Source organism: Amycolatopsis sp. NPDC114505 (assembly GCF_055633615.1).
This window is the reverse complement of sequence record NZ_JBVKDV010000006.1, coordinates 1-57,010: the sequence shown is the minus strand read 5'-3', so window position 1 is coordinate 57,010 and position 57,010 is coordinate 1. Positions and strand designations below refer to the sequence as shown.

49 protein-coding genes and 1 rRNA gene (1 of these 50 cut by a window edge) are annotated in these 57,010 nt (G+C 71.8%); 16 read left to right on the top strand and 34 right to left on the bottom strand.

The genetic code is table 11. From position 1 onward, the window contains the following. Both ACZ7OU_RS46715 and ACZ7OU_RS46710 read left to right on the top strand, forming a co-directional pair. Positions 1-157 carry the end of a siderophore-interacting protein gene (locus ACZ7OU_RS46715; RefSeq protein ID WP_470260209.1) on the top strand. The gene continues 626 nt to the left of window position 1, outside the view, so 157 of the gene's 783 nt are visible here — the last part of the coding sequence; the start codon falls outside the window, past its left edge; it ends in the stop codon at positions 155-157. 49 nt (positions 158-206) lie between these two features. Then, positions 207-299, top strand: coding sequence for a hypothetical protein (locus ACZ7OU_RS46710; RefSeq protein ID WP_470260577.1), 93 nt, complete (start codon positions 207-209; stop codon positions 297-299). On the opposite strand, the gene ACZ7OU_RS46705 is transcribed toward ACZ7OU_RS46710, so the two are convergent. After that, entirely contained in the window at positions 266-1,102 is an 837-nt protein-coding gene (locus ACZ7OU_RS46705) for a DUF4184 family protein (RefSeq protein WP_470260208.1), read from the bottom strand. The genes ACZ7OU_RS46710 and ACZ7OU_RS46705 overlap by 34 nt on opposite strands. A 31-nt stretch (positions 1,103-1,133) precedes the next feature. On the opposite strand from ACZ7OU_RS46705, the gene ACZ7OU_RS46700 reads away from it, so the two are divergent. The 3 genes from ACZ7OU_RS46700 to ACZ7OU_RS46690 all read left to right on the top strand — a co-directional run bounded on the left by ACZ7OU_RS46700 (position 1,134) and on the right by ACZ7OU_RS46690 (position 5,577). Continuing rightward, a complete protein-coding gene (locus ACZ7OU_RS46700) occupies positions 1,134-2,009 on the top strand; it encodes a helix-turn-helix domain-containing protein (RefSeq protein ID WP_470260207.1) in 876 nt (291 codons plus the stop codon). 77 nt (positions 2,010-2,086) lie between these two features. Next, positions 2,087-3,838 carry a maleylacetate reductase and hydroxyquinol 1,2-dioxygenase domain-containing protein gene (locus tag ACZ7OU_RS46695; RefSeq protein ID WP_470260206.1) on the top strand — a complete coding sequence of 584 codons (1,752 nt, stop codon included), beginning with the start codon at positions 2,087-2,089 and terminating at the stop codon, positions 3,836-3,838. Continuing rightward, entirely contained in the window at positions 3,835-5,577 is a 1,743-nt protein-coding gene (locus ACZ7OU_RS46690; protein WP_470260205.1) for an FAD-dependent oxidoreductase, read from the top strand. The genes ACZ7OU_RS46695 and ACZ7OU_RS46690 overlap by 4 nt, the downstream gene beginning before the upstream one ends. A 133-nt stretch (positions 5,578-5,710) precedes the next feature. Here the strand turns inward: ACZ7OU_RS46690 and ACZ7OU_RS46685 are convergent, their stop codons facing one another. The 4 genes from ACZ7OU_RS46685 to ACZ7OU_RS46670 form a co-directional block, all read right to left on the bottom strand. Then, the gene (locus ACZ7OU_RS46685; protein ID WP_470260204.1) at positions 5,711-6,490 is read right to left on the bottom strand and encodes a peptidylprolyl isomerase; all 780 of its coding nucleotides are present in this window, start codon (positions 6,488-6,490) and stop codon (positions 5,711-5,713) included. An 851-nt stretch (positions 6,491-7,341) separates the two neighbouring features. Continuing rightward, positions 7,342-9,615, bottom strand: coding sequence for a glycosyl hydrolase family 95 catalytic domain-containing protein (locus tag ACZ7OU_RS46680; protein ID WP_470260203.1), 2,274 nt, complete (start codon positions 9,613-9,615; stop codon positions 7,342-7,344). A 25-nt stretch (positions 9,616-9,640) separates the two neighbouring features. Beyond that, a complete protein-coding gene (locus ACZ7OU_RS46675; protein WP_470260202.1) occupies positions 9,641-11,932 on the bottom strand; it encodes a glycosyl hydrolase family 95 catalytic domain-containing protein in 2,292 nt (763 codons plus the stop codon). A 142-nt stretch (positions 11,933-12,074) separates the two neighbouring features. Next, on the bottom strand, positions 12,075-12,701 hold the full coding sequence (locus ACZ7OU_RS46670) for a TetR/AcrR family transcriptional regulator (RefSeq protein WP_470260201.1): 627 nt from the start codon (positions 12,699-12,701) through the stop codon (positions 12,075-12,077). 46 nt (positions 12,702-12,747) lie between these two features. Between ACZ7OU_RS46670 and ACZ7OU_RS46665 the strand changes: the two genes are divergently transcribed. After that, the gene (locus ACZ7OU_RS46665) at positions 12,748-13,590 is read left to right on the top strand and encodes a class I SAM-dependent methyltransferase (protein ID WP_470260200.1); all 843 of its coding nucleotides are present in this window, start codon (positions 12,748-12,750) and stop codon (positions 13,588-13,590) included. Here ACZ7OU_RS46665 and ACZ7OU_RS46660 read toward each other — a convergent pair. The 6 genes from ACZ7OU_RS46660 to ACZ7OU_RS46635 form a co-directional block, all read right to left on the bottom strand. Next, on the bottom strand, positions 13,587-15,002 hold the full coding sequence (locus ACZ7OU_RS46660; protein ID WP_470260199.1) for a M1 family metallopeptidase: 1,416 nt from the start codon (positions 15,000-15,002) through the stop codon (positions 13,587-13,589). The genes ACZ7OU_RS46665 and ACZ7OU_RS46660 overlap by 4 nt on opposite strands. Positions 15,003-15,092: 90 nt before the next feature. Beyond that, positions 15,093-19,034 (bottom strand): Pls/PosA family non-ribosomal peptide synthetase, encoded by a 3,942-nt coding sequence (locus ACZ7OU_RS46655; RefSeq protein ID WP_470260198.1) that lies wholly within the window; start codon positions 19,032-19,034, stop codon positions 15,093-15,095. A 268-nt stretch (positions 19,035-19,302) separates the two neighbouring features. Then, complete coding sequence (gene der, locus ACZ7OU_RS46650) at positions 19,303-20,772, bottom strand: ribosome biogenesis GTPase Der (RefSeq protein WP_470260197.1); 1,470 nt, start codon at positions 20,770-20,772, stop codon at positions 19,303-19,305. Positions 20,773-20,788: 16 nt separating this feature from the next. Continuing rightward, positions 20,789-21,457 (bottom strand): lysophospholipid acyltransferase family protein, encoded by a 669-nt coding sequence (locus ACZ7OU_RS46645; protein WP_470260196.1) that lies wholly within the window; start codon positions 21,455-21,457, stop codon positions 20,789-20,791. Beyond that, positions 21,454-22,158 (bottom strand): (d)CMP kinase, encoded by a 705-nt coding sequence (gene cmk / locus ACZ7OU_RS46640; protein ID WP_470243667.1) that lies wholly within the window; start codon positions 22,156-22,158, stop codon positions 21,454-21,456. Before cmk ends, ACZ7OU_RS46645 begins: the two co-directional genes overlap by 4 nt. Before the next feature lie 91 nt (positions 22,159-22,249). Beyond that, positions 22,250-22,816, bottom strand: a complete 567-nt coding sequence (locus ACZ7OU_RS46635) for a TetR/AcrR family transcriptional regulator (protein ID WP_470260195.1) — start codon at positions 22,814-22,816, stop codon at positions 22,250-22,252. 91 nt (positions 22,817-22,907) lie between these two features. On the opposite strand from ACZ7OU_RS46635, the gene ACZ7OU_RS46630 reads away from it, so the two are divergent. The 3 genes from ACZ7OU_RS46630 to ACZ7OU_RS46620 are packed head-to-tail and all read left to right on the top strand — an operon-like array spanning position 22,908 to position 24,997. After that, positions 22,908-23,276: a DUF4267 domain-containing protein gene (locus ACZ7OU_RS46630; RefSeq protein WP_470243618.1), complete on the top strand. Its 369-nt coding sequence runs from the start codon at positions 22,908-22,910 to the stop codon at positions 23,274-23,276. A 36-nt stretch (positions 23,277-23,312) separates the two neighbouring features. Continuing rightward, on the top strand, positions 23,313-23,795 hold the full coding sequence (locus ACZ7OU_RS46625) for a cation:proton antiporter regulatory subunit (RefSeq protein WP_364464715.1): 483 nt from the start codon (positions 23,313-23,315) through the stop codon (positions 23,793-23,795). Positions 23,796-23,803: 8 nt separating this feature from the next. Next, positions 23,804-24,997 carry a cation:proton antiporter gene (locus ACZ7OU_RS46620; protein ID WP_470260194.1) on the top strand — a complete coding sequence of 398 codons (1,194 nt, stop codon included), beginning with the start codon at positions 23,804-23,806 and terminating at the stop codon, positions 24,995-24,997. 222 nt (positions 24,998-25,219) lie between these two features. On the opposite strand, the gene ACZ7OU_RS46615 is transcribed toward ACZ7OU_RS46620, so the two are convergent. The 7 genes from ACZ7OU_RS46615 to xerD form a co-directional block, all read right to left on the bottom strand. Beyond that, positions 25,220-27,061, bottom strand: coding sequence for a Xaa-Pro dipeptidyl-peptidase (locus tag ACZ7OU_RS46615; RefSeq protein WP_470260193.1), 1,842 nt, complete (start codon positions 27,059-27,061; stop codon positions 25,220-25,222). Between the two features lie 75 nt (positions 27,062-27,136). After that, positions 27,137-27,889 (bottom strand): pseudouridine synthase, encoded by a 753-nt coding sequence (locus ACZ7OU_RS46610; protein ID WP_470243622.1) that lies wholly within the window; start codon positions 27,887-27,889, stop codon positions 27,137-27,139. Continuing rightward, positions 27,876-28,940: an SMC-Scp complex subunit ScpB gene (gene scpB / locus ACZ7OU_RS46605; RefSeq protein ID WP_470260192.1), complete on the bottom strand. Its 1,065-nt coding sequence runs from the start codon at positions 28,938-28,940 to the stop codon at positions 27,876-27,878. Before scpB ends, ACZ7OU_RS46610 begins: the two co-directional genes overlap by 14 nt. Then, the gene (locus tag ACZ7OU_RS46600; RefSeq protein WP_470243623.1) at positions 28,937-29,851 is read right to left on the bottom strand and encodes a segregation and condensation protein A; all 915 of its coding nucleotides are present in this window, start codon (positions 29,849-29,851) and stop codon (positions 28,937-28,939) included. The genes scpB and ACZ7OU_RS46600 overlap by 4 nt, the downstream gene beginning before the upstream one ends. Then, the gene (locus ACZ7OU_RS46595) at positions 29,851-30,261 is read right to left on the bottom strand and encodes a cobyrinic acid a,c-diamide synthase (RefSeq protein ID WP_470243624.1); all 411 of its coding nucleotides are present in this window, start codon (positions 30,259-30,261) and stop codon (positions 29,851-29,853) included. The genes ACZ7OU_RS46600 and ACZ7OU_RS46595 overlap by 1 nt, the downstream gene beginning before the upstream one ends. Continuing rightward, positions 30,258-31,229 (bottom strand): ParA family protein, encoded by a 972-nt coding sequence (locus tag ACZ7OU_RS46590; RefSeq protein WP_470243625.1) that lies wholly within the window; start codon positions 31,227-31,229, stop codon positions 30,258-30,260. Before ACZ7OU_RS46590 ends, ACZ7OU_RS46595 begins: the two co-directional genes overlap by 4 nt. A gap of 146 nt (positions 31,230-31,375) precedes the next feature. Further along, positions 31,376-32,278, bottom strand: a complete 903-nt coding sequence (gene xerD / locus ACZ7OU_RS46585) for a site-specific tyrosine recombinase XerD (RefSeq protein ID WP_470260576.1) — start codon at positions 32,276-32,278, stop codon at positions 31,376-31,378. Positions 32,279-32,387: 109 nt separating this feature from the next. Here xerD and ACZ7OU_RS46580 point away from each other — a divergent pair, with 109 nt between their 5' ends. Then, positions 32,388-32,894 carry a DUF1707 domain-containing protein gene (locus tag ACZ7OU_RS46580; RefSeq protein WP_470243626.1) on the top strand — a complete coding sequence of 169 codons (507 nt, stop codon included), beginning with the start codon at positions 32,388-32,390 and terminating at the stop codon, positions 32,892-32,894. A 21-nt stretch (positions 32,895-32,915) separates the two neighbouring features. Here the strand turns inward: ACZ7OU_RS46580 and ACZ7OU_RS46575 are convergent, their stop codons facing one another. From ACZ7OU_RS46575 to ACZ7OU_RS46560, 4 genes are all read right to left on the bottom strand, one after another. Continuing rightward, positions 32,916-33,545, bottom strand: a complete 630-nt coding sequence (locus ACZ7OU_RS46575; protein ID WP_470260191.1) for an NUDIX domain-containing protein — start codon at positions 33,543-33,545, stop codon at positions 32,916-32,918. Beyond that, on the bottom strand, positions 33,542-35,242 hold the full coding sequence (locus tag ACZ7OU_RS46570) for a CTP synthase (RefSeq protein WP_470243628.1): 1,701 nt from the start codon (positions 35,240-35,242) through the stop codon (positions 33,542-33,544). Before ACZ7OU_RS46570 ends, ACZ7OU_RS46575 begins: the two co-directional genes overlap by 4 nt. A gap of 90 nt (positions 35,243-35,332) precedes the next feature. Next, positions 35,333-36,487: an acyltransferase gene (locus tag ACZ7OU_RS46565; RefSeq protein WP_470260190.1), complete on the bottom strand. Its 1,155-nt coding sequence runs from the start codon at positions 36,485-36,487 to the stop codon at positions 35,333-35,335. A gap of 216 nt (positions 36,488-36,703) precedes the next feature. After that, positions 36,704-38,035 carry an aminotransferase-like domain-containing protein gene (locus ACZ7OU_RS46560; protein WP_470260189.1) on the bottom strand — a complete coding sequence of 444 codons (1,332 nt, stop codon included), beginning with the start codon at positions 38,033-38,035 and terminating at the stop codon, positions 36,704-36,706. Between the two features lie 62 nt (positions 38,036-38,097). Here ACZ7OU_RS46560 and ACZ7OU_RS46555 point away from each other — a divergent pair, with 62 nt between their 5' ends. Next, positions 38,098-38,712: a DJ-1/PfpI family protein gene (locus tag ACZ7OU_RS46555; RefSeq protein WP_470260188.1), complete on the top strand. Its 615-nt coding sequence runs from the start codon at positions 38,098-38,100 to the stop codon at positions 38,710-38,712. Here the strand turns inward: ACZ7OU_RS46555 and ACZ7OU_RS46550 are convergent. Then, positions 38,682-39,371, bottom strand: a complete 690-nt coding sequence (locus ACZ7OU_RS46550; RefSeq protein ID WP_470260187.1) for a GntR family transcriptional regulator — start codon at positions 39,369-39,371, stop codon at positions 38,682-38,684. The genes ACZ7OU_RS46555 and ACZ7OU_RS46550 overlap by 31 nt on opposite strands. A 138-nt stretch (positions 39,372-39,509) precedes the next feature. Between ACZ7OU_RS46550 and ACZ7OU_RS46545 the strand changes: the two genes are divergently transcribed. The 4 genes from ACZ7OU_RS46545 (at position 39,510) to ACZ7OU_RS46530 (ending at position 44,874) form a co-directional block, all read left to right on the top strand. Next, complete coding sequence (locus ACZ7OU_RS46545) at positions 39,510-40,931, top strand: NCS1 family nucleobase:cation symporter-1 (RefSeq protein ID WP_470260186.1); 1,422 nt, start codon at positions 39,510-39,512, stop codon at positions 40,929-40,931. Beyond that, complete coding sequence (locus ACZ7OU_RS46540; RefSeq protein WP_372665596.1) at positions 40,928-41,635, top strand: aspartate/glutamate racemase family protein; 708 nt, start codon at positions 40,928-40,930, stop codon at positions 41,633-41,635. Before ACZ7OU_RS46545 ends, ACZ7OU_RS46540 begins: the two co-directional genes overlap by 4 nt. 91 nt (positions 41,636-41,726) lie before the next feature. After that, positions 41,727-42,989, top strand: coding sequence for an alginate lyase family protein (locus ACZ7OU_RS46535; RefSeq protein ID WP_470260185.1), 1,263 nt, complete (start codon positions 41,727-41,729; stop codon positions 42,987-42,989). Between the two features lie 205 nt (positions 42,990-43,194). Next, entirely contained in the window at positions 43,195-44,874 is a 1,680-nt protein-coding gene (locus ACZ7OU_RS46530) for a glycosyl hydrolase family 18 protein (RefSeq protein ID WP_470260184.1), read from the top strand. Between the two features lie 3 nt (positions 44,875-44,877). Here ACZ7OU_RS46530 and ACZ7OU_RS46525 read toward each other — a convergent pair whose 3' ends face one another. From ACZ7OU_RS46525 to ACZ7OU_RS46510, 4 genes are all read right to left on the bottom strand, one after another. Continuing rightward, positions 44,878-45,828, bottom strand: coding sequence for a copper transporter (locus ACZ7OU_RS46525; RefSeq protein ID WP_470260183.1), 951 nt, complete (start codon positions 45,826-45,828; stop codon positions 44,878-44,880). Further along, positions 45,825-47,009 (bottom strand): putative cytokinetic ring protein SteA, encoded by a 1,185-nt coding sequence (steA, locus tag ACZ7OU_RS46520; protein WP_470243637.1) that lies wholly within the window; start codon positions 47,007-47,009, stop codon positions 45,825-45,827. The genes ACZ7OU_RS46525 and steA overlap by 4 nt, the downstream gene beginning before the upstream one ends. Before the next feature lie 88 nt (positions 47,010-47,097). Beyond that, on the bottom strand, positions 47,098-48,273 hold the full coding sequence (locus ACZ7OU_RS46515) for a DUF1266 domain-containing protein (protein ID WP_470243638.1): 1,176 nt from the start codon (positions 48,271-48,273) through the stop codon (positions 47,098-47,100). Continuing rightward, complete coding sequence (locus ACZ7OU_RS46510) at positions 48,270-49,256, bottom strand: zinc-binding alcohol dehydrogenase family protein (protein ID WP_470260182.1); 987 nt, start codon at positions 49,254-49,256, stop codon at positions 48,270-48,272. Before ACZ7OU_RS46510 ends, ACZ7OU_RS46515 begins: the two co-directional genes overlap by 4 nt. Positions 49,257-49,322: 66 nt before the next feature. Here ACZ7OU_RS46510 and ACZ7OU_RS46505 point away from each other — a divergent pair, with 66 nt between their 5' ends. Then, positions 49,323-49,763 (top strand): MarR family winged helix-turn-helix transcriptional regulator, encoded by a 441-nt coding sequence (locus ACZ7OU_RS46505; protein WP_470260181.1) that lies wholly within the window; start codon positions 49,323-49,325, stop codon positions 49,761-49,763. 4 nt (positions 49,764-49,767) lie between these two features. Here ACZ7OU_RS46505 and recN read toward each other — a convergent pair whose 3' ends face one another. The 7 genes from recN to rrf all read right to left on the bottom strand — a co-directional run. Further along, positions 49,768-51,555 (bottom strand): DNA repair protein RecN, encoded by a 1,788-nt coding sequence (gene recN, locus ACZ7OU_RS46500; RefSeq protein ID WP_470243641.1) that lies wholly within the window; start codon positions 51,553-51,555, stop codon positions 49,768-49,770. 90 nt (positions 51,556-51,645) lie between these two features. Beyond that, entirely contained in the window at positions 51,646-52,572 is a 927-nt protein-coding gene (locus ACZ7OU_RS46495; RefSeq protein WP_470260180.1) for an NAD kinase, read from the bottom strand. Beyond that, positions 52,569-53,396, bottom strand: a complete 828-nt coding sequence (locus ACZ7OU_RS46490; RefSeq protein WP_470260179.1) for a TlyA family RNA methyltransferase — start codon at positions 53,394-53,396, stop codon at positions 52,569-52,571. The genes ACZ7OU_RS46495 and ACZ7OU_RS46490 overlap by 4 nt, the downstream gene beginning before the upstream one ends. A 5-nt stretch (positions 53,397-53,401) precedes the next feature. Further along, positions 53,402-53,599, bottom strand: a complete 198-nt coding sequence (locus tag ACZ7OU_RS46485) for a hypothetical protein (protein ID WP_155546226.1) — start codon at positions 53,597-53,599, stop codon at positions 53,402-53,404. 17 nt (positions 53,600-53,616) lie between these two features. Beyond that, positions 53,617-54,582, bottom strand: a complete 966-nt coding sequence (locus tag ACZ7OU_RS46480) for an HAD-IIA family hydrolase (RefSeq protein ID WP_470260178.1) — start codon at positions 54,580-54,582, stop codon at positions 53,617-53,619. Then, positions 54,575-56,821: a tetratricopeptide repeat protein gene (locus ACZ7OU_RS46475; RefSeq protein WP_470260177.1), complete on the bottom strand. Its 2,247-nt coding sequence runs from the start codon at positions 56,819-56,821 to the stop codon at positions 54,575-54,577. The genes ACZ7OU_RS46480 and ACZ7OU_RS46475 overlap by 8 nt, the downstream gene beginning before the upstream one ends. A 97-nt stretch (positions 56,822-56,918) precedes the next feature. Then, positions 56,919-57,010, bottom strand: a 5S ribosomal RNA gene (rrf, locus tag ACZ7OU_RS46470); the annotation flags it as partial.

The following is a 57,010-nucleotide window of genomic DNA, read 5'->3' as shown; positions in this document are numbered from 1 at the left end:
CGCCGACCTGCCGGGTGACCGGGCGTACGCGTGGGTCGCCGGCGAGTCGGCGTTGGCGACGGGGGTGCGCCGGCACCTGGTCCGGGACCGCGGCTGGGCGAAGTCCGACATCGCGTTCATGGGCTACTGGCGCCACGGCCGGGCATCCCCGGGCTGAGTGCCGGAAGGGTCATTGCGTACCTGGGGAGTCGGCGTTGGCGACGGGGGTGCGTCGCCACCTGGTCCGGGACCGCGGCTGGGCGAAGCCCGACATCGCGTTCCTGGGCTACTGGCGCCACGGCCGGGCATCCCCGGGCTGAGTACCGGAAGGGTCGCCTTGCGTACCTGGGGAGCCGACCCGCCCGGCACGCGAGCCGACCATCCAGGCGAGCACGTACACCGCCGCCGCGAGGGTGAACCCGCGCACCGCGCCGAGCAGGAGGCACCGGACCCAGTCGTAGCCGCTCACCCGGCTCACCGGGTCGGTCAGGCCGAGCAGCGCGCCGACCAGCAGGCCCACGCCGAGCCCGGCGAGCACCACCGTCCTGGTGACTCGCGGGAGCGCCGGCCAGCCGCGGTCGGCCCGAGATGTCCGGCGGTACCACCGCGTCGCCACGACCCCGAGCAGGAGCAGGCCCAGCACCGAGGAGACGTAGCCGACGACGTTGTACAACCGGTGCGGCCCGGTCACCGGCACCCGCAGCAGCGGCCAGTGCCGGACCATGAAGCCGGCCGTGTGCGTGAAGGCGTCCCAGAGCAGATGGGTGGCCCCTCCCACCACGATCGCCACCACCGCTCCGGGCCACCGCACGCGCACGGCCGGCCTCGGCACGCGGTCCCGCAGGCCCGCCGGGCCGAGCGCCAGGACCGGGCCGAGCACGGCGTAACCGGTCGCGACCAGGACGAGCCCCAGAAGCAGGTCCAGCGTCACGAGCCCGAGCGGCTCGTGGGTGAGCTCACCACCCGGCACCGGCACGTAGTAGGCGACGTCGGGCGCCACCGAGCCCGCGACGAGGCCCGGCAGCCACAGCCGGCGGGCCAGCGGCACCACGGCGGCCGGGTGGGCGAAGGTGAACGGCACGGAGAAAGGACGTCCGGCCCACGGCCGAGGTTCGCGTACCATCGCGGACAGCCTCGACGTCGAGGAGGCAGGCGTGGGCGAACTCGGGCTGACCGACACGAACGGCATCCTCGCGCTGCCCTGGGTCCGGCCCGAACGCACCAGCGCCGGGCTCGGCTGGGACCGCGTCTACGTCTCCCGGCAGCGGGAACGTCCCTACCGCGCCGCGTTCGCGCCCGCCCGCAGCCACCAGCTGATCCTGCACCTCGACGGCCCCGTGACGGTCCGGCGCGGCGTCGGCACCCCGCACGAGCGCAGCCGCCGGATGCCCGCCGGCGGGCTGTTCCTGCAGCCGTCGCACGCCGATCTGTCGGTCGAGCTCGGCGGGGAGCTCGAAACCGTGCACGTCTACGTCGCCGACGACGCCGTGCAGGAGGCCGCCGGCGACCACGCGCCCGTCCGGCTCGCCGAGGAGCTCGGCAGCTCCGACCCCCTGCTCGAACAGCTGGTCCTCAGCCTCGACGGCGTCGTCCGCGACTGGGAGCCGAGCGCCCGCACCTACGCCGACCAGCTGGGCGCGCTCGTCGCGGCGCAACTCGTCCGCCGCCACCACGCCGGGCCCGTCCGGGTGCCCGCCCCGGCGCGCGGTCTGTCCGACCGGCAGTTCACGCGGGTCCGCGAGCTGATGGCGGAACGCCTGGCCGAGCCGGTACCGCTGGCGGAGCTGGCCGCGCTCGCCGGGCTGAGCGTCAGCCAGTTCTCGCGGCAGTTCAAGGCCCGCACCGGCCTGCCCCCGCACCGGTTCCTGCTGCGGCTGCGCGTGGAGCAGGCGGGGCTGCTGCTGCGCACGGGCGACGACCCCATCGCCGAGATCGCGGCCCGCTGCGGCTTCTCCCACCAGGAGCACCTGACGCGGGTGCTGCGCGCCCAGCTCGGCACGACCCCGGCGGCCCTGCGCAGGGCGGGCTGAGCGAACGCGCGTTTCGTGCCGTCCCGCGCCGCGTTCGTGCAGGACCCGGGCCCGGTGCGCACCGGATACTCCCCCGCATGACCTCGTTCACCCACGCCGCGAACCCCGTCCGGGTGGTCTTCGGTTCGCTCGACGCCGTCGGTGCCGAAGCCGACCTGCTCGGTCTCCGGCGGGTCCTGCTGATCGGCCGCCCGCGGTACGCCGACCGTGCCGCCGAGGCGCTCGGCCCGCGGCTGGCCGCGCGCTTCGAAGACGCCGCGATGCACACGCCGGTCGACGTCACCGAGCGCGCGCTCAAGGTCGTCGCGGAGTACGACGTCGACGGCGTGGTCGCGATCGGCGGCGGCTCGGCCACCGGGCTCGCCAAGGCGATCGCGCTGCGGACCGACCTGCCGCAGCTGATCGTCCCGACGACGTACGCGGGTTCCGAGCTGACGTCGGTCCTCGGCCAGACCGAAGACGGCCGCAAGACCACCCAGCGGACCCCGAAGGTCCGGCCCGAGACCGTGCTCTACGACGTGGAGCTGACGCTTTCCCTGCCGGCGGCGGTCTCGGCGGCCAGCGGGCTCAACGCGCTCGCCCACGCCGTCGAGGCCCGCTACGCCCCCGACGCCAACCCGATGACCGACCTGCTCGCCGCCGAGGCGACGAGGCTGCTCACGAAAGCGTTGCCGCGCATAGCGAAAGATCCGTCCGATGTGGACGCCCGCGCCGACGCCCTGCGCGGCGCCTGGCTGGCCGGTACCTGCCTCGACGCCGTCTCGATGGGCCTGCACCACCAGCTCTGCCACCTCCTCGGCGGCAAGTTCGGCCTGCCGCACGCGGAGACGCACGCCGTGCTCCTCCCGTACGTCATGGCGCATAAGGGCCTCGACGACGCGAGCGACGTCTTCGCACTCGCGAGCGCCCTCCCGATCCCGCACTCGCTGGCCGAGCTCGGGCTCACCGAAGCCGACATCGCCGGCGAGCCGGAGGCGGACCTGCTCCGCCAGGCCCTGAACGGCACCCGCCCGGCCGCACCCCCGAGTCTCAAGGCGCTCACGCAGCAGGTCGTCGACAGCTTCGCCGCCGCCCCGGACCGCGTCCGCATCCTCCTCACCGACCTGGTCGAGACCCTGCACGGCTACGCGATCCGCACCGACCTCACGCAGGACGAGTGGGAGTACGCGATCGGCTTCCTGACCCGCGCCGGCCACATCACCACCGACACGCGGCAGGAGTTCATCCTGCTGTCGGACACCCTCGGCGTGTCGAGCGTCGTCGACGTCCTGACGAACTCGCGGACGCCGGACACGACGCCGTCGGCCGTGCTCGGGCCGTTCTACGTGGACGGTCCCCCGGAGACCCCGCAGGGCGCCGACCTGGCCGAGGGACTGCCGGGGACTCCCTTGTGGACGGACATCCGGGTCACCGACACCGACGACCGGCCGGTCCCGGACGCGATCGTCGACGTCTGGCAGTCCAATGAGGACGGATTCTACGACGTCCAGCTGCCCGAGGTCGACGGCCCGGTGCTGCGCGCCCGCTTCCGCACCGACGCCGAGGGCAGGCTGCGCTTCCGGACCATCGTGCCGAGTGCGTACCCGATCCCCGCCGACGGCCCGGTCGGCGAGATGCTGCAGGCCGTCGGCCGGCACCCCTACCGCGCGCCGCACGTCCACTTCATGATCGCCAAGCCCGGTTACCGGACGCTGATCACGCAGCTGTTCGTCGCCGGCGGCGACTACCTCGACTCCGACACCGTGTTCGGCGTCAAGGACGGGTTGATCGTCGACTTCGCCGAGCAGCGGCTCGAGTTCACCTTCCGGATCTCAGGGAGCAGCGAATGAGCTACGACACCGACGTCATCGTGGTCGGCAGCGGCCCGGCCGGCGGGTCCGCCGCGCTGCTGCTCGCCACCTACGGCGTGCCGACCGTGCTGGCCACCAAGTACGGCTGGACGGCCAACACGCCCCGCGCGCACATCACCAACCAGCGCACCATGGAGGTGCTGCGCGACCTCGGCGTCGAAGACAAGGCCCTCGCCGTCGGCACGCCGCCCGAGCTGATGGGCGACACCGTGCTCTGCACGTCCCTGACCGGACCGGAGATCGGCCGCATCCGCAGCTGGGGCACCGGCGACTCCTCCGCGGCCGAGTACGCCGCGGCCAGCCCGTGCCACATGATCGACCTGCCGCAGACCTACCTCGAACCGATCCTGGTGAGCGAAGCCGCCGCCCGCGGCGCGAAACTCCGTCTGGACACTGAGTTCCTGGACTTCACGCAGGACGCCGAGGGCGTCACCGCGCGGTTCCGCGACCGCGTGCGCGGCGACGAGTTCACGTTGCGCGCCAAGTACCTGATCGGTGCGGACGGCGCGCGCAGCCGGGTCGCCGAGCAGGCCGGCCTGCCGATCGCCGGGCAGACCGGCAAGGCGGGCAGCATGAACATCACGTTCACCGCCGACCTCGCGCCGTACGTGGCGCACCGGCCGAGCGTCCTGTACTGGGTGATGCGGCCCGGCGCGCACCTCGGCGGGATCGGGATGGGCCTGGTCCGGATGGTGCGGCCGTGGAACGAATGGCTGCTGACCTGGGGTTACGACATCGCCCAGGAACCGCCCGAGATCGACGCCGAGGAAGCGACGCGGCTGGTGCGCGACCTGGTCGGCGACCCTTCGTTGGATGTCGAGATCACCTCGACGTCGCTCTGGACGGTCAACCACAACTACGCGACCGAGTACCGCGCCGGGCGGGTGTTCTGCGCCGGGGACGCCGTGCACCGGCACCCGCCGTCCAACGGGCTCGGCTCGAACACCTCGATCCAGGACTCCTACAACCTCGCGTGGAAGCTCGCGATGGTGCTTCGCGGCGAAGCGGGTGAAGGGCTGCTGGACAGCTACAGCGCCGAGCGGGCGCCGGTCGGCAAGCAGATCGTCGACCGCGCGAACCTCAGCCGCGACCAGTTCGGGCCGATCTTCGCGGCGCTGGGCATCACCGGCGGCACCGACGCCGACGGCATCACGGCCGGGCTCGAGACCTGCCTCGCGCCCACGGCCGAGGGCGCGCTGAAACGGCGTGAGCTGGAGAAGGCCATCGAGCTGAAGCACTACGAGTTCAACGCGCACGGCGTCGAGATGGATCAGCGGTACGCCTCGGGCGCGGTGCTGCCCGACGGGGTCGTGGCACTTGCCGAGCGCGACCCCGAGCTGTTCCACCGGCCGAGCACCGAGCCGGGGGCGAAGCTGCCGCACGCGTGGCTGGTCGGCCCGCACGGGCGCCGGGTGTCCACTTTGGACCTCGTGGGCGGCGGCCGCTGGACGGTCCTGACCGGCCTGACCGGCACGCCGTGGCGCGACGCGGCGGCCAAGGTGGGCGCCGAGCTGGGCCTCGACGTGCGCGCGGTGCGCGTCGGCGACCCCGAAGGCCGCGACGCGTACGGCGACTGGTCCCGGCTGAGCAGCATCGACGAGGACGGCTGCCTCCTGATCCGCCCCGACGGCTACGTCGCCTGGCGCCACCACTCGGCCTCCCCTCAGGCCGCTGGCGACCTCCTCACGGCCCTGAAGTCACTCCTGGACCGTGATTGAAGAGGCATCACGCGTGCTTGAGCGGGCATCACCTGTGTCTGGAGGGGCATCGCACGTGATGCCCCTCCAGACACGCGTGATGCCTCTCTGATCACGCGTGATGCCCCTGCAATCACGCGTAATGCCTCTTTCGTCACGGGGTGGTGACGCGGGTGAAGGTGACCGGGATCTTCGGCGGTCCGCTGCCGTCGCCGATGCCGGGGCGGGAGGTGTCGATGCCGCCGCGGGCGACGTGGTCCAGGACGCCGAGGCCCGCGTCGTCGATGCTGCCGAAGACCGTGTACTCCGGTGAGATCTCGACGTCGCCGAAGACTAGGAAGAACTGGGAGCCGCCCGAGTCGGGCTGGGCCGTCTTCGCCATGGCGAGGACGCCGCGGCCGTACGTCAGCTCGGGGAACAGCTCGTCGCGGATCGAGTAGCCGGGGCCGCCGGTGCCGTCGCCCACCGGGTCGCCGCACTGGAGCATCTGCAGCCCGGACGTCACGGACAGGCGGTGGCACGACGTGCCGTCGTAGAACCCCTGCTTCACCAGGCTCACGAAGTTGACCACGGTGCAGGGCGCGAGCGCGCGATCGAGCGTGAGGCCGATCTCGCCGGCGCTGGTGCTCAGCCGCACGGGGACGGAGCCGGTCGAGGAGGCCGGACCGTCGGGCGGCGGCGCGACCTTCTTCGGCGCGGGTGACGTGGAGTCCGGGGTGAAGGCGCAGGTCACCGGGTCGGCCAGGGGTTTGGCGCGCTTCGGCAGCCGGGCCGAGCCGATGCTGGGCACCGTGTAGGCGGCGCTCGGGGTGACGGAGGTCGGCGGCGAGGAGCTGAACCCCGGCGACGACGTGGGCGCGCTCCCGACGGCGCTCTTGCCGTCCGGTTCGCGCAGGAAGCCGGGGTATCCCCAGGCCAGAAAGGCCAGCGCCATCAGGATGACAACAAAGATCGACCCGACGATCAGCACAACGGCAGCAGGCGAGGTCTTCTTCGGCGGCACGGGTGGCTGCCACTGCGGGTACTGGGAGAACTGCTGGTAGGGCGGCTGCGGCCCACGCGCGGCGTACCCCGGAGCGGGCGGTTGCGGCTGGCCTGCGGCATACCCCGCGGCGGGCGGCGGTGGCCCACCCGCGGGGGCTCCCGGAGCGAACGGCTGCGGGCCGCCCTGGGCATAACCCGGAGCGGGCGGCTGCGCACCCCCGGCAGGCGGCTGTGGCCCGCCCGTGGCATCTCCCGGAGCAGGCAGCGGCGACCCGCCCACGGCATCTCCCGCCGCGGACCGCTGCGGCTCACCCGCGCCAGGCGCCTGCGGCTCACCCACGGCGGGCGACTGCGGCCCATCCGCGGCATTCCCGGCGGCAGGCGACTGCGACCCGCCCGCGGCATCTCTCGGAACGGACGGCTGCGGCCCGCCCACGGCAGGCGACTGCGGCGCACCCGCGGCATCTCCCGCCGCGGGCCGCTGCGGCTCACCTGCGGCAGGCGGCTGCGACTGACCCACGGCGTTCCCGGCGGAAGGCGGCTGCGGTTCATCCGCGGCAGGCGACTGCGGCCCATCCCCGGCATTCCCCGCAGGAGGCGGCGACCCACCCACGACCTCTCCCGGAGCAGGCGGCTGCGGACCCGGCGGCGCCCCGTCCGGCCCATCCGGTCCATCCCCGCCCGGCCGCTCCCCCGGTGGCCCCGGCTCGCTCATCCCCGCTCCCCTCGTCAGGGGGCCCATTCTGCCGCGCGGGGCGGCCCTCCCGGGCACGAACGCGGAAAGCCGGCCCGATCACTCCCTCACGGCAACCCCCACGGCTCGCTCGCCCCGCCCGGCGCGACCGGCCGCACCCCGAAGTCCGGGCGGTCCCCCTTCCGGTACACGAACGCGTCCTCGCCCCGGCCCAGCTCGACCTGGACGTCGCCGGTGGGCAGCCGCCGCCAGTGTCGGGCACGACCACGCGCGTCCGTCACCGTCAGCTCTCCCTCGATGCCCGGCCGCAGCACGCAGGGCGCTCCCGCCTCACTGTGGACCTTCAGCCAGCGCGTCTTCCCACCCGAGCGCGACGCGCCGATCAGGAACGCCCCCTCCGTCCGGAAGTCCCGCAGTGCGATGTCGCCCCAGGCCTCCGGCACCGCCGGGAACAGCCGGACCACGCCGCCCCAGCTCTGGACCAGCATGTCCTGCATCGACTTCGCCGCCGACAGCGGTGTCTCGATGACCGGGCCCGACTCCTTGTACATCGTGTTCGGCTGGATGTACCGGCGCTGCAGCTCGCCCAGGTAGAACGCCGCCTGCTCGCCGCGCAGCATCTGGGCCGAGATCGACGCCGCGCCGGTGAACGTGTACCCCTGCAGCGCCCCCTCGAAGCCGACCCAGTGGTTCAGCGACGTCTCGATGATTTGACGGTGCTCCGGCTGCTCCCACGTGACGTCGTAGAGCGGGTAGATCTGCAGCATGTGCGAGTAGTGCCGGTGCGACTTCGCGAACGGCACGCCGGCGCCGATCATGTACCCGTTCGCGTCGGCCGGGTAGTCCACCAGCGACGCTAGGACGTCCCGCCACCGAGCCGCCAGCGGATCGCCGGGCGCGGTCCGCAGGAGCGTGCGACAGCCCCAGCGGATCAGCGAAAGGTCGTAGTTGCAGTCCGGGGCGTCGACGCCGTACTCGGGCGAGAACGTCGGCGGCAGGTGCAGCTTCCCGTCCGGGCCCGGCGCGAGGAAGTGCAGGTAGTAGTTGATCGCCTTGCGCAGCAACGGGAAAAGCGTGTCCCGCAGCAACGCGGGGTCCATCGTGTGGCGGTAGGACAGCCACACGTTGTGCAGCGCCCACGTCAGGTTGCCGACCTCCGGCGTCGGCGGGTCCTGCCCCGGGACGCCGACGGGGAACCCGCTCGTGGCGTTCGAGACGCCGTTGAGCAGCGTCATGTCCGTCGTACGCGGGATGCCCGCGGAGTCGGCCTGGTACGGCGTCGCCACCTGGCTGCTGAGATTCGCGCGGTACTTATCGAGGGCGTAGCTGACGGCGTCCAGCTCCAGGTGGTTGGAACCGTGGATGAGCCAGTATTCGAGCTGGACGTTGAGGTTCCACCACGTCGCCGGCCACGGCGTGTTCTCCAGCCACGGCCCGGACGTCGCCATCACCGGCGCCTCCCGCCGGGCCGCCGACGCGATCTTGTACAGCTGGATCCAGTAGAAGCTCTGCAGCCGGGTGTCCGGAATGGACAGAAAACTGTGCCGGTAGTAGTCGTGCCACCAGCGCCGGTGGTCCTGGGTCAGCGCACCGAAGGAAGAAGCCCGGCGCACCGCCGAGAGCGCCCGCGCCGCCGACGTCTTCGCCGGGTGCGACCAGGCCACCGACGTATACAGCGTGCGCGCGCCGCCGCGGGTGACCTCCCGCCAGGCCGTCACGTGCTCGCCGCCGGCCAGCAACGGCTGGACGGCCAGCCGCGCGTCCCCGCTGCCGCTCAGCTGCACCGGTGGGTTCGCGGTGTAGCCCGCGGGCGGCGGCTTGTTCCACACCGGGTCGGCGCGCGGGCTGACCGCCGCCGCCGGGTGGAACACCCACTGGAACGCCCGTTCCCCTTCGGACGGCCGGATCTCGACGGCCAGCAGCGACTGTCCGGTGTGGACGATCGCGCGTAGGCTCAGACTACCCGCCGCGGTCGTGATCGTGCCGGTCAGCTCGGCGTTCCACAGGTCCATCCGCCAGTCGACCGCGGTGATCGCGCCGACGGGTTCGAGGGTGAAGTACCCGATCGGCAGCCGGGCCAGGCCGAACAGCGAGCCGAACTCCGGGCGGTGGTCCTGGACCTGGCTGTGCTGGACGTTGAAGCGGATCGCGTTCCGCCCGGGTTCGGCGTAGATGCCCGAGCCGAGGAACCCGTTGCCCAGGAACGGGCCCTCGTACCAGGTCTTCGGCAGCCGCCGCCAGTACAGGTCCGCGGTGCCGAGGAACCCGGCCCAGCCGAAGTCGTCGCCGCCGGGCGCGGCTTCGGCGAGTCCGGGCGTCAAGCCGGCCGCGGCCAGCCCGGCGAGCGCGCCGCCGAGCACGGTCCTTCGGGTGATGTCCATTCCGACCTCCTTGTCGAAAGCGGGTTCAGCTCGGCAGGCCCCACGCCGGCGCGGGGCCGAGAGCGGGGACGTCCCGGGGCGCGAGGTCCGGCCGCCCGCCGCGCGGGGTGACGACGGCGGTGCCGCCGCGCCGCAGCCCGATCGCGATCCGCCCGGGACCGGCCGGGCGCCACGGCAGGCGCCGGCCGTGCTCGTCGCGGACGTCGACGTCCCCGGCGACGCCGTGCTGCAGCACCAGCGGCTCGCCGGCTTCGCTGTGCACGCGGACGAACTCCGTCTTGCCGTCGCGGCGCGAGGCGTCCACGAGGAACGCGCCCTCCGCGCGCAGGCCCGCGATCGACGCGTCGCGCCAGGTCGCCGACACCGACGGGAAGACCTTGAGCACCCCGCCGGACCCCTGCATCAGAATGTCCACAAGGGACTGCGCGGCGGTGATCGGGCTTTCGATCGCGAAGTTGGAGCCCTCGCGGTACATCGTGTTCGCGGTCAGCTCGGTCTCGGCGACGATGTTCCGGTCGAGGAAGAACTTCAGGTAGCGCAACGCTTCCTCGGGCGCGTCCATCACCGAGGACATCGACGACGCGGCCGCGTAGCTGTAGCCGTGCCAGGCCTTCTGGTCGGCGGTCCAGTGGTTGAACGTCCGGGTCATGACGTCGCGATCACCGGGACGGTCCCAGACCTTCTCCCGCAACGGGTACAACCACAGCAGGTGCGAGAAGTGCCGGTGCGACTCCGCCAGGGGAACCCCGTCGCCGATCAGGACGCCGTTCGCGGGGTCTTCGTGGTAGGGCACCAGTTTCGCGCCGATCTCCTGCCAGATCGGCACGCGCGGTTCGTCGAGGCACAAGATCCGCGCGGTGTCGACGAGCGTGCGGGCGGCCCACCGGATCAGCGACAGGTCGTAGGTGCAGTCGGGCGCGTCGGCGTACTCCGGCGACCGGGTCAGCGGCAGGTGCAGGGACCCGTCCGGGCCGGTGAAGAGGAAGTGGCGGTAGAAGTTCAGCGCCTTCGCCAGCGTCGGGTACAGGACGTCGCGCAGCACCCGCCGGTCCAGGTGGTGGCGGTAGGCGAGCCAGACGTTGTGCAGGCCCCACAACAGGTTCCCGGTCTGGTCCGTCTTGGACGTCGTGCCGGGGACGCCGACCGAGCGCGTGCCGCCGGGCCGCAGCCGCCAGTCGCCCGGGTGCGAGAGCGCGTAGGTGTCGCCGTCGCGGTAGGCCGGCGGCACGGACGTCTCCAGGTTCGCGTGGTCGCGCCGGAAGGTCTCGGTGACGGCGTCGAGCTCGGGGTGGTTGCTGCTGTTGACGATCGGGTAGGTGACCTGGACGTTGAGGTTCCACCAGACCGCGGTCCAGCTGTTGCCGACCTCGGGGAACCACGGGCCCCACTCGGACACGACCGGCCCGCCCGCGCGGGTGGCGGCGGCGATCTTGTAGAGCTGGATCCAGTAGAACCGCTGGACCTGCTTGTCCGGCACCGAAACGAAGCTGCGCCGGTGGAAGTCGTTCCACCAGCGGCGGTGCCGGGCGAGCAGGGCGTCCGGGTTCGCGGCAAGCGCTTTCCGGACGCTCGCGAGGGCGTCCGCGGTGTGCGTCGTGCCCGGGAAGCTGTAGGCGACGGTCGCGGCGAGCAGCCGTCGTCCCCCGATCGTGCGTTCTTGCCACGCGGTCGTGTAGCCGCCGCCGGCGAGCATCGGCTGCGCGCAGTAGCCGTCACCGAGCCCGGGCGCCGGGTTGGCGACGTACTCGGGCGGCTTGCGGACGGTCCGGGTGGTCGCCGACTCCAGCGGCTGGAACGCACACGCCGCGCCGGCCTCCCCCGCGCTCGGCGTCAGCGAGACGAGCAGCACGCCGAGGTCGTTGTGCACGACGGCGGAGAACGCGACCGAGCCCTGGGTGGTGGTGATCGTGCCGCCGAGCTCGGCGTTGTAGAGGTCGAGCGTCCAGTCGACGGCGGTGATCGCGCCGGCGAAGGTGAGCGTGAGGTAGCCGATCGGCAGCCGGGACAGCCCGATCCCGGCCTCCCACTGGACGCGCTGGTCCTGCACCTGCGTGTGGCTCAGCATCACCTTGAGGACCTGCGGCGTCTTCCCGGCGTAGACCTGCGCGCCGAGGTAGCCGTTGGCGAGGAACGGGCCCTCCTGCCAGTTCTTGGGCAGCCGCTTCCAGACCATGCGCGCGTCCGTGGCGACGTCCCGGTGCGGGTTCCCGGCCGCCAGCGCGGGCGGGGCCGCACGAGCCCAGAGTCCCCCGAACGCGGCGGCCCCCGCCACGACCGAGGCAGAGCGGAGCACGGTTCGCCGCGACACTGCGTCCATGAAGCATCCTTTCGGATTCATACTACGTTTCACGAGATCCACAGGCGGCGTGCGGCCATGTTTGCAGACAGAGTCCCAAAAGGCCAGGGTTGTTCACCCAGAAAGCCGCAGAGACATCCGATGTATCCAGCGTGACAGGGAGTCAGGCGACTGCGCAGAGCTGGGCGGCCAGGGTGTCGGCCGCCCAGGTCTCCCACCGCTCCGGCGACCAGCCGCGGTCGCGGACGAACACCTGGTAGAGCTCCGGGCTGAGCACGCCGAACAGCAGGTCGGCGGCGTGCTCGGCGCTCATCCCGGCGCGGGCCCGCGGTTTGGCCAGGAGGGACCGCGCCGCTTCGAGGTGGACGGCGAACCGCGGGTCGACGTCGGCGTCCCACTGCCCGGCGAGCGCCGGGTCGGCCGCGGTGGCCGCGCGCAGCATCTCGACGATCGGGGCGACGCGCTCCAGGATCCCGCGCGTGCCGCGGACGTGCAGGCGCAGGTGCGCTTCGGCGGTCGGGGCCGCGAGCGCCTCCTGGAACCACGGCCGGTCCATCGTCGCGACCGGTTCGAGGTCACCCGCGATCGCGACGTCGACCAGTTCTTTGAGCAGCACCCGCTTGTTGCCGAAGGTGAAGTAGATCGTCTGCACGGCGACGCCGGCCCGGTCGGCGATCTCCTTGAGGGTCGTCGCGCCGTAGCCCTTGCTCAGGAACAGGTCGCGAGCCGCTTCCAGCATGCGCCTGCGCGTCCGCGGGGCGTCACGGACGCGTTTCTTGCGCTCTTCCATCACTGGAGTGTACATCTAGAGTACGACTCTAGTAACGGAGGAACCCATGCAGGCCATCGTCAACGCCCGGCAAGCCGAAGCCTGGAACGGCTGGGAGGGCGCGCACTGGGCGCAGAACCGCGCCCGCTACAACGCGATCGTCGGCGCCTTCAACGACGCCCTCTTCCACACCGCCGCGATCGCTCCGGCCGACCGGGTCCTCGACGTCGGCTGCGGGACGGGCCACGTCACGCTGCTGGCGGCGCGGCAGGCCGGCCGCGGGACCGTCGTCGGCGTCGACCTCTCGGCCCCGATGCTGGAACGCGCCCGCGCCGACGCGGCCGCCCAAGACCTCGCCAACGTGCGGTTCGAGCAGGGTGACGCCCAGGTCCACCCCTTCCCCGACGCCGGCTTCGACGTCGCGATCAGCCGGGGCGGGGTGATGTTCTTCGAGGACGCGGTGGCCGCGTTCGCCAACATCCTTCGCGGGCTGCGGCCGGGCGGGCGGCTGGTGTTCATCGGCCCGCAGGGCGGCGGGCCCGACAGCGACTACGCCCGCGCCACCAGCGCGCTCAAGCCCCTGCTGCGCGCACCGTCGCCCGCTTCGCGCGGCATGGGCTCACTGGTCGACCCGGCCCGCATCCGCGAAGTGCTCGAAGCGGCCGGGTTCACCGGCATCCGGATCGAGCCGGTCACCGCGCCGATGGACTACGGCCGTGACGCCGCCGACGCGGCCGAGTTCATCCTCGGCCAGGGGCCGGTCCGCACCAACCTGGCCGGACTCGACCCGGAGGTCGTGGCGCGGACGCGGGACCACCTGCGGGCGGGGCTCGAAGCGTTCGAGACGCCCGAAGGGGTTCGCATCCCGGGCGCGGTCTGGCTGGTCGACGCCACCCGCGGCGGGTCCTAGGCCGCCGGCAGCGGGGGCAGCGCCGGCGTCCACAGCCAGCGGTCGAAGAACGCGTCCAGCGACCGGGCCGCGTACGCCTCCGCCATGGCCACGAACCCCTCGGTCGTCACCAGGCCGTGGCGGTGGTCGCCCGTCCACGCCTTCAGCAGCGCGAAGAACGCCGGGTCGCCGATCTCCGCCCGGAGCGCGTGCAACGTCAGCGCCCCGCGCTTGTAGACGCGCTCGTCGAACATGCGGGCCACGCCCGGGTCGGCGATCCGGACGTCCGCCGGCTTGGCCTTGATCCGCGCGTGCCAGGCGCGGGCCAGCTCCCGCGCGGACTGCCCGCCCGACTCCTCCGACCACAGCCACTCGGCGTAGGTCGCGAAGCCCTCGTTCAGCCAGATGTGACGCCAGTCGGCCACCGTCAGGCTGTTGCCGAACCACTGGTGGGCCAGCTCGTGCACCACGAGCCGCTCGTGCGTGCGGCGGCCGTCGACGTGGTTGGCGCCGAAGATCGCCATGCCCTGCGCCTCGATCGGGTCGTCGAGGTCGTCGTCGGTGATGACGATGACGTACTCGCCGAACGGGTACGGGCCGAACAGCCGCTGCAGCATCTCCAGCATCCGGCCCTGCCGGCCGAAGTCGCGTTCGAAGAGGCGACGCAGCCGCGGGGGCACGGCGGCCCGCTGCGGTACCGACTCGAGGACCGAATCGATGCGGCCGTGGCCGAAGCCGACCATCAGCCGGCGCGCGCTCACGCCCGTGTGCGGGAACCAGCCGCGGCCGGACAGCTCGAGCTCGTCGTAGCGGCCGATCTGCACGCTCATCAGGTACGTCGCGGTCGGCTCGGGACGCTCGTACACCCACCTCGTGGTGCTCGCCGCGGTGTAGCGGTCGACCAGGTTGCCGGTGACCGCGACCAGGTACGGCGACGCCGTCGTCACGGTCACGCGGTAGGTCGCCTTGTCCGCCGGGTGGTCGTTGCACGGGAACCACGACGGCGCGCCGACCGGCTGGCTCGCCACGAGCGAACCGTCGGTCAGCTCGTCCCAGCCGACGTCGCCCCAGCGGCTGTGCACCGGGCGCGGGTTGCCGACGTAGTGCACCTCGATGGTGAACGCGGCACCCGCCGCGATCGACCTCGCCGGCCTGACGTGCAGCTTCACCCCGCGCTTCAGGTACTTCGCGGGCTTCCCGTCGACCAGCACGCGGTTGATCCGGAACTCGCCGAAGTCCAGGCTGACGCGGGAAAGCGCCTGCGTCGCCTCCGCGGTGATCGCCGCCGACGCCGAGAGCCGGTTCGGCGCGACCTTGTAGTCGAGGTTCAGGTCGTAGTGGCGGACCCGGTAGCCGCCGTTGCCGTGGGCGGGAAGGTAGGGATCACCGGAGGTGTCCGCGCCGGGAGCCGGGGCGGGAGCCTTCGCAATCACCCGTGTCGAACCTTTCCTCGTACCGACGTACCAAACCAGGCTCGCACGGACGGGTGAGTCCGGCGAGCCAGGCGGGTACTTCGTGACCTTCTACTTACCCGTCCACGCGGAGATCGGGTTGCCGAGCCAGCGGGTGTCGGCCGGCACCTCGTCGCCGCGGGTCACCAGCGACCCCGGGCCGACCGTGGTGCGCGCGCCGATACCGGCGCCCGGCAGCACGATGCCGTGCGGGCCGAGCGTCGCACCTTGGCCGAGCACCACCCGCGACATGCTCATGATCCGGTCGTGGAACAGGTGCGTCTGCACGACGCAGCCGCGGTTGATGGTCGCGCCGTCGCCGAGCTCGACGAGGTCGGCCTCGGGCAGCCAGTACGTCTCGAGCCACACACCGCGGCCGATCTTGACGCCCATCGTACGCAGCCACGCGCTCAGCAGCGGCGTGCCGCCGATCGAGCCGATCAGCCACGGCACCGCGAGGGCCTCGACGAAGGTGTCGGCCAGCTCGTTGCGCCAGACGAAGGAGCTCCACAGCGGGTGGTCGATCTCGCGGAACTTCCCGACGAGCAGCCACTTCATCACGGTCGCGGTCAGCGCCGCGACGATCCCCGCGGCCAGCAGGGCGGGCCCGGCCAGCAGCGCGGCCACCGCGAAGCCGAACGCCGTCGCCGCCCACAGCAGCCCGAAGGCGACCGAGACGGTCAGCGCGACCCCGCACATGACCGGGATGATCCGGCACAGCTCGACCAGCGCCCGCGCCGCCTTGAGGTGCAGCGCCGGGGTGTAGGTGCGGCTCGTGTCGGCGTCGCCGATCGCGCGGCGCACCGGCAGCGGCGGCATCCCGAGGTACGACGAGCCCTTCTTCGCCTTCAGCGGCGTCGAGGACAGCACCCCCACGAGTCCGCGCTTCGGCACCGAACGGCCGGGCGCGGTCATCCCCGAGTTGCCGAGGAACGCCTGCTTGCCGATCCGGGCCGGGGCGACGTGCAGCCAGCCGTGGCCGAGCTCGTAGGTCGCGACCATGGTGTCGTCGGCCAGGAAGGCACCGCTGTCGACCTTGGTCATCTTCGGCAGCGCCAGCACGGTGGACGCCTCGACGTTGCGGCCTACCTTCGCGCCGAGCAGCCGCAGCCAGACCGGCGTGAACAGGCTGGCGTACAACGGGAACAGGCCTTCGCGGGCCATGCTCATCAGGCGTTCGGTGGCCCAGACCTGCCACGCGACGCGGCCGTGCACCGGGTGGTAGCCCTCGACCATGCCGATGCTCAGGGACCGGACGCCGACGAGCACGAGCAGCATGTACGCCAGGAAGTACGCGGCCGTCGCGACCGGCACGAAGATCATCGCGCGGGTGAAGGCGTCCGGCAGCGTCGGCGCGCCGGTGATCGCGTAGCCGAGCACGGCGACGCCGGCCAGCGCGGCGATGCCGGGCAGGAACCCGAGCAGCAGCGAGGTCGCGCCGTAGACGGTGGCCCAGAAGTGCGACCGCGGCGGCCGACTAGACGGCCACTTCAGCGCGTCGCGCTCGTCCTTGGCCACGCGCGCCGCCGGCGAACCGGCCCAGCGCTGCCCGGCCGGGACGGCGCCGCGGACGGTCGACCCGGCCGCGATCTCCGCGCCCTTGCCGATCCGGACGCCGGGGAACAGCGTGCTGCGCGCACCGACGCGGGCCTCCGCGCCGACGTGGACCTTGCCGATGTGCACCCGGTCGCCGTCGACCCAGTGGCCGGTCAGGTCGACCTCGGGCTCGATCGCGGCACCGCGGCCCAGCTTCAGGAAGCCGGTGACCGGCGGCGGCGAGTGCAGGTCGACGTCCTTGCCGATCCGCGCGCCGAGCGCCTTCGCGTACGTCGTCATCCAGGACGCGCCGGCGACGCTGTCCGCGCCGCTGAACTCGGCGAGCTTCTCGGCCGTCCACAGTCGCAAGTGGACACTGCCACCGCGCGGGTAGGTACCGGGGCGCACGCCGGACAGCAGCACGCGGGCACCGCCGGCCGCGATCGCGATGCGGCCCGCCGGGCTGAACAGCGCGACCCAGGCCAGGGCGACCCACGCCCAGTTCAGCGTCGGCGCCCAGGCGAACCCGAGCAGCGCCATGATGTTCGACAGCGCGGCGGCGAGCGTCGCCCAGCGGAGCCCGACGAGCCCCATGAGCGGGACCGTCAGCAGCGTCTGGATCACGCCGGCGCGGCGCGGGGTCGGGGCGATGTCGCGGCGTTCGGTGGCCTGGCCGCTGAGCGCGTCCAGCATCGCGGCCAGCGCGCCGAGCCGGGGGTGGGCGTAGATGTCGGCGACCGACACCTGCGGGTGCCGGGTGCGGATGCGCGCGACGACCTGCGCGGCGGTGAGGCTGCCGCCGCCGTGGGTGAAGAAGTCGGCCTTCGGGTCGTCGACGGACACGCCGAGGATCTCGGCCCAGCCTTCGGCGAGCCACGTCTCGGTCGGCGACAGCCCGGTGGCGTCCACAGTGGACAGCGGCCACGGGAGCGCGTTGCGGTCGACCTTGCCCGACGTGCGGGTCGGCAGGTCCTCGACGAGGGCGAGCAGCGGCACCAGCGCGGCGGGCAGGTGCTCGCGCAGCCGGGTCGCGGCCTCGTCCTGGTTGAACGGAACTCCGGCGGCGGGCACGACGTACCCGACCAGGACCTGGTTGCCGGCCTTGGTGCGGCGGATCGCGGCGGCCGCGCCCTGCACGCCCGGCAGGGCCTGCAGCGCGGCGTCGACCTCGCCCAGCTCGATGCGGCGGCCGCCGAGCTTGACCTGCTCGTCGAGCCGGCCGAGGAACAGCAGGCCCTCGGCTTCGGCGCGGACCATGTCGCCCGAGCGGTAGGCACGCTGCCAGCCCAGCGACGGCAGCGCCGCGAACTTCTCGGCGTCCTTCTCGGCGTCGAGGTAGCGGGCCAGACCGGCGCCGCCGATGACGAGCTCGCCGGTCTCGCCCATGGCGACCGGCTGTCCCTCGTCGTTGACGACGGCGAGCTGCCAGCCGGACAGCGGCAGGCCGATCCGGACCGGGCCCTCGCCGGTCAGCTGCGCGGCGCAGGCGACGACGGTGGCCTCGGTCGGGCCGTAGGTGTTCCAGACTTCGCGGCCTTCGACGGCGACGCGCTCGGCCAGCTCCGGCGGGCAGGCTTCGCCGCCGAAGATGAGCAGGCGGACGTCTTCGAGGGCGTCGGCGGGCCACAGCGCGGCCAGCGTCGGCACGGTCGAGACGACGGTGATGCGCTGCGCGACCAGCCACGGGCCGAGGTCGACGCCGGTGCGGACCAGCGCGCGGGGCGCCGGCACCAGGCAGGCGCCGTGGCGCCAGGCCAGCCACATCTCTTCGCAGGAGGCGTCGAAGGCGACGCTCAGCCCGGCCAGGACGCGGTCGCCCGGGCCGACCGGCTCTTCGGTGAGGAACAGCTCGGCCTCGGCGTCGACGAAGGCGGCGGCACTCGCGTGGCTCACGGCGACGCCCTTGGGCTTGCCGGTGGAGCCGGAGGTGAAGATGATCCACGCGTCGTCGGCGGGGCCGGGGACGCCGGCCCGCCCGCCCGGCGTGGAGTGGACGTTGATCTTGCCGTCGGTGGCCACCGCGGCCACCTGGGCCTCTTCGAAGACCAGCTCGGCGCGCTCGTCCGGGTCGTCCGCGTCGACCGGCACGTAGGCGGCGCCGACGGACAGGGTGGCGAGGATCGCGACGTACAGCTCGGCGGTGCCGGAGGAGATCCGGATGCCGACGCGGTCGCCGAGGCCGACGCCGTAGCCGCGCAGCCGACGGCCGTAGACGTCGATCTCTTCGAGGAGCCGGCGGTAGGTCAGGGTGGTGGTGCCGTCGTCGATCGCGGCGGCGTTGGGGTGGCGCTCGGCCGTGGCGGCCAGGATGTCGAGCAGGGTGCGCTCGCTGGCGCCGAGCCCGGACCAGAACAGGGCCCGGTCGGCGACCGGCGTGGCCGACGGCGCGTGCGTCACCTCGGCGACGCACGGGAGCGGCGCGGTGATCTCCGCGTCGATCTCCGGGACCGATTCGGCGGGTTCGATCGTGACGGTCATCGGACGCGCACCTCGACCGTGTCGAAGACGTGCCGGGACGAACTATGGGCGCGCAAGCCCATCACTCACCTTCCGCGAGCCTCACCGGGCTTGCACTCCTGAATGAGGCGCCCGCAACGACCCTTCACCATACCCACAGGTGAAGGAAAGATATCTCCAAGGTCACGACGGAGTGTCGGACCTCACGAAAAGCCGCCCTGACCAGCGTGATCCACGTCGCACTATGCGGAGCACGCCGGCCCGGGCGTCAGGCTGGGAAGTCAAAAAGTCACCGGGATTTGGCGGGCCTGGCCGCTTTTCCGCCGACCTTCGGTTTCGCGTTCTTTTCGCGGATGCGCACATTCACCCGAACGGGGCTGCCTTCGAAGCCGAACTGCTCGCGGAACTTGCGCTCGATGAACCGGCGGTAGCCCGCCTCGAGGAAACCGGTGGTGAACAGCACCAGCGTCGGCGGCCGGATGCCCGCCTGCGTCGCGAACAGCACCTTCGGCTGCTTGCCGCCGCGGACCGGCGGCGGGGTGGCCGCGATCAGGTCGGACAGCCAGGCGTTGAGCTGGCCGGTCGGCACCCGCTTGTCCCACGACGCGAGCGCCGTCCGCAGCGCCGGCGCGATCTTGCGCACCGAACGCCCGGTCAGCGCCGAGACGTTGACCTTCTCCGCCCACGGCACGCGGACCAGGCCGCGCTCCAGCTCGCGGACCATCGCGTGCCGGCGGTCCTCGTCGACCAGGTCCCACTTGTTGAACACGAGCACGCAGGCGCGCCCGGCCTCGACGACCATGGTCAGCACCCGCAGGTCCTGCTCCGAGATGGGCTCGCCGGCGTCCAGCAGCACGACCGCGACCTCGGCCGCGTCGATCGCGGTCTTGGTGCGCAGCGACGCGTAGTACTCGGCGCCCGCGGCGAAGTTGACGCGCTTGCGCAGGCCCGCCGTGTCGACGAACCGCCAGGTCTCGCCGTCCAGCTCGACCAGCGAGTCGACCGGGTCGACGGTGGTGCCCGCGACCGAGTCGACGACCGAGCGCTGCTCGCCGGACAGCTTGTTCAGCAAGCTCGACTTGCCGACGTTCGGCTTCCCGACCAGTGCGACGCGCCGCGGGCCCGACGTCGGGGCGACGCCCTCGCGCGGCGCCTCGGGCAGGGTCTTGAGGATGGCGTCGAGCAGGTCGCCGGAGCTGCGGCCGTGCAGCGCGCTGACCGGGTGCGGCTCGCCGAGGCCGAGCGACCACAGCGACGCGGTGTCCGCGAGCAGCCGGTCGTCGTCGACCTTGTTCGCCACGAGCAGCACCGGCTTCTTCGAGCGGCGCAGCACCTTGGACGCGGCTTCGTCGGTGGCCGTGGCGCCGACCGAGGCGTCGATCACCAGCAGGACCGCGTCGGCCGTCTGCATGGCGAGCTCGGCCTGCGCGGCGACGGAGGCCTGCAGCCCGGTCGCGTCCGGCTCCCAGCCGCCCGTGTCGACCAGGGTGAACTTGCGCCCGCCCCAGTAGGCGTCGTAGGCGACGCGGTCGCGGGTCACGCCCGGCACGTCCTGCACGACGGCTTCGCGGCGGCCGATGATGCGGTTGACCAGCGTGGACTTGCCCACGTTCGGCCGGCCGACCACGGCGAGCACCGGTTGCGCGAGCGCGGCCTCCTCGGCCGCTTCCGCCGCGTCGATCTGCGCGTCGATCCGGGCGAACTCGGTCTCGTCGGACCAGGTGCCGTCGACTTCGCCGACGCCGTCGTACTCTTCCATCAGAACCCAATTTCCCTTATGGCGTAACGAATCCGTTTTCGGTACGCCAATCGTCCAAAGTCTTGACGAGCGCCGCGAGCTCGCCGCGGAGCTCTTCGGTGCCCTGGTCGAGCCCGGTCTTCCCGGGTCCGACCTTCGGCGTGAACGGCTCCCCCACGAGGATGTCCACGCGTGGCCGCCAGCGCCGCCTGCCGTTCGCCGGCTTGAGCGTGCCCCGCGTCGCGACCGGGAGCACGGTCGCGCCGGAGGCCCGGACCAGCCAGGCCGCGCCGCGTTCGGCCGCGCCGACGTCCCCGGCGCCGCGGGTGCCCTCGGGGAAGATCCCGACGACGCCGCCGCCCTTGAGCACGCCGACCGCGGTCATCAGCGGCTTGCGGTCGATCTCGCCGCGCTTGACCGGGATCTGCCCGATGGCCACCAGGAACTTCCCGGCGAGTCCGCCCAGCAGGTCGAACAGCTCGGCCTTGACCAGGAACGCCGAACGCCGCGGCAGCATTCCGAAGATCAGCTGCGGCTCGATCATCGAACTGTGGTTGGCGATCACCACCACCGGTCCGGTGGCGGGCATCCGCTCGCGGCCGTGCACGCGGATGCGGAAGGCCGAACGCAGATGGTACCGGCCGAAGACTCGCCCGGCTTCGTGGAGCCAGCCGACGGAGCCTTCCGGCAGTCCGTCAGCTCTCATCGAGCGACCTCGGCGTTGCACCCCGCCAGCAGCCCGCGGTGGCTGGCCAGTTCGCTGAGGGCGACGATCACCTGGTCGATCGACAGTTCCGAGGTGTCGACGTGCACGGCGTCGTCGGCCGCGCGCAGCGGTGAGGTCGCGCGGGTCGAGTCGAGGTGGTCGCGGCGCTCGACGCTCGCCAGCGCGTCGGAGACCGACGACTTCCGGCCGGCCGCGGAGTCCTGGGTGCTGCGCCGGGACGCGCGGACGTCGGCCGAAGCGGTCAGGTAGACCTTCAGCGGCGAGTCCGGCGCGACGACGGTGCCGATGTCCCGGCCTTCGACGACGATGCCGCCGCGGTGCTCGACCACGCCGTCGATGATCTGCCGCTGCCGGGCGACCAGCAGCTCCCGCACGTGCGGCACGGCCGAGACGGGCGAGACGGCCTTGGTGACCTCGGGACCGCGGATGTCGGCGGCGACGTCCTCGCCGGCCAGCCGGATCTCGAGCCGGTCCGGGCTGGTGCCGATACCGAAGTCGGTCTTGTCGGCCAGCGCGGCGACGGCGGGTGCGTCGGCCGGGTCGACGCCGGCCCGCAGCACGGCGAGGGTGACCATCCGGTACATCGCACCGGTGTCCAGGTAGCCGGCGCCGAGGCGCTGGGCGAGCTTGCGCGCGACGGTGGTCTTCCCGGTCCCCGACGGGCCGTCCAGCGCGACCACACCACGTAGGGCTCCCGTCACCGGCACTCTCCTCGCGTTCTCGTCTCGTTCGGCTTTGGTGTCTATTCTGCCGGTCGGGGTGCGGAGGAGATCAGTCGGCCCGCGCGCGGAAGCGGCCGACGACCAAGGCGAGGCGCTCGTCACGGTTTTCCGGGGACAGGCGGTGCCCGCGATCCAGGGTGATCAAGCCGTGCAGCGCGCCCCAGAAGACCTCGGTGAGGATCCCGGCCTCCTCGTCCCCCGCCACGGGCTCGACCACGGCGAACAGCCCGGCGAACGCCTCCTGCATCACCGCGGGCGTGTCGTCCTGGGCGAACGGCAGCTCCGAGGCCAGCGTGAACATCGCGTCGTAGAGCGCGGGCTTGACGTCGGCGAACTCGACGTACGCCCGCGCGACCCCCGCGATACCGCCGTCGCGGGCGACGGCCAGCACCGAGGCCAGCTCGGCGAAGCCCTCCAGCGCGGCCGCCGCCATGATCGCGTCCTTGCCGCCCGGGAAATGGCTGTACAGCACGGGCTGGCTGTACTCGATCAGCGCGGCGAGCCGCCGGGTCGTGACGGCGTCCCAGCCCTCCGCCTCGGCCAGCTCCCTGGCCGCGGAGACGATCCGCTGCCCGCGCTCGGTCCGGTCGCGCACACGCCGTTGTCGCTGGGTCATGCCGCTGACACTAGCACTGCTAGACAATCTAGCGCCGCTAGTCTAGCGTTGCTAGTATCGCTAGCAACGCTAGAAGACCGAAGGGAACACCATGCTCATCGCCGGCTACGTCCTCGTCGCGATCGTCTCGCTGGGGATCATCTACGTCGGGCTCAACTACCTCTTCGCACCGGCGAAGATCGCCCCGGGCTTCGGCTTCACCGAAGTCCCCGAAAACGCCGAGGCGTTCCTCAACGTCAAGGGCGGCCGCGACATCGGGGCCGGCCTGGTCCCGCTGACCCTGATGATCTACGGCGACCCGCACGCGCTGGGCTGGGTCATCCTCGTCGCGGCCGTCTGGCCCCTCTTCGACATGCTGATCGTCCTGCGCCACCGCGGGAAGAAGGTCATCGCCTACAGCGTCCACGGCGTCACCGCCCTCGTCATGGTCGTCGCGGCGGCCCTGCTGCTGCTCGGCTGAACGTCGCGAATCGGACACGTGGGTTACGGTGGTTGGGTGAACGTCGAAGTAACTCCCCTGCCCGGCATCGGGGTCCGCAAGGACTTCAGCACCCGTACGGGCCGCCGCATCGGCGTCGTGACCCAGCGGGACGGCCACACCGAGCTCATCGTGTCCAAGGCGGACGACGCCGACGCCTGCGCCGCCTCGATCCCGCTGACCGCGGACGAGGCGGGCACGCTGGCCAACCTGCTCGGCGCGCCGCAGCTGGTCGCCCAGCTCACCGAGGAGCACCGGGACCTCCCGGGGATCAGCACCCGGCAGCTGCCGATCAAGCCGTCCGGCCCGTTCGACGGCCGGACGCTCGGCGACACGGCCATGCGCACGCGCACGGGCGTCTCGGTGGTCGCGGTGGCGCGGGCGGGCCAGGTGCACCCCTCGCCCACGCCCGACTTCACCCTCACCGGCGGCGACCTGCTGGTCGCGGTCGGCACGAGCGAGGGCCTCGAAGCCGCCGCCAAGATCCTGAAGTACGGCTGAGCCGCTCGATGGACCACACCGCGCTGTCCCTGATCGAACTGGGGGCGGTCTTCTTCGTGCTGGGCGCGCTCGGGCGCCTGGCCGGCAAGATCGGCCTCTCCCCCATCCCGCTCTACCTGCTCGGCGGCCTCTGCTTCGGCTCCGGCGGGCTGATCCCGCTTACCGACATCGGCGGCTTCACGCACCTGGCCAGCGAGATCGGCGTCGTGCTGCTGCTCCTGCTGCTGGGCCTCGAATACTCCGCGGCCGAGCTGTTCACCGGGCTGCGCCGCTCGTGGACGGCGGGCCTGCTCGACATCGTCCTCAACGCCGCCCCCGGCGCGGCGGTCGCGCTGCTGCTGGGCTGGGGCCCGGTCGGCGCGATGGTGATGGCGGGCGTCACGTACATCTCGTCGTCCGGGATCGTCGCGAAGGTCCTCGGCGACCTCGGCCGGCTCGGCAACCGCGAGACGCCGGTGGTGCTGTCGATCCTCGTGTTCGAGGACCTCGTGATGGCGCTCTACCTGCCGATCCTCACGGCGGTGCTGGGCGGCGTCAGCTTCCTCGGCGGCCTGGAAGCCGTCGGGATCTCGCTCATGGTGATCACCGTGGTGCTGGTGATCGCGCTGAAGTTCGGCCGGTACGTCTCGGCCGCGGTCGACAGCCCGGACCGCGAGGTGTTCCTGCTCAAGGTCCTCGGCGCGGCGCTGCTGGTGGCGGGGATCGCGTCGGCGATGCAGGTGTCGGCCGCGGTCGGCGCGTTCCTGCTCGGCATCGCGATCTCGGGCTCGACGGCGGAGAACGCGACGCACCTGCTCGAGCCCCTGCGAGACCTGTTCGCGGCGGTGTTCTTCGTGGTGTTCGGGCTCAACACGAACCCGGCGTCGATCCCGCCGGTGCTCGGCTGGGCGGTCGTGCTGGCGGTGGTGACGACGCTGACGAAGGTCGGCACCGGCTGGTGGGCGGCGCGCCGGCAGGGCATCGGGAAGATGGGCCGCGCCCGCGCCGGAGCGGCGCTGGTGGCCCGGGGTGAGTTCTCGATCGTCATCGCGGGCCTGGCGGTGACGGCCGGCGCGGTCGACGGCGAACTGGCGGCGCTGGCAACGGCGTACGTGCTGCTGATGGCGATCCTCGGCCCGACGGCGGCCCGCGTGGTGGAGCCGATCGCCCGTGCGCTACAACGGAAAACGGCCACGAAGACCGCACCGGCCGAGGCGAACTGACGCGATGACCGTCACCACCGCCCTGGCCGGCCACGGCGGCCCCGCGCTGCCGGGCTGAGTCAGCGAAGAGTTCGCGCACGGCAACTGCCCTCGGCCGACGGCGCCGTGCACCGCGATGTGCTGCGGCTGCTCGACATCCCGGCGGCCGGCCGGGATGGGCCTGGACACCGTCCGGGCCCATCCCGCCACCGGCCGCGTCGACGTCCTCTCCCGCGAGTACGACTAGCGCAGGTCCGCCCGACCCCGGGACGGCACGAACTCGCCGCCGCCCGCGGCCGGGTGGGTCGTCACCTTCGGCGGGATGCCCACCAGCGGGACCGACGCCGACGTGCGCCCCAGGTCCAGCGTCACCCGGCCCGGCTGGGCCGGCCCGCGGATGAAACTGCCGTCCGTGCCACCGATGATCAACGCCAGCGCGTGGCCCTTCGGCACGATGTGGTCGGTCGACGCCAGCCGGAACGTCATCGTGTACGCCGTCCCGGGCGTCAGGACTCGTTCCTGCGAAAGCGAAGCGTAGTTCGCCAGGTCCGCCCAGCCGCGGCTCAGGATCGTGTAGTTCACCTTCTTCACGTCCGCCGTGGCGATCTTGTAGCAAGCGTCGTCGCCCGTGGTGGACGAGCCCCAGCAGTTCTCCGTCGTCCCCGTCTTGATCCCCTCGCCGCTGCCTGCGAAGTTGCGGATCGTCGCCGGGCCGAGGTCCACCAGCAGCGCCGAAAGCCGGGCCGACGCCGTGCTCGGGGTCGCCGTCACGGTCACCGACGTCGTCCCCGAAACCTGCAGGTCCGACGCCAGCGTCCCGGTCGAGTAGGTCAGCGCCGCGCTGCCCGGGTTCGTCACCCAGGTGTCCTCGCCGAGGTTCGGGTTGTCCGTGAACGACGCCGTCCCCGCCGCCGTCGCGGTCCCGAGCGAGCCGCCCGGGTGCGGCCGCAACGTCGTCGCCACCGCGTTCGCCGCCGGGTAGGCGCTCTGGTCGACCCACTGGTCCGGCTGCCGCTCGACGCTCGCCTGCGGCCCGTTCTGGACGCCGTTGTCGACGCCCAGCAGGTACTGGTCGAACCACCGGTGCAGCATGTCGACCCAGCCGTCGCGCCGGTAGTCGAACGGGTCGACGTGCCCGGTCTGCGACAGCCAGATCTTCTTCTCGACGTTCAGCCCGCTCCACCACTGTCCGAAGTGGATCGTCTTGACGTTCAGGTCGTTGACGCCGTGGGAAAGCAGCACGCTCGCCCGCACGTTGCCCGCGTGGGTGACGTAGTCCCGGTCCGCCCACAGCGGCCCGTAGTCGCCGTTGGCCGTGGCACCCTGCGTCAGGACCTGGTTCTGCGCCGAGCAGTTCTGGCCGCTGTTGCGGGCCTCGACGGTCTGCGCGAGCCCCGCCGGGTTGAAGCCGAAGGTCGCGCCGTCGGAGCGGTAGTAGTCGTACCAGGAGCTGATCGCCGAGATCGGCACGATCGTCTTCAGGCCGGCGACACCGGTCGCCGCGACGCCGTTGGCGATCGTGCCGTCGTAGGACTTGCCGATCATCCCGACGTTCCCGGTGCTCCAGCCCGCGGTCACCGCGCTGCCGCCGGTCTTCGCGCTGTACCCGGTCACGCGCCCGTTCAGCCAGTCGACGACCTTGCGCGCCGAGTCGACGTCCGAGGTGCCGCCGACGTCCGCGCAGCCGGCCGAGCGGTTCGTCCCGGCCAGGTCGACGAGCACCACGGCGTACCCGCGCGGCACGAAGTAGTTGTCGTAGAACAGCGGGAACTTCACCGGTTTCCCGGCGCTGTCGTAGGACTTGAGCTCGCTCTCGTTGCCGCGCCCGCAGCACGAGTAGTACGGGCTGGCGTCCATGATCACCGGAACGGGTGACGTCGCCTCACTCGGCCGCACGATGTCGGCGGCGACGCGGTCGGGCTTGCCGTCACCGTCGCCGTCGTGGCCGATGTCGACCCAGACGGTCTCGCGGATCGCCTTCGTGTAGTCGTAGACCGGTTCACTCGCCCGGGGCGCCGCGTGCGCCACCCCGGGGAGGAACGTCGTGAAGAGGATGAGCGCGAGCAGTGCCAGACCGGATCGCATGGCTCCACGCTGGCAGTGGCGGCGCACTCGCGCCACGGCGGAAAGTCGGGACTGTGACCACCCCCGAAAAGCGGGTCAGAGCTCGACGGCACGGTAGAGCGAGCCGACCTCGCCCTTGGTCAGCCGCCGGATCGAGCCGACGCGCTGGTTGCCGAGCTGGACGTCGCCGATCGCGGTCCGGACCAGCTTGAGCACCGGGTGCCCGGTGTCCTTGAGCAGGCGGCGCACGATGTGCTTCTTGCCCTCGTGGATGACCAGCTCCACCAGCGACTTGCCGGAGTGCATGTCCTTGACCCGGAACTGGTCGACCTTGATGATGCCGTCCGGCAGCTCCCAGCCGTTGCGGAGCTCCTTGCCGAGCCCGCGCGGCACGAGGCCGTCGACCTCGGCCAGGTAGGTCTTGAGCACCTGGTAGGACGGGTGCATCAGCCGGTGCCCGAGGTCACCGTCGTTGGTCAGCAGCAGCAGGCCCTCGGTGTTCTCGTCGAGCCGGCCGACGTGCACGACGCCGGGGGTCTCCTCGTAGCGGCCCATCAGGTACTCGCCGACGCACGGGCGGCCGCGGTCGTCCGACATCGTCGAGTGCACGCCCTTGGGCTTGTTCAGGGCGAGGTAGATCAGGTCGTCGCGCAGGTTCACGCGGGTGCCGTCGACGTGGATGATGGCCTCGTCCGGGTGCACCCGGCGGCCCAGCTCGGTGACGACCTGGCCGTCCACCTCGACCCGGCCGGCGGCGATCAGGTCTTCCGCCGCCCGCCGGGAGGCGACCCCGGCCTGCGACAGCACCTTCTGCAGCCGGATGCCGTCGGGGTGTTCACTGGATGTCATCGATGGTGTCCACTTCGGGTAGCAACGGAGCGATGGCAGGCAGGTCGTTCAGTGACGACAGCCCCAGTCGCTCCAGGAACAGCTCGGTCGTCACGTACAGCGTGCCGGTCGTCTCGGGGTCGGTCCCCATCTCTTCGATGAGGCCGCGCGCGAGCAGCGTCCGGATCACGCCGTCCACGTTCACGCCGCGCACCGCGGCGACCCTGGAACGGGTCACCGGTTGCCGGTACGCGATCACGGCGAGGCTCTCCAGCGCGGCCCGGGTCAGCTTCGACCGCTGGCCGTCCAGCAGGAGCTTCTCCACGAACGGGGCATAGACGTCTCTAGTGTAGAACCGCCACCCATCACCGACGCGCCGCAGGTCGATCCCGGAGGCCCGGTCGGTGAACTTCTGCGCCATGGTCCGCAGCGCGACGACGATCCGGGCCTTGGGTTGGCCGACGGTTTCGGCGAGCGATTCCTCACTGGCGGGCGAGTCGACGACGAGGAGGAGAGCTTCGAGGGCGGCTTCGAGGGTCTCGTCGGAGGTGACGTCAGGGAGGGCGTCGACGTCACCGGCGGCGACGAGGTCGGACTCGGGAGCTTCGGGATCGAGGTCGGCCGGCTCGTCGCCGGCATCGGCGGCCGGGCCTTCCTCGGCGGCGGCTTCGGCCGGCTCGGCATCAGCCTCGGACTCGGTGACGGCCTCAGTCGGCTCGGCAACAGGCTCGGCGGCAGCCTCGGGCTCGGCAGCGCCTGCAGCAAGCTCGGCAGCGGCGGCGGGCTCGGGCTCCGCAGCGGCATCAGCCTCGGGCTCCGCGGCAGCGGCCTCGGCCGGCTCGTCCGCCGCGGCAACCTCCTCGACCGGAGCTTCTTCGGGCGCGACTTCGGCCGCCTCGGCAGCAGGCTCCTCGGCAGCAGGCTCCGCAACCAGCGGCTCCACCGGCTCGCCATCGTCCGTCACCGGCTCGCCGGAGAGCGCCTCGTCGAGCGCCAGCTCCACCGCGCCCTCGACCTCGCCCGCCGGGGGCACCGCCGGCGCCTCGGCCCGCTCGTTGTCTTCGGGGCTCACCCGTACTCCTCTTCGTCTCCGGCGGACCGGTCCAGCTCGGCCGCCGCGGAGGCCTCGACCATCGAGCCGCCCGTCCAGCGGACGTGCAGCTCGGCCAGTGCCTCCGTCTGCTCGAACTGGACCGTCGCCTCGCGGTAGAGCTCCAGCAGGGCCAGGAAGCGCGCCACGATCTCGACCGTGTGCTCGCAGTCGTCGACCAGCTCGCCGAACGTCGCCTCGCCCGCCGCGGCCAGTTTGATCCGCAGCAGTGCCGCGTGCTCGCGGACCGACACGCGGCCCATGTGGATGTGGGCGATCGACACCGTCGGCGGCGGCTTCGGCCGGAACACCGCCACCGCGATGTCCGCGAACTTCGCCGGGGTCACGCCCAGCATCACCTCGGGCAGCAGCCCGATGAACCGCTCCTCCAGCGCCACCGATCGCGGGTACCGCCGCAGCGCGTTCTGCTCCAGCTCACCGAACAGCGCCGCCACCTGCTTGTACGCGCGGTACTGCAGGATCCGCGCGAACAGCAGGTCACGGGCTTCGAGCAGGGCGAGGTCGTCCTCGTTCTCCACCTCGGCCGACGGCAGCAGCCGCGCCGCCTTCAAGTCCAGGAGCGTCGCCGCGATGACCAGGAACTCCGTGGTCTCGTCGAGGTTCCACTCGGTGCCCAGCGCGCGCGTGTACGCGATGAAGTCGTCGGTGACCCGGTGCAGCGCCACCTCGGTGACGTCGAGCTGGTGCTGCGAAATCAGCTGCAGCAGCAGGTCGAACGGCCCCTCGAAGTTGGCCAGCCGCACCTTGAACTTCGACGTGCTCAGCTCTTCGGTGTTGACGCCTTCGGGGATCATCCCGCCGTGCACCGTCTGGTGCTCTTCGGGGACCTGTTCCTCCGGAGCCGATGCCGGGGCCGGTTCCGGCTCGTCCATCAGCCCTCGGTTTCGCCGCCGTCTGAGCCGACCACCCGCAGCCGCTGCACCAGCACCGACTCCTCGCCGTTCAGGTCGAAGTCGGCCAGCAGCACGGCGACCGCCTCACGGACCAGCCGGCCGCGGTCGACGACCAGGTCGTGCTTCGCGCGCAACGTCAGCCGGGCCTGCTCCATGGCGACGAGCTCGTCGCCGGAGACGTACACGGTGATCTTCGCGTCGTGCTTGGTCCGGCCGGAGCCGTGCGGGGCCACGCCGCGGGCGAGCTGTTCCGACCGGCCGTTGCCCGAGGGCTTCGGCTCGACGGGCTCGACGGGCGCGGGCGGCGCCTGGGGCGGGCGGTCGAGCTGGGGACTGGAGGTGAGGCGGAAGAGTTCCGACGCTCCGGGCAGGGAGGCGCGCCTGCTCACCGAGCGATCACCTCGCGGGCCAGCTGACGGTACGCCGCCGCGCCGGCGGACTTGGGCGCCCAGGTCGTGATCGGCTCACCCGCGACCGTCGTCTCGGGGAACCGCACCGTGCGGTTGATGACCGTGTCGAACACGGTCTCGCCGAATGCCTCCACCACGCGAGCCATGACCTCCTTCGAGTGCAGGGTTCTCGGGTCGTACATGGTGGCGAGAATCCCGACTATGTCCAGTTTGGGGTTGAGACGTTCCTGCACCTTCTCGATCGTGTCGATCAGGAGCGCGACGCCTCGCAGACTGAAGAACTCGCACTCGAGCGGGATGATCACGCCGTCCGCGGCGGTCAGCGCGTTCACCGTGAGCAAGCCGAGTGAGGGCTGGCAGTCGACAAGAACATAGTCGTAGTCGTTCATGACCGGACGAAGGACCCGTAACAACGTGTGCTCGCGCCCTACCTCAGCGACGAGCTGGACCTCCGCCGCGGACAGGTCGATGTTGCTCGGCAGCAGGTCAACGCCGTCGACGCGGGTTTTCATCAGCACGTCGGTGGCACTGACCGACCGCTCCATGATGGCGTTGTAGACCGTCTGGTCCAGTTCGTGCGGCTGGATGCCGAGACCGACGGCGAGCGCGCCCTGCGGGTCGAAGTCGACGAGCAGCACCTTGCGGCCGTACTCGGCGAGGGCGGCACCCAGGTTGATGGTCGACGTCGTCTTGCCGACGCCGCCCTTCTGGTTGCACATGGCCATGATCTTGGCCGGGCCGTGGCGGTCCAGTGGCGCCGGATCGGCGTGCTCGCGGATCGGGCGGCCGGTCGGCCCGATGCCCTCGAGCTTGACCTTCTTGCCGTTGCGCTCCTGCGGTTCGTCGCCGTCGTGGACCGCCGGGGTCGCGATCTTGACGTCGTTGAGGTTCGCCGCCGCCGACCCGGCGGACTCGGCCGGGTGGGCCGGCTGGTTCGGTGTCGACATGGCGGGAAAGCTCCTTGTTCGTCGCGTCCGCCGCAGCCTATGCGCGGAGTCGGAGCCCCGGCAAAGCAACGCGCCGGACTCGACGGGGCAATGTCACTCGACCGTCAGTCCAGCGTACGAAGGCTGTAGGCGCCCCGTTCGGCCGTCTAGCCCAGTGCCCGGGGGTGCGCCGTCGCGTACACCTCGCGCAGGGTGTTGACCGTGACCAGCGTGTACACCTGGGTCGTCGTCACCGAGGCGTGGCCGAGCAGTTCCTGCACCACCCGGACGTCCGCGCCGCCTTCGAGCAGGTGCGTGGCGAAGGAGTGGCGGAGCGTGTGCGGCGAGACGACGGCGGTGATCCCCGCCCGTTCGGCGGTGTCCTTGAGGACCTGCCACGCGCTCTGGCGCGAAAGCCTGCTGCCGCGGGCGTTGAGGAACAGCGCGGCGGTGCCGCGGCCGTGGGCGGCGAGCGCGGGCCGGGCGCGGACGGTGTAGGCGTGCAGCGCGGCGAGCGCGGGCCGCCCGATCGGGACGATCCGCTGCTTGCCGCCCTTGCCGTCGAGCAGGACGGTGCGTTCGACGTCGTCGACGTCGTCGACGTCCAGCCCGACCGCCTCGGAGATCCGGGCGCCGGTCGAGTAGAGCACCTCCAGCAGGGCCCGGTCGCGCAGCGGGCGTTCGCCGTCCGGCGGCGGGGTCTCGAGCAGCCGCAGGACGTCGTCGACCGGCAACGCCTTGGGCAGCCGCTTCGCCGGGGTCGGCGGCCGGACCTCGCGGGCCGGGTTGTGCTCGGTGAGCCCCTCGGCGTTGGCGAACTTGTGCAAGCCCCGCACGGCGACCAGCGCCCGCGCGGCCGACGACGCGGCGAGCGGCCGGTGCTCGTCGTCGCCTTCCCGGAGAGCGGCGCCGAAGGACGTGACGTGCGCGGAGACGACGTCGGCGATCTTGCCGATGCCCGCGAGGTCCAGGTGCGCGGCGTACCGGCGCAGGTCACGGGCGTAGCTGTCCAGGGTGTTGCGCGCGGTCCCGCGCTCGACGACCAGGTGGTCGAGGTACGCGGCGATCACGTCGGCCGTGCTGTGCGGGCTGGAGGCCACGCGGGACACCTTAGGCCGCCCGGGGTCCGTGACCCGGCAGAAACCCCGTTCTCAGCCGGACGCGGTTACCTTGGATTCCATGGAGTCGGACGAGCTCCGCATCGGCACGGCCGAGCGGGAGGAAGCGGCGAGACTGCTCGCCGACCACTTCGGCATGGGCCGCATCACGCCCGACGAGTACGAGACCCGCGTGACGGACGCGTACGCGGCGGCGACGGTGGGCAACCTGCGGCCGCTGTTCCGCGACCTGCCGCAGCCGCACCCGGGGTTCTTCGGGCCACCGCAGGCGCCGATGCCGCTGTACGCGCCCCCGACGACCCCGCAGCCGATGCCGTATCCGCAGCCCATGCCGTACGCGCAGCCGGTGCCGTACTCCTACCGGTCGAAGACGGTGGCCGGCGTGCTGCAGATCGTGCTGCCGTTCGGCGTGGGGCGGTTCTACACCGGCCAGGTCGGGCTCGGCCTGCTGCAGCTGTTCGTCTGCCTGATCACGTTCGGCGTCGGCGCGATCTGGCCGTTGGTCGACGGCATCCTGCTGCTCGCCAACGGCGGCCTGGACGCCGAAGGCCGCCCGCTGCGCCCCTGAACCGAGGCGCAGCGGACCTCCTCAGGCTTCCTTGCGCTTGGCGAACGCCGTCGGGCGGTCCTCCCACGGGGCGTCCGCCGGGCGGGCCGACGCCGCGCCCGTGACCACCGCGTGCGTGGCCAGCACGCCGGACACCGTGGCGCCGTTGATCAGCTCGCCCGCCAGGGCCATCCGCACCGCCTCGGCGAGCGGGAACTTGCGGATGACCAGGTCCGCCTCCTCCTCGCCGAGCACGTCACGCTCCACATCGGACAGTCCGCGGGCCAGGAAGATCCGCACGACCTCGTCGGTGAAGCCGGGCGAGGCCGCGACGTCGACCAGCGTCACCCAGTCCGCCGCCGCCAGGCCGACCTCTTCGACGAGCTCCCGCTCGGCCGTGCCGACCGGGTCCTCGCCGAGGTGGTCGATCAGCCCCGCCGGCAGCTCCCACAGCCGGTGCCCGATCGGGTGCCGGTACTGGTGGATCAGCGTGACCTGCTGGTCTTCGTCCAGCGCGACGATCGCGACCGCGCCGAGGTGCTCGATCACCTCGCGGACCGCGGTGTCCCCACCCGGCATCACGACGTCGTCGATCCGCAGGCCGACGACGCGTCCGATGTGGACGTCCCGGCTGGACGCGACGCTGAACTCGTGCTCGCCCGGCGCGGTCACCGGGCGGCCACGGGGGCCTCGGGCAGCTCGACCGGCAGCCGCTCGGCGACCTTGCGGTCCACCACGGCCTTGACGAACGCGCTGAACAGCGGGTGCGGCCGGGTCGGGCGGCTCTTGAGCTCCGGGTGCGCCTGCGTGCCGACGAAGAACGGGTGCTTGTCCGCCGGCAGCTCCACGAACTCGACCAGGCGGTCGTCCGGCGACGTGCCGGAGAACACCAGGCCCGCGTCCGAGAGCTGCTTGCGGTAGGCGTTGTTCACCTCGTAGCGGTGCCGGTGCCGCTCGGACACCTCGGTGGTGCCGTACGCCTTCGCGACCTGCGAACCCGGCTTGAGCTTCGCCGGGTAGGCGCCCAGGCGCATGGTGCCGCCCATGTCCCGCTCCCCCGCGACGACGTCGCGCTGGTCGGCCATCGTCGAGATCACCGGGTGCTTGGTGTTCTCGTCGAACTCCGACGACCCGGCGTCGGCGATGCCGGCCAGGTGCCGGGCGCCCTCGATGACCATGCACTGCAGGCCGAGGCACAGCCCGAGCAGCGGGACACCGCGGGTGCGGGCGTACTCGATCGCGCCGACCTTGCCCTCGATGCCGCGGATGCCGAAGCCGCCCGGGATCAGCACACCGTCCACATCGGACAGCACCGACGCCGCGCCGGACGCGGTCTGCGCGTCGTCGGAGGCGACCCAGACGATCTCGACCTTGGCGCGGTGGGCGAACCCGCCCGCACGCAGGGCCTCGGTGACCGACAGGTAGGCGTCGGGCAGGTCGATGTACTTCCCGACGACCGCGATCCGCACGACCTCGCTCGGGTTGTGCACGCGGTCCAGCAGGTCGCCCCACACCGTCCAGTCGACGTCGCGGAACGGCAGCCCGAGGCGGCGGACGACGTAGGCGTCGAGCGCCTCGCGGTGCAGCACCTTCGGGATGTCGTAGATGGACCGCGCGTCCGGGCAGGCGATGACGGCCTCGTTGTCGACGTCGCACATCAAGCCGATCTTGCGCTTGAGGTCCTCCGGGATCTCCCGGTCGGCCCGGCAGACCAGCGCGTCGGGCTGGATGCCGATGTTGCGCAGCGCGGCCACCGAGTGCTGGGTCGGCTTCGTCTTGAGCTCGCCCGACGGCGCCAGGTACGGCACCAGCGAGACGTGCAGGAAGAAGCAGTGGTCGCGGCCGACGTCGTGGCGGACCTGGCGGCAGGCCTCCAGGAACGGCAGCGACTCGATGTCGCCGACCGTGCCGCCGACCTCGGTGATGACGACGTCCGGCGTCTGGCCGGCCTCGTCCGGCTGGCCGGCCGCGGTGATCCGGGACTTGATCTCGTCGGTGATGTGCGGAATGACCTGGACGGTGTCGCCGAGGTACTCGCCGCGGCGCTCCTTGGCGATCACCTCGGAGTAGACCTGGCCGGTCGTGACGTTGGCCTTGCCGTCGAGGTCGCGGTCGAGGAAGCGCTCGTAGTGCCCGATGTCGAGGTCGGTCTCCGCACCGTCGTCGGTGACGAACACCTCACCGTGCTGGAACGGGTTCATCGTCCCGGGGTCGACGTTGAGGTACGGATCGAGCTTCTGCATCGTGACGCGAAGCCCGCGCGCGGTAAGGAGTTGTCCCAGGCTGGAAGCCGTGAGTCCTTTACCCAGAGAGGAGGCGACGCCTCCGGTGACAAAAACGTACTTGGTAGCCCGTGACTGAAGTCCCACGGGCCGCCAGCATATCCGAAGACCGCGGATCCGCGCGCCGGGACATGCCGAAACTCTCTTTTGTGCGGTTGACCACCCGACAGGGTGAGGTCAGGCCTTCGCCAACCGCAGCCGCGGCCGTCCGGTCAGCGCCTGGCTGCCCGGCAGCCGCCGCAGCACCTCGACCATCACGATCGTCAGCGCGATCGTGGCGAAGTAAATGATCACGCTCAGCCAGGGCGCCCCGAAGCGCTCGGCCACGTGCGGGATCAGCGGCCCGAGGAACGCCAGCGCGAGCGGGTGGACCAGGAAGATGCTGAACGACCGGTTCGCCGCCCAGGAGACGAGCCGGGCCCCGCCACTGCCTTCGCGGCGCCGACCCGACCACCACGTGCTGAACGCGTAGATCGCCGCGATGACCGCGAGGAACCACGGGATCAGGTACGGCTGGAACGGGTCGCTGGCCACCTGCGGGAACGTTCCACTGTGGACAGTCCGGAGGTAGTACCACTCGGTGCCGGCCAGCACCGCCACGAGGGCGCCGCCGAGCAGCAGCCGGTGCCGGCCGACCCAGGCGTGCACGGCCTCGAAGTGCATGGCCACCACGGCGCCGAACAGTGTGTAGAACTGGTACGGCAGCAGCGTGGCGTACAGGTGGGTGATCGTCTCGTAGCCGACGCCGAACGGCTGGTAGGTCATGAACAGCGTCACGCCGACCTGCAGCGCGCCGCTGCCCAGCAGCAGCCACTTGTGCTTGCCCTCGGTCGCCCGCAGCAGCTTCATGATCCACGGGAACAGCAGGTACACCTGCATCGTCACGAGCAGGAAGTACAGGTGGTACCAGGCGCCGCCGGTGACGAGGTCCTTGAGCAGCAGGCGCATCGACGCCTCAAGCGAGTCCGGCTGCTGCGTGCCGGTGACCAGCGAAAACGCCCAGAAGAACATCGACCACGCCAGGTACGGCGTCGCGACCAGCGGGAGCCGCTTGCGCCAGAAGCCGGACGGCGTGATCTCGCGGCCGCGGTTCTGGAACACCAGCACGAACCCGGTGAGCGCGAAGAACGCCTCCCGCGTGAAGTGCAGCGGCGTCTCGACGGCGTTGGCGCCGACGTCCTGTGCGAAGTTCGTGGCGCCGACCACGTGGATGAGGATCACGCACGCGAAGGTGACCAACCGGAACAGGTCGATCTGGTGCAGGTACGGCGCTTTCCCACCCGGTCTCGCGATCCGGGAGGGCGCTTCGAGAGTGGCCTGGGCAGTCGTCATCGTGCCGCCGTTCCGGCACCGTCGTCGGCGTGGTTCACGTTGTCAGACTTGCCACCCATTCTGTGAATTTCCCATGAAGGCACTGGGAAGCGCCTGTTGGCAGAGACCCTTCGGGCTGTTGGATATGCCACTTCCGCTCACGGAGCGGGGACCCGTGGATCATGTTAATACGTAAGCTCTCCGGTACCGAGCGTGACCTTCGTCATCAAGCCGTGATCAGCGGAAAACATCCCGTTCGACCTCGTCGCGGACCGCCGCGAGCGCTTCGCGGAGTTCGGCGTGTCCCACCGAGCCCAGCGCCAGCCGGAGCGCCTGCGGCACCGCCGGCGTCGTCGCGAACGGCTCCGCGGTGGCGACCGCCACCCGCCGCCGGGCGAGCGCCGCCACGACGCGGTCCGGCCGGGAGTCGCGGGCGAGCGGCAGCCACCGGAAGTACGACGACGGGTGCCCGATCCACGGAAGCCCGGCCAGCACCTCCGAAGCGAGTGCCTGGCGCCCTCGCGCGTCTTCGCGCTTGCGGGCCTCCAAGCGTTCGACGGTACCGTCCTCGAGCCAGCGGCGCGCGATGGCCGCCGTCAGGGCGGGTGTGTTCCACGTCGTAGCCCGGATCGCGCTCTCGAGCGCCGGCACCGACTCGGGGGGCGCGACGGCGAACCCAACCCGCAACCCGGTCGCGACGCTCTTGGACAGTCCTGAGACGTAGACGGTGGCTTCCGGCGCGAGCGTCGCCAGCGGCGGCGGCGCGTCCTCGGCCAGGTAGGCGTACGACGCGTCTTCGATGATCGTCACGCCGTGCTGCCGGGCGACCTCGACGAGCCGCGCGCGCTGCCCGGCGGAGAGCACCCAGCCCAGCGGGTTGTGCAGGGTCGGCATCGCGTACACCGCGCGGACCCGGCGCCGGCGGCAGAGCCGGTCGAACGCGTCGAGGTCGGGGCCGTCGGCGGTCACCGGCAGCGGCGCGAGGTCGAGCCCGAGCGTGCGCGCGAGCACCCGGAAGCCCGGATAGGTGAGCGCGTCCACCGCTACGACGTCCCCGGCCCGCAGCAGCGCCATCGCCGTCACGGCCAGGCCGTGCTGCGCGCCGTCGACGATCAGCACGCGTTCGCGGCCGACGTCGAGCCCGCGCCGGCGCAGGTGGCGGGCGACGGCGGCCCGGTCCTCGGCCCGCCCGCGGTGCGGCTGGTAGCGCAGGAGCGCGTCGAGGTCGCCGGCCGTGGCGAGGTCCCGCAGCGCCTCGCGCAGCAGGCCGGCCTGCCCGGGGATCGACGGCGAGTTGAAGCTGAGGTCGACCGCGTCCGCGGCGACCGACCGCTCGTCGACGCCGTCGCCCGCGGCCTGGTCCCGGACGAACGTGCCCCGGCCCTGCTCGCAGCTGACCAGCCCCATCGCTTCGAGCTCGGCGTACACGCGGGACGCCGTCACGACGGCGATGCCCTCGTCGGCGGCCAGCCGGCGGTGGGTGGGCAGCCGCGTCCCGGCCGGCCACTGCCCGCCCCGGATCCTCGCCGCGAACGCGTCCACGACGTCCTTGTACTTCGGCACCCGCACGCCGCGATTGTAGGCAGGACAATTTGTGGACTGTCCTGGATCGGCCGTCCTAGCGTGCGGTCATGCACACCGCGATCCTGACCTTCGACGGCTACAACGAACTCGACTCGCTCATCGCCCTCGGCGTCCTGAACCGGATGCCCGGTGCGCGGGTGTCCATCGCGAGCCCCACGCCGCGGGTGACGTCGATGAACGGCGTCACGATCGACGCGACGATCGGGCTCGAGGAGGCCCGCACGGCCGACGCCGTGATCATCGGCAGCGGCGTGAAGACCCGTGAGGTCGTCGAGGACCCGGCGATCATGGGCGTGCTGCGCGGCCTCGACCCCGCCCGGCAGCTCCTGGGCGCCCAGTGCTCCGGCACGCTCGTCCTGGCGAAGCTCGGGCTGCTCGCCGACGTGCCCGCCTGCACCGACCTGACGACGAAGCCGTGGGTCCTCGCGGCCGGCGTCGAGGTGCTGAACCAGCCGTTCTTCGCCCGCGGCACGCTCGCCACCGCGGGCGGCTGCCTGGCCTCGACCTACCTCGCCACCTGGGTCCTCGCCCGGCTGCACGGCCTCGAAGCCGCCGAGCACGCGATGCACTACGTCGCGCCGGTCGGCGAGAAGGACGAGTACGTCGAGCGGGCACTGCGGAACGTGACGCCCTACCTCGAGCCGGCCGCGATCTCCGCCTGATCCGGCTCGGTGCCGAAGAGGGACTTCAGCGTCACCTCGCGGTTGACCCGCACGTGCTCGACGGCTTCGGCGTGCGCCCGGCCCGCGTCCCCCGACGCGATCGCCTCGTAGAGCCGGCGGTGCTCGTCGAGCAGTTCGGCCCAGTGCTCGTTCTGGCTCGTGAGCCAGCGGAGCCTCCCCTGCAGGGGCTGCAGCATCGTGGTGAGCAGGGCGTTGCCCGCGATGGCCACGATCTCGTCGTGGAACTGCGAGTTGAGCACGGTGATCCGGGCCGCGTCGTCGCGGGCCGTCGCGCGGGCGGCGTCGGCGAGCATCCGCTCGAGCCGCTTGAGCTCCGGCGCGCCCGCCCGCTCGGCGGCCCGCCCGGCCGCGAGCCCTTCCAGCGCCTCCCGGACGTCGAACAGCTCCTCGACGTCGACGCGGGCGAGCTGCCGGACGACGATCCGCCGGGCCGACTGCTCGACGAGGAAGCCTTCGGCCTCGAGGCTGCGGATGGCCTCGCGCACGGGCACCCTGGACACGCCGAGGTCCTCGGCCAGCTCGCGCTCGACCAGCCGGTCACCGGGGCGGAGACGGCCGGTCAAGATCCGTTCGCGCAGCTCGTCGCGCACCCGCTGGCGGGTGGCCGCGAGGGGCTGCCGCTCGCTCGCCGTCGTCACCGGTCCCCTCTCTTCAACACGCTCGTAACACGAGTTTACGGACTGGAGGGTTGACGGCGGCGGACTTGAGGGTGATATTTGGGATGCCAAATTTTGGTATCCCAAATCGCCGTCGCTGCACGTCGATCGGAGGCACGCATGACCGCCGCCCCGCTGACCGAAACCCAGCAAGAGACGAGCCCGCCGCCGGATCCCCGGCTCTGGAACGAAGACCTCGCCCCGGCGAAAGACCGCCGCTGGAAGGTCTACGACATCTTCGCATTGTGGATGTCGGACGTGCACAACCTCGGCAACTACACCTTCGCGGCCGGGCTGTTCGTCCTCGGCCTGTCGGCCTGGCAGGTGTTCACCGCCCTGCTGTTCGGCTTCGTGATCATCTACTTCGGCATGAACCTGATGGGCCGGATCGGCCAGCGCACCGGCGTCCCGTTCCCGGTCGTGGCGCGGATCAGCTTCGGCACGTTCGGCGCCAACCTGCCCGCGCTGATCCGCGCGATCATCGCGATCTTCTGGTACGGCATCCAGACCTACCTCGCGAGCGTGGCCATCACGCTGCTCGTGCTCACCATCGACCCGGGCCTGAAACCGTTGACCGAACACGGTTTCCTCGGCCTGCACGCGCTCGGCTGGATCTGCTTCATCGCGCTGTGGGCGGTCCAGGCGCTCATCCTCACCCGCGGCATGGAGTCGATCCGCAAGTTCCAGGACTGGTGCGGCCCGGCGATCTGGGTCGTGATGATCGCGCTCGCGGTGTGGATCCTCGCCGCCGGGCACTGGAACATCTCGTTCACCAGCAGCCCGAAGCAGCTGTCGACCGGCGAGCAGATCCGCCAGTGGTTCGGCGCGGCCGGGCTGATCCTGGCCACCTACGGCACGCTGATGCTGAACTTCTGCGACTTCTCCCGCAACGCCCCGGACCAGAAGACCGTGCGCCGCGGCAACTTCTGGGGCCTGCCGATCAACTCGACGGCGTTCGCGCTGCTGTCGGTGATCGTCACCGCGGGCAGCATGCAGGTGTTCGGCGAGGCGATCACCGACCCGGCCGAGCTGCTGGCCAAGGTGCACAACACGCCGGTGCTGATCATCGGCGCGCTGACGTTCGCCGTCGCCACGATGGGCGTCAACATCGTCGCGAACTTCGTCTCCCCCGCCTACGACCTGGCCAACATCTGGCCGAAGCGGATCTCGTTCACCATCGGCGGGCTGATCAGCGCGGTCGCCGCGCTGTGCGTGCTGCCGTGGAAGCTGTACTCCTCGCCGACCGTGGTCAACTATTTCCTCGGCGGGCTCGGCGCGTTCCTCGGGCCGCTGTTCGGGATCATGATCGTCGACTACTACCTGATCCGGCGCGGCAAGGTCGACGTCGCGCAGCTGTTCGTCGACGGCGGGATCTACCCGCGGGTGAACCCGCGTGCGCTGGTGACGTTCTTCCCGACCGCCGCGCTCGCCGCGGTGATCGCGTTGGTGCCGTTCTTCGCCCCGGCCGCGCCGTACTCCTGGTTCATCGGCACGGGATCGTCGGCGCTGCTGTACTTCGCGGTCTCGAGGAAGCACCGATGAGGATCGTCGTCACCAACTGCAACACCACCGAGGCGATGACGAAGGAGATCGAAGCCGGGGCCCGCGCGGCCGCGAGTCCCGGCACCGAGATCCTGGCGAGGACCCCTCGCTGGGGACCGGAATCCGCGGAGGGCTGGCTGGACAGCTTCCTGTCCGCCGCGGCGGTACTGGATCTGTTGCGGGGCCTGGAAGAACCGTTCGACGCGGTCGTGCTCGCCGGCTTCGGCGAGCACGGCCGGGAGGGCGCGCGCGAGCTCCTGGACGTCCCGGTCGTCGACATCACCGAGGCGGCCGCGCACCTGGCCTGCCTGCTCGGCCGCCGCTACGGCGTGGTGACCACATTGGACCGGACGTGCGGGCTGATCGAGGACAGTCTCCACGCGGCCGGCGTCGCGCAGAACTGCGTCACGGTCACCGGTGCCGGGCTCGGCGTGCTGGAGCTGACGGACGAGCGTCGCACGGAGTCGGCGTTGCTCACCGCGGGCCGTCGCGCGCGGGACGCCGGCGCGGAGGTCCTGGTGCTCGGCTGCGCCGGGATGACCGGACTCGACCGGAAGATCGCGACGATGCTGGACATCCCGGTCATCGACGGCGTCGCGGCGGCGGTCCGGCTCGCCGAGTCGCTGGTGGCGCTGGGGTTGAAGACCAGCCGCGCGGGGTCGTACGCGCGGCCACTGGACAAGAGACGCACCTGGCCCGATTGACACCGGCCGCGTCGCCCGGTCAGAATCCCTGCAGCCGTACCGCCGCCCGGTGACGACGTGGGGATTTTGCCGTCCCCGGAAGGCGGTCGACGTGCGAAAAGTCCTAGGCGCGCTCGCGGTTTCCGCGAGCATGATCCTGGTCCCGGTCAGCGGGACGGCGGTGGCCGCGTCGCCACCGCACACCGTCGTCACCGACGGGGCGAAGCTGGCCGGGATCAAGCAGGCACTGCGCGGCGGGCACGCGTCCAAGGCCCAGCGGGACGCGCTGAAAGCCGTGCTGGCCAAGGCGAACACGGCGCTGACCGCCGGGCCGTGGTCGGTCATGGACAAGCCGGCCGCGCCGCCGAGCGGTGACAAGCACGACTACATGAGCCAGGCGCCCTACTGGTGGGCGAGCGAGAAGACCCCCGAGAACCCGCAGGGCTGCCCGTACGTCAACCGGGACGGCCAGCGCAACCCGGAGGCCGACGCGATCACCGACCACACCTACCGGATGGTGGCCTGGGACGCGATGTACTACCTCTCGCTCGCCTGGTACTACACCGGCGACGCGAAGTACGCGAAACGCGCGGCACTGGACATCCGGACGTGGTTCCTCGACCCGGCCACCAAGATGAACCCGAACATGACCTACTCGCAGATCATCCCGTGCAAGACCACGATCAGCGGCACCGGGATCATCGACTCGACCCAGTCGTTCAGCCAGGTGCTCGACGTGTTCGCCCTCCTCGACACCGGCGCGCCGGGCTGGACCGGCAAGGACCGCTCGGGCATCAAGGCGTGGCTGACGCAGTACCTGAACTGGATGGAGACCAGCCCGCAGGCGAAGCTGGAACTGGCCGCCACCAACAACCACGGCACCTTCCTCGACATGCAGAACGCGACGATCGCGGCGTACCTGGGCCAGCGGGACGCGGCGCGGAAGATCGTGCTAGACGCGGAGCAGAAGCGGTTCCCGGTGCAGTTCGCCGCCGACGGCAGCCAGCCGCTCGAACTGTCGCGGACGATGTCATGGCACTACGTCAACTTCAACCTCACCGCGTGGGGCCGGATGGCGGAGGTCGGGAAGAACCTCGGCATCGACGTCTGGAAGTACAAGGCGCCGAACGGCGTCACGCTGCGGAAGGTCGTGGACCAGCTGATCCCGGGTGCGCTGCAGGGCGCGGCGGGCTGGCCGCACCAGCAGATCGGCGTGTTCGACCAGTCGATCGCGGCGGACATCTTCCACGCTGCGGCCGAAGAAGCGCACGACTCCGACGCGGCGGCGGCGTTGAAGAAGATGCCGCTGCCGGCCGGCGGTGACACGTGGCCGGTGCGCGTGTCGTGCTTCCCGCTCGACCCGCCGCTCAAATAACCCTACGAACGCCGGGAAATCCGGACACCACGTCCCATAGCGCACACTGTCCATGATTGGTCTAGTCCAAAGTATTGACTCTCGGTGTCTCCGCGCGCACATTCATGACCGGGGCCGGACCCGCTCGTGAAGCAGCCATCGCGTACGCCCTCTCCCGCGCCGTCGCGGCCGGGAGAGGGCCGTCCGCCTGCGCGAGGAGACGCCCATGCAGCGAAGATTCGCCCTGGTCGCCGCAGCCGCGGCCGCCGTCGTGGTCGGCGCGCTGACCGTCGCCGGCCCGGCGACCCAGAACGCGGCCGCCGCGACCTCCGGCGGGGTCCGGATCGCCTACTTCGACCAGTGGTCCATCTACCAGAACGCCTACTACCTCAAGAACGTCGACGCCATCGCCGGCAACCTCGACTACCTGCTCTACGACTTCGAGAACATCGACCCGAACAACCTCACCTGCTTCGAAGCCACGAAGGCGACGACCCCGGACCCGGGCGGCGAAACCGACCCGAACGCCGGCGACGGCGGCGGGGACCAGTTCGCCGACTACCAGAAGTCGTTCGGCTCCGACATCAGCGTCGACGGCACCGCCGACGTCTGGAACCAGCCGGTCGCCGGCAACTTCCACCAGCTGCAGGAGCTCAAGGCGCGGCACCCGAACCTCAAGGTGCTGCTGTCGATCGGCGGCTGGACGTACTCGAAGTACTTCTCCGACGCCGCCGCGACCGACGCGTCGCGCAAGAAGCTCGTCAGCTCGTGCCTCGACATGTTCATCAAGGGGAACATCCCGGCGTCCGGCGGTTACGGCGGCCCGGGCACCGCGGCGGGGATCTTCGACGGCATCGACATCGACTGGGAGTACCCGGCTTCGCCCACCGGCCACGTCGGGAACCACTACAGCGCCAACGACACGGCGAACTACACCGCGCTGATGGCGGAGTTCCGCGGTGAGCTGGACGCGTTGGGCGGCAAGCACTACGCGCTGTCGGCCGCGCTGCCCGGCGGCCAGGACAAGATCGCGAAGCTCCAGACCGACCGGATCGGGCAGTACCTGGACTTCGGCAACGCGATGACCTACGACATGCACGGCGCGTGGGACGCGACCGGGCCGACGAACTTCCAGGACCCGCTGTACTCGTCGCCGAACGACCCGTCCGGCACGATCCCCCCGGGCACCGAGAAGTACACGATCGACTCGGTGGTCAAGGACTACCTGCACGGCAACAGCGCGTACGGCATCGCGGGCGGTTTCCCGGCGGCCAAGCTGACGCTGGGCATCCCGTTCTACTACCGCGGCTGGACCGGCGTGCCGGCCGGGTCGAACCACGGGCTGTACCAGTCCGCTTCGGGTCCGTCGCCCGGGCACGCCTTGAGCGGCAACGTCCCCGGCGTCGCGATGTACAAGGAACTGTCCGGCATCGTCGACAACCCGTCGGACACGTACTGGGACCCGGTCACGCAGTCGGCGTGGTTCTACGACGGGCAGACCTTCTACGGCGGCTCGTCGGCGCAGTCCATCAAGGCCCGCACGGACTACATCCACTGCACGGGCCTCGGCGGCGCGATGATGTTCTCGCTCTACGACCTGGACCCGGGTTCGACGTTGTTCCACGCGGTGGTCAACGGCTTGGCGGCCTCGACGCCGAACTGCTCGGCACCGCCGACCACGACCCCGCCGACCACCACTCCGACGACCCCGACCACACCCACGACCCCGACGACGCCCACCACCCCCACGACGCCGCCTTCGATCCCCGCGTGGGCACCGAACACGGCGTACGCGACGGGCGCGAAGGTGACCTACAACGGCATCACGTACACGTGCCGCCAGGGCCACACTTCACTGGTGGGCTGGGAACCGCCCAACGTCCCGGCGTTGTGGCTCGCGAGCTGACCGTCAGTTCCCCGCGGGGTTGCTGACTCCCGGTGCGGGGGCCTGGGCGTTGCCGACGATGCCGTAACGTCCGGTGCCCCCGTCGAGCTGTTCCTTCAAGGCCATGATCGTGCTGATCCGGCCCGCGGAAGAATCGACGTTGTCCACAGTGGACAGGATCGACGTCGCCGACGTGTCCGCGCGGACGACGCCCAGCGCACCGGTGCCTTCCGCGGATCCGGCGTCACCGGCCAGGACCGCGCCCGCGCCCGTGCGGTCGAGCTGCGTGGCGAACCGGGCGATCGTCGCCGCGCGGTCACCCGCGCTGTCACCGGTCGCCTGGGCGCCGGTCAGCACGATCGCCAGCTGCGCCGGGTTGACCGCCTGGCCCGCCTTGACGAACCCGCCGTCGGTGAGCCCGCCGATCGCGGCCGCCAGCTCCTCGCCCGAGGACTGCGGCTTCGCGGTGGTCTTGTCCAGCAGCAGCACCGATCCGAGCAGCGCGCCGGCGAGCGTGCCGGTGTCGCCCGCGGTCGGGAACTTCGAGCCGGCCGGCTGCAGGCGCGTGACGACGTCGCGGAGCTGGTCAGCCTTCTCCGGGTCGGCGAACGCGGCCGTCAGCTGCACCTCACCGGTCACCGAAGCGCCGGACTGGCCGATCAGCTGCTTCAGCGCGTCCCGGTCGGCCGGGCGCGCGTCCTCGGTGGTCACGAGCACCACCGACCGCTTGTCCAGTGCCCCGGCGACGACCTTCGGCCCCATCGAGCCGGCGAACGCGTCCGCGTCGGCCAGCCGGGCGTTGAGCGCGTTGCGCTGCGCCTCGAGGTCGGAGACCTGGCTGCCGAGGTCCTTCTTCTCCCCCGCCAGGCCGGACAGCAGCGTGCCGTTCAGCGCGGTCGAGCCGAGGACGACCCCGACGGCCAGCGCCAGGAAGCAGGCGGCGATGGAAACGACGTGGTAGCGCAGCGAAATCACGTGAACAATCCCTTGACCCAGGCAGCGAGCGAATTCCAGGTGTGCCGGAGCCAGTCCAGGTAGACCGAGCCCACATCGGACACCAGCAGGGCCGCGGCGACCACCACGACCGCGGCGAGCACGAGCAGCACGACCGCGCCGATCGACACCCGGCTGCGGTGCAGCGTCGCCACCGCCTTCCCGTCGACGAGCTTCGTGCCGAGCTTCAGCCGGGTCAGGAACGTCGACGGGTTCGAGCCGGACCGGCCGTGGTCGAGGAACTCGCGCAGGGTGGCCTGGAAGCCGACCGTGACGACCAGGCTCGCGCCGTGCGCGTCGGCCAGCAGCAGCGCGAGGTCCTCGGCGTTGCCCGACGCGGGGAAGGTCACCGCGCCGATGCCGAGGTCCTGGATCCGCTCGACGCCGGGGGCGTGCCCGTCCGGCGCGGCGGGCACGACGACCTCGGCGCCACCGCGCAGCGTGGTGGTGCCGATGCCGGTGGGGTCGCCGACGATGACGTCCGGCGTGTAGCCCTGCACGCGCAGGGTGTCGGCGCCCGCGTCGACGCCGATCAGCACCGGCCGGTGCTCGGCGACGTACTTCTTCAGCTTCTTGAGGTCTTCGGCGTGCCCGTTGCCGCCGGCGACGACCAGCACGTGCCGGTCGCGGATCACGACTTTCAGCTCCGGCACGCCGACGCCGTCGAGGATCAGCGTGCGCTCGCGGCGCAGGAACTCGATGGTGTTGGCGGAGAACGCCTCCAGCTGCGTCGACATCCCGGCCTTGGCCTCGATCATCTGGTCCGCGACGCTGTCGGCGGTCTGCTCGATGCCGGAGGCGACCTGGCGCTCGCCGATGTACACGACGCCGTCGTGCAGCCGCAGCTTCGTGCCGTCCTTGATCGTGCGCAGCAGCTCGCCGCCGACCGAGTCGAGCAGCGGGACGCCGGCCGCGACGAGGATTTCGGGCCCCATGTTCGGGAACCGGCCGGAGATCGACGGCGACGCGTTGACCACGCCGGCGACGTCGGCCTCGACCAGGGCGTCGGCCGTCGCGCGGTCGAGGTCCAGCTGGTCCAGCACGACGATGTCGCCGGGACTGATCCGGCGCAGGAGCTCCCGGGTGCGGCGGTCGACCCGGGCGACCCCGGTGATCCCCGGCAGGGGTTCTTGGTTCCGCGTGAGCAAGCCGGTGAGCTTCATGTGGCCGATGGTGACAAATTTGCTCGTGGGACGACGTACGCCACGCCGTAGCCGGGGTGACTCGTTGTGGTGAGGTCCCCCGCACGGGTCAGGCCTCCGACTCCTCCGAAAGCGGCCCGAAATCGAGGTTCACCCAGGGGCTGGCCGGGTCCTGAAGGAGCTGGTGGTGGACCCGCACGGCCGCCGGGTACCACTCGCCGAACTCGTCGTCCTCGGCGTGCAGCAGCCGGCCCATGACGTACCCGGCCGACAGGTCGGCCCATGACTGGTGGTAGCGGCGCGCGAGCGAGCCGGCCTCGAGCACCATCAGCTCCGCTGTCAGCGCGTCGCAGTAACCGGCCGCGAGACCCCACCGGGCGATGTTGACCGCGCGGCCGACGTCCCACGACAGCGCCGTCGTGACGAACCCGTCCGCGTCGACCAGGCCGTCGGCCCGCAGGCGCTGCTCGCAGCGCGACACCCGGCGGACGGTGTCCCGCAGCTCCTCGGCCTGGTCCGCGGCGTCGTTCTCCGCGCACCACCGGTCCACCAGCTCCACCCACGTCAGCGGGTCGAACTCCCCGTTGCGCAGGCCGTACTCGGCGGCGAACCGCAGGCGCAGCATGAGCACGAGGTTGCCGGGGGTCAGCGCGTAGCCGTCCCCGATCAGGTCGGCCATCGTCGCGCGCCAGCCGGGCGGGTCGGGCACGCCCCACCAGTCCCGCAGGCCCCGCACCTCGGCGACGTAGTCGTGGCGGCGCGCGTCGAGCACGTTCCACGGCGCCGCGTTGAGCACGGCCAGGTGCGCACCGCAGGCCAGCGCGTGCGCGATCGGTCCTTCGAGGTGCCCGTACGGCGCGGTGATCAGCCGCTCGACCTGCTCCTCCAGCGGCGTGACGTCGTCCTTGTGCGCGTCGAGCCACGGCTGCAGGGTCGCGCCCGGCAGCCGCCACTCGCCGCGGGTGCCGCGGTTGAACACGACCCGCTCGTGCCGCCCGACGCCGTCGACCGCCCAGTCCAGCGCGCCGCTCATGGCGACGACGTCCGGGCCGAGGTCGGGCAGCGCGCCGCGGGTGAAGACCTGCAGGAACTCGTCGCCGCCCGTCTCGAAGTAGACGTTGGGGAAGGTCTCCGCCCGCTCGTCGAGGATGCTGCGGGCGTCCCCCCGCCGGATCGGGACGAAGAGCTCTTCCCCGGCCAGCAGGCCGAGGTAGCGGTCGAGGTCGTTGTCCCGGCGGGCGGCGGCCAGCTGGGCTTCGACATCGGCGGGCGGCGGCAGGATCACGGGGCGGCTCCCTCCGCTCGGCCGGTCAGCACGACGAGCTTGCCCGCCGTCCGGTTGTGCTCCAAGTCGTCGTGCGCCTGCCGGATCTCCGTCATCGCGTACACCTTCGCCGGACCGAGACTCGCTTCGCCGTCGGCGATCCGATCGAGGTGGCGCTGGAGGACGGAGGCGGGCAGGTCGTCCGCCTCACCACCATAAGCGGTCAACCGCACCCCGGCGGGAAGGTAGCCGATCGGATAGAAATCCGAGATCGTCCAGCGGTTGGAGAGCATGCCGGTGAAGCAGACGGTGCCGTGCACGCGGGTGGCCTTCAGGGTGTCCGGCAGGGTCGGCGTCCCGACGAGTTCGAGCGCCGTGTCGACGCCTCCGGGCACGATCTTCCGGACCTGTGTCGCGACGTCACCGTCGTCGAGGAGCGGGTGGTCGACACCGTGGTCGCGCAGGATGTCGAGCCGGTCCGCCTGCCGGGTCGTCGCGAAGACCGTGGCACCGAGGTCTTTCGCCAGTGCCGCGGTGGCGAACCCGAGGGCGGACGTGCCGCCGCGGATCAGCAGGGTCTGCCCCGCCTGGAGGTCGAGGCCGGTGGTGAGCGAGCCGTACGCGGTCTGGAGGGTCTCCGGGACCTGGCCGAGGACCTCCCACGGCAGATCGCTTTCGAAGGGGATGACCTGGCTCCTCGGCACGACGGTGTACTCGGCGTAGCCGCCGTCGAAAGTGCGGCCCATCCCGCCCATCATGGTCGCGACCCGCTGCCCAGGCTCGAAGCCCTCGCCCGCGTCCACGATCCCGACGGCCTCGATCCCGGGTACCCGCGGGAACGTGACGCCTTCGGCGAGCCCGAGCCGGGTGTGCAGCTCGGACCGGTTGAGCCCGAACGCCTTCACGGCGATCCGGACCCAGCCGGGTTTCACCTCCGGCAGCGGGAGCTCTTTCAGTTCGAGGTTTTCGACCGGACCGGGTTCCCGGAGTACCACCGCGCGCATCCTGGGTCCTTTCTTCGCATGCGAACAGTCCGCACAACAACTGTCCGCGCGAGTAGTATTCCCGGGATGAGCCTGTCCCGAGAGCACGGCGCGGCCTGGCGGGGTTTCCTGCGTTCGTCCGCGCTGCTGCTGCGCGTGCTCGACGCCGAACTGCGGGCGGAGCACAGGATGTCGCACCGCACGTACGACGCGCTGGTGCAGCTCTCGGAAGCCCCGGACCGGCGGCTGCGCATGAAGGACCTTGCCGACGCGCTCGTGCACAGCGCGAGCGGGCTGACCCGGGTCGTGGACGGCCTCGAGTCCGCGGGGTACGCGCGCCGCGAGCCGGACCCCGGCAACCGCCGGTCCACGCTGGTGGTGCTGACCCCGGCCGGGTTCGCCGCGCTGGAAGCCGCCTGGCCCACGCACGTCCGAGGGGTGGAGCGGCACTTCGCCGACCACGTCGACCGGGACCAGGCCCGTGTGCTGGCGGAGGTGTTCCGCGGCATCACGGCCGACCTGGACTGACGCGCTACTTCTTCTTCGCCGCCGCCTTCTTCCGCTTCGGCTCGGGCTCGGCCTTGGCCTTCTCCGCCGTGGCCAGCAGCTCCTCGGCGTGCGCGCGGCCCGTCTCCGTGTCGTCCATGCCGGCGAGCATCCGCGCCAGCTCGTTGACCCGCTCGGCCTGGCTCAGGTTCTTGACCCCGCTGCGCGTCACCCCGCCACTGTGGCCCTTGTCGACCACCAGGTGCTGGTCCGCGAACGCCGCGACCTGCGGCAGGTGCGTGACCACCAGGACCTGGTGGGTCCGCGCCAGCCTCGCCAGCCGGCGGCCGATCTCGACCGCCGCGCGGCCGCCGACACCCGCGTCGACCTCGTCGAACACCAGGGTCTGCACCGTGTCCGCGTGTGCCAGGACCACTTCGATCGCCAGCATCACCCGCGACAGCTCACCGCCTGAAGCGGCCTTGTGCACCGGCAGTGGCGGCGCGCCGTCGTGGGCCCGCAGCAGCAGCTCGACGTCGTCGATGCCGTCCGCGCCCGCGTGCACCGCGCGGCCGTCGATGGTCAATGCGTGCGTGTCGCCGTGCTCGGCCGGCCGCTGCTCGACCGTCACCTCGATCGCGGCCTGGCCCATCGCCAGCCCGGACAGCTCCCGCGTGATCTCCCCGGCCAGCTCGGCCGCGGCCTTTTCGCGGGCCGCCGACACCTCGACGGCGTGCGCTGCCAGCTGCACCGCGAGCTGGTCGCGTCGCAGCGCCAGCTCGGCGAGCGCCTCCTCCGAGGTGTCCATGGAGCCCAGGCGGCGCCGGGCGTCGTCGGCCCACGAGAGCACCCCGTCGACGTCCGCCGCGTACTTGCGGGTCAGCCGCTTGAGGTCGCCTTGGCGCGCCAGCACCTTCTCCAGCAGCGCCGGGTCGGCGTCGAGCGTCTCGACGTAGGAGCCCAGCTCGGCCCCGACGTCGGTCAGCAGCACCGACGCCTCTTCGAGCCGCGGTGCCAGCTCGCGCAGCACGCCGTCTTCGGACGTCGAGAGCCGCCGGAGCGCTTCGGAGACCAGCGCCATCGCGCTCGGGACGTCCGGGTCGCCGTCCAGCGAGCCCGACAGCGCGACGTGGGCCTCGGTCGCGGCCGCGCGCAGCTCGTCGGCCGCCGCGAGCCGCTTGATCTGGGTGGTGAGCTCGACGTCCTCGCCCGGCTCCGGCGCGACGGCGTCGATTTCGGTGAGCCCGTGCTTCAGCAGGTCGGCCTGCTGGGCCATCTCCCGCGAGCGCGTCGACCGCTCGGTCAGCTCGGCGATCACCGCCAGCCACTCGGACCGGACCTCGCGGTACGCGCTCAGCGGCTTCCCCACCGCGTCACCGGCGAACCGGTCGATCACGTCCCGCTGTTCGCTCGGGCGCAGCAGCCGCAGCTGGTCGTTCTGCCCGTGCACCGCGATCAGCTGCTCGGACAGCTCCGCGAGCACGCCGACCGGCACCGACCGGCCGCCCAGGTGCGCGCGCGAGCGCCCGTCGACCGCGACGGCCCGCAGCGCGATGACGCTGCCGTCCTCGTCGACGTCGGCACCCGATTCGGTGACGATGCGTTCGGCGCCTTCGACGCCGGAGTAGGTGAACCGTCCTTCCACGAACGCCTTGAGCATCCCCGTCCGGACCTTGGACACCTCGGCTCGGCCCCCGGACAGCAGGTGCAGTCCGGTGACGACCATGGTCTTTCCCGCACCCGTCTCACCGGTGACGACGGTGAAGCCCGCGTGCAGTTCCAGCAGGGCGTCCTCGATGACTCCGAGGCCCTGGATGCGCATCTCGGCCAGCACGCCGCCTACCGTAGCGGCCCCCACCGACACTCTGCGCGCGCGGGACCCCGGCGAGTCGCCGATATGTTCGAATGGATCGCCGAGCGGTCCTTACTCGCAGGGACGCGCGTGCCGCTCGCGCCAGCTCTTCACCGGCAGCGAGAACTTCTGCACCAGCCGATCGGTGAACGGGCCGTCCCACAGCCGGACCAGCCGGACGGGGGTCTTGCCGCACGTCACGCGCACGCGGGCGCCCGGCGGCAGGTCGATGGACCGGCCGCCGTCGCAGGTCAGGACGGCGGACGAGCCGTCGGGGTCGATCCCGACGGTGATCACCGAGTTCCGCGAGACGACCAGCGGCCGCGCGAACATCGCGTGCGCGTTGCTCGGCACCACCAGCAGCGCCTGGACGTCCGGCCAGATGATCGGGCCGCCCGCCGAGAACGCGTACGCGGTCGAACCGGTCGGTGTGGCGCACAGCACACCGTCGCAGCCGAAGGCGGACACCGGCCGCCCGTCGACCTCGATGAGCGCGTCCAGGACCCGCTCGCGCGTGCTCTTCTCGACGCTGGCCTCGTTGAGCGCCCAGGTGCGGGCGAGCTCGGCACCGTCGTGGGTGACCGTGACGTCGATGGTCATCCGCTCTTCGACCTGGTAGTCGCCGTCGACGACGCGCTGCACGGTGTCGGCCAGCGCGTCCGAGTCGGCCTCGGCGAGGAAGCCGACGCGCCCGAGGTTCACGCCGAGCACCGGCACCCCGGCCGGGCGGGCCAGCTCGGCCGCGCGCAGCAGCGTGCCGTCACCACCCAGGACGAACACCAGCTCGACGCCGTCGGCCGGGTTGTCGTCCGGGTCGACGACCGTGCAGGTCGACCCGACGCCGTGGCGGTCCGGGTTGATGAGCGCGCAGACGTCTTCCTCGATCACCCGGATCCGGATGCCGGCCTTGGCGAAGCGCCCCGAAACCTCGCGCGCGGCCTCGCCGGTCGCTTCGCGATCGGGGTGCACCATGAGGAGAACTTCACGTTCGGTGGTCATGCGGGCCCTTCCTCGACGGCGGTTCGGACGAGCCGCTCGGCCTCAGACCTGTCTACCGCGTCCACAGTGGACTCGGCCACGTGTTCTTTCCTGAGCCACACGAAGTACTCGACGTTCCCGGACGGCCCGGGCAGCGGGCTGGCGGTGACGCCCCGCAGCGCGAGCCCGAGCTTCGCGGCCTCGTCGATGACGGTGAGCACCGATTCGGCGCGCAGCTCCGGGTCGCGGACGACGCCGCCGCTGCCGAGCCGGTCCTTGCCCACCTCGAACTGCGGTTTCACCATCGGCACCAGGTCGGCGCCGTCGCGCGCGCAGGCGGCGAGCGCGGGCAGCACGAGCTTGAGCGAGATGAACGAGAGGTCCCCGACGACGAGGTCGACTTGGCCGCCGAGGTCGTCGGGCGAGAGGTTGCGAACATTGGTGCGGTCCATGACCACTACACGTTCGTCGGTGCGGATCCGCCAGTCGAGCAGGCCACGACCCACATCGGCGGCGATCACGGTCGCCGCGCCTTCGCGGAGGAGGACGTCGGTGAAGCCGCCGGTGGACGCGCCGGCGTCGAGACAGTGTTTGCCCTCGACGCTCAGGCCGTCGAACGCTTCCAGCGCGCCGAGCAGCTTGTGCGCACCGCGGGAGGCCCAGCCGGGGTCGTCTTCGTCCTTCACGACGATGGGCGCGTCGGTCTCGACGCCGGTGGCGGGCTTGCTCGCCACCATGCCGCGCACGGTGACCTTGCCGCCGGTGATCAGGGCCGAAGCCTGCTCGCGCGACCGGGCGAGGCCGCGCCGAACCAGTTCCGCGTCGAGGCGCGCCCGCTTGGGCACCGTGGTCAGACCTTGTCGATGCTGGAGAGGGCGACCGTCAGCTCGGTGTGCACGGCGTCGAAGCGCTCGACGTGCTCCGCGAGCGGCAACGCGTCGAGGTCGTCCAGGCCGGCGACGGCTTCGTCGATGCCGGCCCGCGGGTCGGTCTGCTGCGAGAACGTCCCGGGCGGCGGGCCCGGGACGGGGTACGGGTGGTCCTGCACGTCACGAACGGTATCAGTCAGGCGAACTTCGCCTGGGCACGCTTGCCGAGTTCGGTGACGCCGGTCTCCCACGCCGTGTGGCAGAGCGCGCGGAGCAGGTCCAGGTCGTCGCCGTCGCCTTCCGCGTCCAGCACGCCGTTCTCCGCGGTGACGGACCAGCCCGGGCGCGGACCGATCTTGAGGTCCTCGGCCTTGTCTTCGAGCGCCGTGAGGTCCTTCGCCAGGTAGGTGGCGCGCTCGGCCGGGTTGGCCTCGATCAGCTGCTTCGGCGTCGCGACACCCGACAGCACGACGAGCGAGTCGATGCCCGCGGCGACCGCGCCGGCGATGTCGGTGTCCAGCCGGTCGCCGACGACGAGTGGATGCTCCGCACCGGCGGACTTCGCCGCGGTCTCGAACAGCAGCGGCTGCGGCTTCCCGGCGACGAGCGGCTCGACGTCGGTGGCGGTGCGCAGCGCGGCGACCATCGACCCGTTGCCGGGCAGCAGGCCGCGCTCGCTGGGCAGGGTGGCGTCGACGTTGCAGGCCACCCAGAGCGCGCCCGCGCGGATGGCCAGGCAGGCTTCGGCCAGCGCGGCCCAGGTGTTGTCGGGCGAGTGGCCCTGGACGACCGCCTGGACGCTCTTGGCGTTCTCCCGCACCGGTTTCAGGCCGGCGCCGGCGACCTCGGCCGCCAGCGACTCGGTGCCGATGACGAGGACCTCGGCGCCGGCTGCCAGGCGTTCCTTCAGCAGCTGCACCCCGGCTTGGGCGCTGGTGTGCACCTCACCGGCGTCGGCGGGCATGCCGAGGCCGGTGAGGTGGTCGACGACCTCGCCCGGGGCCTTGGACGCGTTGTTGGTGACGAACCGGACGGGCGTGCCGTGCTCGCGCGCGGCCCGGACCGTCTCCGGAGCGCCCGGGATCACCCGGGCGCCGTGGTAGACGGTGCCGTCGAGGTCGAACAGGACCGCGTCGTAGGCCGCGAGCAGGGCGTCACTCATCCGATTCTTCGGTGTCCTTCGGCTCGGTGTTCTCAGCGCTGTCGGTGTTCTCGTTCTTGTCGGCGTCGGCGTTCTCGTTGGCCAGGTCCGCGGCGCGCTCGGAGGCGTCGGTCTCGTCCTCCGCGTCGGCCTCGGCCGCGTTGAGGAACCAGCGGACGGCCTCCTCCTTGCGCCCGGCGGCCGCGAGGTTGTCGGCGTAGGCGTAGAAGAGCCGTGCGCTCCACGGGTCGCGCTTCTCGGCCTTGAGGTCGCCGCCCTGCAGCGAGACGACGGCGGCGTCGAGCTGCCCGAGGTCCCGCCGCGCCCCGGCCGAGACGATGGCGAGCTCGACCTGGACGGCCTTGTCGAGCTTCGCGACGTCGGCTTCCTTCGCGAGGTCGAGGGCGCGCTCGGGCCGGCCCAGCGCGCGCTCGGCGTCGGCGATGATGGCGATGTGGTCGTCGCTGCGGGTCATCCGCCGGACGGCACGCAGTTCGGAAAGGGCTTCCGACCAGTTGCCGGCGTGGTAGGCGACCAGCCCGAGCGCTTCCCGCACGATCGGCACGCGCGAGGCCTTGGCCTTGGCGTACTTGGCGTGCGCGAGGGCGGCCTCGGGATCGCTGTCCATCAGCCCACCGGCGGCGACGAGGTGCTTCCCGACGGTCTCGGCGAGCCCCTTCGGCAGGGTCCTCAGCTCACGGCGGGCGTCCTCGTCGAGGTCGGAGAACTCGATGTCCTCGGGCAGGTCCGGCGCCTCGAGGAGCTCCCGGGCGAGGGCCGCGTCGTCCAGCGGGGTCCCGACCCTGGGCCGCGGTTCCCGGCGGGCCCCGGGACGGTCGTCGCCACGCTTGTCCGAGCCACGGAAGCCGCCCCCGGTCCGCGGACCGCGGTCGTCGTCCCGGCGCTGGTAGCCCCCGCGGTCTTCACTGCGCGGGCCGGCGGGACGGCGGTCGTTGTCCTTGTCCCGGGCGCTGTTGTCGCGGGCGCTGTTGTCCCGGGCACTGTTGTCCCGGGCGCTGTCGCGGCGCTGGTAGCCGCCGCGGTCACCACGGTCGGCGCGGTCACCACGGTCGCCGCGAGAGTCGTCCCGGCGGTCGTCGGAGCGGAAGCCGCCGGTGCGGGCACCACGGTCGTCGTCACGACGGTCGCTGCTCCGGCCGCGGTCGCCCGAGCCGTACCCGCCGGTCTTGGCGCCACGGTCGTCGTCACGGCGCTGGTAGCTGCCCCGCGAGTCGTCGCGACGGTCGCTGCCGCCGCGGTTGCGATCGTCCGAGCGGAAGCCGCTGGGCTTGCCACCACGGTTGTCGTCGCGCCGCTGGTAGCTGCCGCGGGAATCGCTGCCACTCCGGGGGCGATCGTCGGAGCGGAAACCACCACGATTGTCGCTGCTGCCGCGGCCACGGTCGTCCGAACGGAAGCCGCCGGACTTGCCACCGCGGTCGTCGGAGCGGAAGCCGCCAGGACGGCTGCCACGGTCGTCATCGCGCCGCTGGTAGCTGCCCCGCGAGTCGTCGCGACGATCGCTGCCACCACGGTTGCGGTCATCCGAGCGGAAACCACCAGGCTTGCCGCCACGGTTGTCGTCGCGGCGCTGGTAGCTGCCGCGGGAATCGTCGCGACGGTCGCTGCCACCGCGGTTGCGGTCGTCCGAGCGGAAACCACCCGAACGGGTCCCGCGGTCGTCGTCGCGGCGCGAGGAGCCACCGCGGTCTTCCCATCGGGGCTTGCGGTCGCCGTACGACGCCTTGCCCTGGGGCCGGCTGCCGCCGGGACGCCCACCCCGGTCGTCGGAGCCGCGGCCCGAGCGCTCGTTCCGGTCGCCGCCGCGGTCGTCGGACCGGCCGGCCGAACGGCTGCCACCGCGGTCGTCGAAGCGGCCGCCGCCCGAGCGGGCCGGGCCGCCGGAGAACTTGCCGCCACCGCCGGGCCGACCGGCCCGGTCACCGGAGTCGCGGTAGCCGCCGCGACGGTCGTCACGGTCGCCGGTGCGGCCGCTGTCACGGCTCTGACCTGCGTATCCTCCGCGCTGGTCGCGGTCGCGCGGACCGTCGCCGCCGCGGAAGGGCTTGCCGCCGCCACGGACGCCGTGGTCGTCCCGGCGCGGCCGGCCCTGGTGCGTGTTGTCGCGGCCGCCGCGGTCCTGCCGCGCACCGCGCCGGTCTCCCCCGGATGCGTCCGATCGGCCCCGGGAGCCTTCGTCCCGGCGTGCCGACCGGCCGGACCCATCATCGCTTGAGTCTCGTCGACCGAACTCGGACACCTGGCCTCCTGCCGTGGGAAAAATCTTGTTCTGGACATACGCGTACGGCCCGCTAGGGCAGCCAACTGGCTATCCTAACGGGCCGTACGTAAGGTAAGTTCGGCGGTGTCCTACTCTCCCACAACCCTTCGGTTGCAGTACCATCGGCGCTATCAGGCTTAGCTTCCGGGTTCGGAATGGGACCGGGCG

Excerpts from the sequence above, each read along its gene's own strand:
- ACZ7OU_RS46705 (WP_470260208.1), bottom strand. The coding sequence starts at position 1,102 with ATGGTACGCGAACCTCGGCCGTGGGCCGGACGTCCTTTCTCCGTGCCG.
- ACZ7OU_RS46695 (WP_470260206.1), top strand. The coding sequence starts at position 2,087 with ATGACCTCGTTCACCCACGCCGCGAACCCCGTCCGGGTGGTCTTCGGT.
- ACZ7OU_RS46690 (WP_470260205.1), top strand. The coding sequence starts at position 3,835 with ATGAGCTACGACACCGACGTCATCGTGGTCGGCAGCGGCCCGGCCGGC.
- ACZ7OU_RS46685 (WP_470260204.1), bottom strand. The coding sequence starts at position 6,490 with ATGGCGCTGGCCTTTCTGGCCTGGGGATACCCCGGCTTCCTGCGCGAA.
- ACZ7OU_RS46680 (WP_470260203.1), bottom strand. The coding sequence starts at position 9,615 with ATGGACATCACCCGAAGGACCGTGCTCGGCGGCGCGCTCGCCGGGCTG.
- ACZ7OU_RS46675 (WP_470260202.1), bottom strand. The coding sequence starts at position 11,932 with ATGGACGCAGTGTCGCGGCGAACCGTGCTCCGCTCTGCCTCGGTCGTG.
- ACZ7OU_RS46670 (WP_470260201.1), bottom strand. The coding sequence starts at position 12,701 with ATGGAAGAGCGCAAGAAACGCGTCCGTGACGCCCCGCGGACGCGCAGG.
- ACZ7OU_RS46665 (WP_470260200.1), top strand. The coding sequence starts at position 12,748 with ATGCAGGCCATCGTCAACGCCCGGCAAGCCGAAGCCTGGAACGGCTGG.
- ACZ7OU_RS46655 (WP_470260198.1), bottom strand. The coding sequence starts at position 19,034 with ATGACCGTCACGATCGAACCCGCCGAATCGGTCCCGGAGATCGACGCG.
- der (WP_470260197.1), bottom strand. The coding sequence starts at position 20,772 with ATGGAAGAGTACGACGGCGTCGGCGAAGTCGACGGCACCTGGTCCGAC.
- ACZ7OU_RS46645 (WP_470260196.1), bottom strand. The coding sequence starts at position 21,457 with ATGAGAGCTGACGGACTGCCGGAAGGCTCCGTCGGCTGGCTCCACGAA.
- ACZ7OU_RS46635 (WP_470260195.1), bottom strand. The coding sequence starts at position 22,816 with ATGACCCAGCGACAACGGCGTGTGCGCGACCGGACCGAGCGCGGGCAG.
- ACZ7OU_RS46630 (WP_470243618.1), top strand. The coding sequence starts at position 22,908 with ATGCTCATCGCCGGCTACGTCCTCGTCGCGATCGTCTCGCTGGGGATC.
- ACZ7OU_RS46620 (WP_470260194.1), top strand. The coding sequence starts at position 23,804 with ATGGACCACACCGCGCTGTCCCTGATCGAACTGGGGGCGGTCTTCTTC.
- ACZ7OU_RS46615 (WP_470260193.1), bottom strand. The coding sequence starts at position 27,061 with ATGCGATCCGGTCTGGCACTGCTCGCGCTCATCCTCTTCACGACGTTC.
- ACZ7OU_RS46610 (WP_470243622.1), bottom strand. The coding sequence starts at position 27,889 with ATGACATCCAGTGAACACCCCGACGGCATCCGGCTGCAGAAGGTGCTG.
- ACZ7OU_RS46600 (WP_470243623.1), bottom strand. The coding sequence starts at position 29,851 with ATGGACGAGCCGGAACCGGCCCCGGCATCGGCTCCGGAGGAACAGGTC.
- ACZ7OU_RS46590 (WP_470243625.1), bottom strand. The coding sequence starts at position 31,229 with ATGTCGACACCGAACCAGCCGGCCCACCCGGCCGAGTCCGCCGGGTCG.
- ACZ7OU_RS46580 (WP_470243626.1), top strand. The coding sequence starts at position 32,388 with ATGGAGTCGGACGAGCTCCGCATCGGCACGGCCGAGCGGGAGGAAGCG.
- ACZ7OU_RS46565 (WP_470260190.1), bottom strand. The coding sequence starts at position 36,487 with ATGACGACTGCCCAGGCCACTCTCGAAGCGCCCTCCCGGATCGCGAGA.
- ACZ7OU_RS46555 (WP_470260188.1), top strand. The coding sequence starts at position 38,098 with ATGCACACCGCGATCCTGACCTTCGACGGCTACAACGAACTCGACTCG.
- ACZ7OU_RS46545 (WP_470260186.1), top strand. The coding sequence starts at position 39,510 with ATGACCGCCGCCCCGCTGACCGAAACCCAGCAAGAGACGAGCCCGCCG.
- ACZ7OU_RS46540 (WP_372665596.1), top strand. The coding sequence starts at position 40,928 with ATGAGGATCGTCGTCACCAACTGCAACACCACCGAGGCGATGACGAAG.
- ACZ7OU_RS46530 (WP_470260184.1), top strand. The coding sequence starts at position 43,195 with ATGCAGCGAAGATTCGCCCTGGTCGCCGCAGCCGCGGCCGCCGTCGTG.
- steA (WP_470243637.1), bottom strand. The coding sequence starts at position 47,009 with ATGAAGCTCACCGGCTTGCTCACGCGGAACCAAGAACCCCTGCCGGGG.
- ACZ7OU_RS46510 (WP_470260182.1), bottom strand. The coding sequence starts at position 49,256 with ATGCGCGCGGTGGTACTCCGGGAACCCGGTCCGGTCGAAAACCTCGAA.
- ACZ7OU_RS46505 (WP_470260181.1), top strand. The coding sequence starts at position 49,323 with ATGAGCCTGTCCCGAGAGCACGGCGCGGCCTGGCGGGGTTTCCTGCGT.
- ACZ7OU_RS46495 (WP_470260180.1), bottom strand. The coding sequence starts at position 52,572 with ATGACCACCGAACGTGAAGTTCTCCTCATGGTGCACCCCGATCGCGAA.
- ACZ7OU_RS46480 (WP_470260178.1), bottom strand. The coding sequence starts at position 54,582 with ATGAGTGACGCCCTGCTCGCGGCCTACGACGCGGTCCTGTTCGACCTC.